Raw genomic sequence first — 56,959 nt, forward strand, 5'->3', positions numbered from 1 at the left:
CCCGCCCCGCCCCCCGCCCCCCCCCCCCCCCCCCCCCCCCCCCCCCCCCCCCCCCCCCCGCCCCCCCCGCCCCCCGCGGCCCCCCCCCCCCCCCCCCCCCCAGTGTCACCGTTTCGTCTCGGTGTGAGCTGCTTTACAACCGTCCTCGCCCGGCAGGGGTCTAGCTGTCCGAGAGCGTTGGACCGCAGCCACGGGGAGGGCCGTCATGAGGAACACGGGCAGACGGGGAGCCGTCGTACTAGGCGTCACGGGACTGGTCGCGCCGCTCGCGGTCGCGCTCGGCGCCACGCCGGCGCAGGCGGCGAGCTGCACGACGCAGACGGGGCCGTACCAGAAGCAGGTGGAGAAGTTCCTCGGGCGGCCGGTCGACGGACGGCAGTCGGCCGCCGACTGCAGGGCCATCCAGGCCTTCCAGAACAAGCATGGCATCACGCCCGCCATCGGCTACGCGGGCCCCGTCACCTGGGGCGTGATGGACCTGATGAACAAGCAGAGGGCCGTGGGGAAGAACCCCAACAAGGACGGCAGGTGTCCCGTCAACAAGGGCCGTATCGCCTGCGTCAACCTCACGCTCCAGCTCAGCTGGATACAGGACGGCGGCCGCCTGGTGTACGGGCCGGTGCCGGTGCGCACCGGCCGTGACGGGTACGAGACCCGTACCGGCCTGAAGAAGATCTACTGGCGGGACATCGACCACGTCTCGACGATCTACAACGTGCCGATGCCCTACAGCCAGTTCTTCGACGGCGGTCAGGCCTTCCACTCGGTGGGGCTGAGCATGTGGAACCCGCCGGGCTCGCACGGCTGCGTCAACATGACGGCGACGGACGCCAGGAAGTACTGGTCGCTGCTGAAGAAGGGTGACGACGTGTTCGTGTACGGCCGCAAGCCGGGCACCTGAGCACAGCGCCGGCGCGGAGGTCCTCGCGGAGGACCCTCCTCGCCGGGGAGGGTGGGGCCGGGCCGGTGGATGTGACGGGAGTCACGGTGGCCGATCCCGCTGAGCGCGGGGGGTGGCCGAGGGGTGAACTCCCTGATCAGCGCTGCCCAATTGACGTGATGAGTAACACTGTCCGATATGTCCATATCGGACAGTGTTTATTCACAACGCCTTCACGTTGCTCGGCATATGCTTCACGACATGTCCACCACTGTTGAACCCCTCTCCGAGCGATCGGCCGCGGAGGTCAACGAGGAGATCCGGGCCCTGTGGCGCCGGTCGGGCGGGACACTGACCACCGAACAGCGCGAGGAGTACCAGCGCCTCGTCATGGAGTGGGCCGCGGCCGCTCCGCACCCGGTCAGGGCGGCCTGAACCGCCCCTCCTCTCCGGCCGCGGCCGGACATCGGACCACCGTCCCCGGGCACCCATGAGTCCATGGGTGCCCTTCTCACACCGGCCTCCGCGACCTCACCGGCCTCCGCGACCGGCCGTGGCGCCGCCGGTCAGCTCCACGTCGCCGAGTACTGCCGCTGGTACGCCTTGCGATCCTGCTCCGCGCGAATCCAGCGGGTGGCGACCAGCGCGATCAGGCTGCCGGCGATGACGAGCAGACCGGGACCGACGTTGTGCGGGTCGGACAGCCGGGCCAGCAGAGTGGTGGCGTCCGTGCCGCCCGTCACCGGCGCCGACGACCCCGGCGACACGGCCCCGGGCGCGATGGCGCTGTGGGTCGCAGCGGCGGACGGGGCGCCGGAGGGCACTCCGCTCTGCCCGGCGCCCTGCTGCGGCGCCGACACGATCAGCTTCACGCCCAGCGCGGTCAGCGCCTTGGTCACCGGCTGGAAGAAGGTCGTACCGCCGGTCTTGCAGTCGCCGCTGCCGCCCGACGTCACCCCGAGCGCGATCCCCTCGGAGAACAGCGGCCCGCCGCTGTCGCCCGGCTCGGCGCACACCGTGGTCTGGATCAGGCCGGTGACGGTGCCCTCGGGATAGTTCACGGTCGCGTTCAGGCCGGTCACCTCGCCGTCGTGCAGGCCGCTCGTGGAGCCGCTGCGGAACACCCGCTGCCCCACGGCCGGATCGGCCGCACCCGTGATCCGTACGCCGTTGCCGCCGCCGATCGCCACCACGTCGGCGCCCTGCCCGGCGCTCCCGGAGGCGTACTGCACCAGCGAGAAGTCATTGCCCGGGAAGGCCCCGCCGACCGTCTTGCCCAGCTGCTGGTTGCCCTGGTTGTCCGCGAACCAGATGGAACCGGTCGGTCCGCAGTGCCCGGCGGTGAGGATGAAGTCGCTGCGCCCGTTGGTCACGTTGAAGCCGGCCGAGCAGCGGCCGCCGGTCGACAGAATGGGCTGCGCCCCGTTCAGCCGGGTGGTGAACGTGCCCTGGGTGCGCTCCATGCGCACGAAGCTGCCGATGCCGTCGGCGACCTTGGTCATCCGGGCCCAGTCGCCGGCGGAGACGGTGCTGTCGGCCTCGACCGTCACCCGGTTGGTGCGGTAGTCCATCACCCAGGCAGTGCCCGCCACCCGGGGCGCCGCGCGCAGGGTCGCCGTGGCCGCCTTCAGCTCGTCCATGCTGTGCCGCACGACCTTGGCCTCGGCACCCGCCCGCCGTACCTCGGCGGCCGCCTGCCCGTCGGTCACGGCCACGACCGTACGCCCGTCGGAGCCGATCCAGCTGCCCGCCGTCCGAGCCGCGCCGAGCCGCGCCACCAGCCCGGCACCGGGCCCGGCGGCCGGCTGCGTCGCGCTGCGCAGGGCGGCGGAGGCGCGGGGAGTCTCACTGGCCATCGCCGCCTGCGTGACCATCGCCCCTCCCAGGAGGAGTCCCGCCACGGCCGTCAGCCGTGTCACTCGCCGGACGACCCGTCGTCGTGCGTGCCTCATGCGTGGCTCCCGAACCCGAACACACGGTCTCAACACCGCCGGGCCCTCCGGTCCTTGAGCGCCCTTCCTCCATACGTGGCGCGGCCCGGCCGTGTTCAGCACCCGGGTGATCTTCTTTCGGCCCGGTGTGGTCGCCCGGTGCGGTCGACAGGTGGCGCGGGCGGCGGAGCCGACCGGGGAACCTGCTCGTCCGAGGCGACCTCGCGGGTGATGCCGGCGATCGGCCTTCGGTGTCCGGCCCCGTGCCGTCCGCCGCGTCGGCCCGCCCCCGTCGTTCCAGGTCACACGACGAGCCCCCTATCTTTTGGCCATGAACAGGATCCCGCACGACACGTCCGGTGAACCCAGTCCCCTGCGCATCCTCACCCTCGACGACCTGCGGCGCCGTACGAGCCAGAAGTGGCGCACCTACCCGGCCGACGTGCTGCCGCTGTGGGTGGCCGAGATGGACGTGCCGCTGGCCGAACCCGTGGTCCGCGCGGTCACGGACGCGCTGGCGCTCGGGGACACCGGTTACGCTGCGGGCACCGCCTACGCCGAGGCGCTGGCCGCCTTCGCGGACAAGCGGTGGGGCTGGGACGGACTCGCGGTGGAGCGCACCGCGCTCGTGCCCGACGTGATGCTGGGCGTCGTGGAGATGCTCAAGCTGGTGACCGGGCCCGGGGACCCGGTGGTCGTCAGCCCGCCGGTGTATCCGCCGTTCTTCCAGTTCGTGACGCACATGGACCGGCGCGTCGTTCAGGCCCCGCTCGGCGCGGACGGGCGCCTGGATCCCGGTGCGCTCCAGGAGGCGTTCGAAGGCGCCGTCGCGGGCGGCCGGCGCGCCGCCTACCTGCTGTGCAGCCCGCAGAACCCGACCGGCACCGTGCACACCGCCGGTGAACTCACCGCCGTGGCCGCCCTGGCCGACCGGTACGGCGTGCGGGTCGTCGCCGACGAGATCCACGCCCCGCTCCTCGCCGGCGGCGCGCGCTTCGTGCCCTACCTCAGCGTGCCGGGCGGGGAGCGGGGCCTGTCGCTGATGTCGGCGTCCAAGGGCTGGAACCTGCCGGGCCTCAAGGCCGCCCTCGCCGTCGCGGGTCCCGGGGCCGCCGACGACCTGGCCCGGCTGCCCGAGGAGGTCGCCGACGGTGCGAGCCACGTGGGCGTGATCGCCCACACCGCCGCGCTGCGCGACGGCATTCCCTGGCTGGACGCCCTGCTGGCCGGCCTCGACGGCAACCGCCGGCTGCTCGCCGGCCTGCTTGCCGAACACCTTCCCGGCATCGCCCACCGCCCCGGCCGGGCCACCTACCTCGCCTGGCTGGACTGCCGCGCCCTCGGTCTGGGCGACGACCCGGCCCAGGTCTTCCTCGACCGCGGCCGGGTCGCGCTCAGCTCCGGCCTCCCCTTCGGCACGGGCGGCGCCGGACACGTACGCCTGAACCTGGGCACCTCGCCGGAGCTGGTCACGGAGGCGGTACGGCGGATGGCGGCGGCCCTCGGGTGAGGCGGCACCGACCGTCCCCGCCGGGCGTACCGACGCACTGTCATGGACACATGGTCCGGCTGCCATGATGGGCCCATGCGCGTGCTGATGCCGGTCCCCGACCGGGACTTCGACGTCACCGAGGTCGCCGTGCCCTGGCGGCTGCTCACCGACGCCGGACACGAGGTCGTCCTCGCCACCGAACGGGCCGGCACCCGGCCCGCCGCGGACCCGCGCCTGCTGACCGGAGTGCTCTTCGGGCAGCTGGGCGCCGCCGACGAGCCGAGGCTGTTCTACCAACAGCTCACCCGGGCACCGGAGTTCTCCGCCACCGCCGCCTGGTCCGAGCTGGACGTCACCTCCTTCGACGGGCTGCTCCTGCCGGGCGGCCACGCGCCCGGCATGCGGCAGTACCTCGGCTCGCCGGAACTGCGGGGACAGGTCGCCCGTTTCTGGGCGCTGGGGCGTCCGGTCGGCGCGATCTGCCACGGCGTACTGGTCCTCGCCCGCACCCGGGACCCCGCCACGGGCCGCAGCGCGCTGGCCGGCCGGCGGACGACCTGTCTGCCCAAGTACATGGAACGCACGGCCTACTTGACCACCGCCTGGCGCCTGGGCCGTTACTACCGCACGTACCCGGCCTACGTCGAGGACGAGGTGCGCGCCGCCCTCGACGACCCGGACACGCAGTTCGCACGCGGCCCCCGCGAGCTCACCCGGCGCGGCACCCGGACCGACGACACGCACGCGTTCGCCGTCCAGGACGGCAGCTATGTGTCGGCCCGCTGGCCCGGCGACGCCTACCTCTTCGCACGCCGCTTCCTGAACCTCCTCCAGCCCCGGACGCCGGCCTAGTGCTTCCGGCCACAGCACTAGGCACGGCCGTCCTACACTGCCGCGCATGGACGACACCCCGCTGGAGCGGCTCGCGGCCGGCAAGTACGTGCTGATCACCAGCTACCGCAAGAACGGCACGCCGGTCGCCACCCCGGTCTGGGTGGTGCGGGACGGCGAGGCGCTCGGTGTGTGGACGGCCGCCGACTCCTGGAAGGTCAGGCGGATCCGCAACCGCGCCGACGTCCTCGTCGGCCCCTGCGACGTGCGCGGCCACCCGACCGGCGAGCAGGTCGCGGCGCGGGCGGAGGTCTGCGACCCGGACACCAGCGACCGCTACCGCGGTCTCATCGCCCGCAAGTACGGGCTGATCGGCCGCCTCACCCTGCTGGGCAGCCGGCTGCGCCGGGGCCGGCGGGGGACGGTCGGGATCCGGGTCATGCTCTGACGGGTTCGCCGAAGCCGCGCGAGCACGGCGGCAGCCGGCCGCGCGGCCCCGAGGGGGACCACGCGGGCGGCTGCCGGGTCGGCGGGGCGGCTACGACGCGTCGAGCACCGTGCCGGAGAGCACCGCGCCCCCGTCGTGCGGCCGGCCGGAGTCGTCGGTCAGCTGGAAGCGGACCTCCTCGGCCTGCTCCCTGACCCGGTCCTTCACCGTCGGCACGGACACCTCGGCAGTCGTCCTGCCCGCGGGGACGGACGCCCACAGAGTCAGGTACCCGACCTTGGAGAGCGGCCGCTCCGGGTCGGGCGACTCACCGGCCGTCTCCCTGAGCCACTTGGCGTCGACGTCCTTGGTGGACAGCTCCGGACCGCCGGTGACGGGCTGCACGGCGAACTGCGCCGAGACGTCCGTGTCGGCGGCCGTGGACAGGTTCACCCGCCACCTCAGGGGCTGCCCCTCGGTGACCCGGTCGGCGAGCGGCGTGACGGTGACCGTGGGACGCGGATCGTCGTTCTCGACCCTCACCCCGCCCCGGTAGGAGCCGATCACCGAGGTGCGGACCGCCTTGACCAGGATGTCGTACGCCAGGTCCGGGCCGAAGCGGGTGTTGCCCTGGACCCGTACCGGCACGTCGATGTCGTGCCCGCCCGGCCGCACCGTCACCAGCCGGTCCTTGGCCCGGCCGGTGCGCGGGTCGAGGACGTACAGCCGCACCTGCCCGCTGCCGTGCCCGGACACCCGGACCGGCACCCGGTAGGTGCGTACGCCCGAGTCGCCTTCCTTGACCGTCAGCCGGCCGATGTCGACGCGGGGCAGCGCGGCCGCCCGCACGGCCGGGGTGCCGGGGCGCCAGCCCCAGGCGTCCATCAGCCAGGCCTGGCCGGAGCGGGTGCGCGGAGTCAGCTCCAGGGAGCCGACACGGCGCAGGTCGAGTCCGGCGCGGGTGGCGGCGGTCAGCGGCAGGCGCAGCTCGCGCGCCCAGTAGGAGGTGGTCCGCTCGCTGCCGGGCAGCCCGTCGACGCGGACCCGGCCGAGCGTGGCCCGGCGGCCGGAGGCGTCGGTGAGGGACACGTCCAGCCGGGTGCCGGAGCTGTTCGGCGGTACGAACACGCGCAGGGCGAGGTCCTTGGCGCCGTTCAGGGAGACGGGCACGGCGGGCCGTACGCGCACCGGGGTGCCGGCCGCCGACCAGCGCAGCGCGACCGCGCGGCGGCCGGCCTCGCGGTCGGTCTCCCACTGTGCGAAGTGCGGCGAGCCACCGGTCGCGCCGGAGCCGAGACAGGCGACGGACGCCCTGGGGTCCACCGCCGAGCACAGCCGGCCGCCGGTCACCGTGACCGGCCCGTCCGGCAGGAGACCGCCGGTGCGCCCGGCGCCCACGGCGTGCGTGAACACCCGCGCGGGGTCCGCCGAGGGCGCCCGGAAGCCGGAGCCATCCAGCAGCGGGCGCACCCGGTCGTCACCGGCGAGGAACAGCCGGGCCGCCGCGGCGATGTAGACGGACCCGGCCCGGTGCTGCTGGTCGGCCGTCAGGCGGGTTCGGGCGCGGGGCGAGCAGATGGGGTCGTGGTGGCCGGGGTCGTCGTAGAAGTCGTCCTCGGCGGGTGCCTGGGCCTTGCCCGGGGTCCACTCGGTGTTGAAGAAGTTGTGGTCGGCGCCGACCACGTACACCGCGCTGTGCAGTGCGGTGCCGCGGCTTACCTGGCGGGTGCCGTCGACGTACACCTCGCCCTGCAGGTCGGAGACGTCGCCGTCGCAGCCCGGCAGGATCGTCGTGGACGGCACGTCGGCGACCGGATTCTGGCCGAAGACGGTCGGGCCGATCAGTACGGTGCCGCTGACGTGCCAGCGGGCGGGGCCGTGCGCGCCGTCCTCGTCGGCGGGCGGCGGATAGAGGCTGTCCATGGCGGCGCGGTTGACGCCCTCGCCGCCGCGTGAGTGCCCCACCAGCAGGACTCGCGAGAGGTCCGCCTTCGGCGCTTGGCGTACGGCGTCGGGGGCCGTGCCCGGGTGGTCGGCCCAGTCGGCCCAGTGGGCCAGATGCAGCCGCACGAGCGAGGAGCGGGCCTGTGCGCCGCCGTCCTCGGCCGCGAAGTCCTGGCCGTTGATGCCGTTGGCCGAGACCGACACCGTCACATATCCCTGGGAGGCCAGGAGCCGCTGGTCCTGCAGGTAACCGCGGTAGCTGGGGATCGGTCCGGTGCCCGACGGGCAGGGCCAGTCGCCGGTCACGTCCTCGCTGTGCGGTTTGTAGCAGGTGCCGTGGCGGCCGTGCAGGAACAGCGCCAGCGGACGGCGGCCCGTCGCGCCCTTGGGGGCGACCACGACGGCGCGCATCTCGACGGGGGCCCGGAAGCCGGGCAGGCGGACGGAGTCGAGGGTGTACTCACCGGTGGCGGTGCGGTACGGGCCCGGCCTGCCGGGGTCGACGGCGTTCGCCGGCAGCTGTGCGGGCGGCCGGTCCGCGGCCAGTGCGCCGCGTCCGGGTGTCCGCGCCGTCGCGCCGGGTGCGTCCAACCGCTTCCCGGAGGCGCGGACCTGAAGGCTCTGCAGATCGGCGGCGCGCGCCTGGCCGAGGGCGAGCCGGAAGGTGCGGCCGTCCGCCGCGGGCAGCGGCCGGCCGAGCAGGCGGCTCCCGGTGTAGAACTCCACCCGCGCGTCCCCCATGGGCACCGGTCTGCCCGACCGCCACACCAGTTCGCGGCCGGGCCCCTTCCCCGTCACGCTCCAGCCGGGTGGGAGGCCGCCCTCGCTGTCGGCCGCCACTGCTGACGGCCGCTGGCCGGGCGGCTGTTGGGCCTGCGCCGCTGCGGGCGCCGCCCCCGCCATGGCGAGCACCGCCACGGCGGTGACCCCTATTCGCCGGGCACGGATCAATGGTCCCCTCCTCGGAACACGGGCTTCCTCCTGCACACGAGCGCGGGAGCCTCCTCGGTCACGGGGGCCCCTCGCGCCCCGGAGGACGGGGGGTGAAGGCTGTGGGTTGCCTGTGAAGGGGCGGTGGACGCTTCCGGCGGCGCGATCCCGCCAACCGGAGCCGGGGCGGGGCGGTCACACCAACCGGTGCCGGAAAAGGGGCGATTGGCGCGGTGCTCCGCGTGGCCGCGGGCCGGCGGGGTACGCGCTGGGCTAGGCTGCGGGCGCTGTGGACGCGACGGGGCAGGTGCGGTGAAGGGAATCCGGGCCAGGGGCCGGGGGATCGGACAGTGGCTCACCCGCCGTGCCGGCTGGTGTCTCGCCGTCTCGCTGGCACTGCACGTACTGGCCGTCGCCACCCATCCGACCGAGCCGCTGGACCTGCGCGTCTACCACGGGGCCGCACCGCATCTGCTCTCCGGCGGCCTGTACGACTACGCCGTGCACACCGGTCCGCCCATTCCGCTGCTGCCGTTCACCTACCCGCCGTTCGCCGCGCTGGTGTTCCTGCCGCTCTCCTGCCTTCCCTGGCCGGCCGCGGTCGTACTGTGGCAGGTCGTCTCGGTGGGGGCGCTGCTCGTCGTCGCCGGGTGCGCCGTACGGCTGCTGCGCCCGCGCCCCGGCGGCGGGGCGAGGAATCCCGCACTGCTCTGGTCGGCGGTGGGGCTCTGGCTCGAACCCGTGCGGCACACCCTTGACCAGGGTCAGGTCAATCTGGTGCTGGGCGCCGTGGTCGTCCACGGCCTTGCCGTGCCCCGTGCGGCGGCGGCCCGGGGCGCGGCCGTGGGGCTCGCCGCCGCGGTGAAGCTGACCCCGGCCGTCGGTGGACTGTATCTGCTGGTGAACCGGCAGTGGCGGGCGGCGGCGTGGGCCGCCGGAACCGGGGTCGCGGCCACGGTCCTGACGTGGTGCGTCGCTCCCGGTGAGTCGGCTCGCTACTGGTCGGCACTGGTGACCGACACCCGGCGGATCGGCCCGGTGTGGTCGGTGCGCAACCAGTCCCTGCGCGGAGCGGCCGAACGGCTGCTGGGTCAGGGCGTCGCGGCCTCCGTGGCCTGGTGGGCCGTTCTGGTGCTGGTGACCCTGCTGGCGGCGGCCGCGCTGCTGAGCGCCGCACGGCGGCGCGACCGGCTCGGGGTACTCGTGGGCGCGGAGCTGTACGGGCTGCTGGTGTGCCCCGTCTCGTGGAGCCATCACTGGATCTGGTGCCTGCCCGCCATGATCTGGCTGGTCCACGGCCCCTACCGGCGGCACCTGCTCGGCCGGCTCGCCCTGGCCGCCTGGGCCCTGGCGGCCGCCGGCCGCGTGGTGCCGTTGCTGATCCGCGCGGAGGACCACCTGGCGCACCCGAGCCCCTACCCGGCACTGCTGGCCTGGGCCGGATGCGTCTACGCCCTGTGCGCGGTGCTGACCCTGCTCGCCCCGGCCCTCGGCGCCGTGCGCGACGAGGCAGGCCACGCTCGCGAACACAGATACCACGGCGGGCACGGCGGTCTCGCCGGTGCCGGTGCCGGTGCCGGTGCCGTGCGGTCACGGGACCGGGCGGGGGACGGGTCCGCGCCGCCGTGACGGCGGTCGGCGGCTGTTCAGCTCCAGGCGCGGTAGGGCTCGTCCAGCAGCTGGAAGACCGGTTCGCTGCGCACGGGATCCTTCGCCGTGGACAGCCGGACCCGGTCGCCGCTGTGGATGCCGATGGGCGGGCCCATGACCCGGCCGCGCACGATGAACCCCTCGCTCATCTCGACCAGCGACACATTGCGCGCGGCGGGCGTGTTGCGGTGCACCACGGTGGAGTGGCGGACCGTGCCGGTGCCCTCGCTGCGCTCGGTCCGCAGCTCGCTGCCCCGGCAGACCGGACACAGCAGCCGGTGGTACATGGCGGTGCCGCACCAGGCGCAGCGCTGGAAGTACAGGGCTTCCGGGTCGCGCGCCTCGGGTTCGAGGAGGCCGGTCGCGGAGCCGGCCGCCGGACGAACGGTGTTTCCTGAGTGGTGGTACACGCTGGTCAACTCCCTGCGTTCGGCCGGAAATCCGGCGTGCGCGGAGCGTCGGCGCACGCCTGTGCGCGGCTCGCCGTGCCACCGTGCACGACCACAGAGTATGGCACTCAGTGCCACTCGTAAAGGCACTCCGTACCCTCAATTTCGGGAGGGACGGCCCTCCGCGAGCGTCGTCTCGATCTCCTGCACCACCCGCCACAACGGCGCCCCGCGTCGCGACACGACGACCACCACGTCCTCCTCCTCGGCCGGGTGCCGCCCTTCGTGCGCAGCCGGCGGGGTGTGACCGAAGGCGGCCCGCACATACCCCAGGGCGTGGTCCACCGCCGCGCTCGCGTCGCCCTCGCCGTCCGAACGCAGCCAGGAACGCAGGGCGTTGTTGTGCGCGGCGACCACGGCGGCGGCGATCACATCGGCCTTCAGCGTGCCGTCCCGCCGTGCGGCGAACCGTTCGCGCAGGTACTCGGCGAGGGCGCGCTCGTAGCGCCACACCACCGACAGTTCGTACGCCCGCAGTCCCGGAACCTGCTTGGTGAGCCGGTAGCGCTGCACGGAGAACGTCGGGTTCTCGGCGTACATCAGCAGCACCAGCCGGGCCGCGTCGCAGACCCGCTGCACGGGCTCGTCCTCGTCGCCGCCGGCGGCGAGGAAGGCCGTCATGTCGGCCAGGCACCGCTCGTGGTCGGGGAAGACGACGTCCTCCTTCGACGGGAAGTAGCGGAAGAACGAGCGCCGCCCGACCCCGGCGAGCGTCACGATGTCGTCGACGGTGGTCTGTTCGTACCCCCGCTCCAGGAACAGCCGGAACGCGGCCGCCACCAGGGCGTCCCGCATGGCCGGCTTTCCGGTCGCCGCCTGCGCCTTCTCGCCGCGACGGGGCGCCGCGCTGCTGGAGCTCATGGACGGGAACGTAGCATCCGACCGGGGCATATGGCACTCAGTGCGCTGTTGGGAGGGAACTGAGTGCACATACCAGGCGCAGGACCCGGCGAAGTAACCTTTCTCCGCCGACCATGCCCCTCAGGAGCCCCGTATGCCGCCCGCACGTCCCCGCGTCCTCTACGTCTCCGACCTGGCGTACCCGGCACGTGGCCGCCGCTACTGCGACGAGGACATCCAGCTGACCGCCCGCCTCCGCGAGGACCTCGACCTGGCTCTGTGCCACCCTCGGGACGCGGCCGCGCTGATGGACGCCTTCGACGCCGTCGTGGTCCGCAACAGCGGGCCCGTCCTGGAGTACCGGGCGGCCTACGACGACTTCCGGACCCGGGCGCTGGCACGTGCCACCCGGGTCTACAACCCGCTCACGGGCCGGGCGGACATGGCCGGAAAGCAGTACCTCCTGGACCTGACCGCCGCCGGGCACCCGGTCATCCCCACCGTCGACCGCGCCGAGGACCTGCACCTGCTCCCGGCGGCGGACCGCTACGTGGTCAAGCCGAAGCTGGGTGCCGACTCCATAGGGCTGCGCACCGTCCCCGCCGGGCAGCTGCCCGGCCTCGCCGACGGCACCGTCCTCGTCCAGCCGCGCATCGACTTCGCCCACGAGATCTCCTTCTACTTCGTCGACCACGACTTCCAGTACGCCCTGTACGCCCCGGACCCGCGGCGGCGCTGGCAGCTGCGACCGTACGAACCCACCGGCGACGACCTGGGGTTCGCCCGCCGCTTCATCGACTGGAACACCCTCGACCACGGCATCCAGCGGGTCGACGCATGCCGCGCCCCGGACGGCGAACTGCTGCTGGTCGAGCTGGAGGACCTCAACCCGTACCTCTCCCTGGACGTCCTGGACGACACACGCCGGGATGCCTTCGTCGCGGCCCTGAAGACCTCCCTGCGCCGTTTTCTCGCCGCCTCGCACTGACCACGGCGACCACCGGCGGCCACGGCGATCGGGGCCGGTGGACGGCGGCCGTGAACCGGTGGGGCGGCCGCCACGTATCACTCCCCGGGATGGGGCACGTGCACAGGGACGGAAGGAGTGCAGTGTGTCGACACCGCCCGGACGCGGACGCCCGCACGACGGGCCGCCCCTGGAGCCGGTCCGCGTCATACGGCCCAGACGGACCGACGCGCTCGCGGAGCTGATGAGGGAGTTCCAGCGGCAGAACGGCGGCCACGAGACCGCCGCACCGCCAGAGCGACCCGGGGCACAGGAAGAGGACGCGACACAGGAACTGCCGCCGGTGACACCGGTGCCGCCGGCCGGGAGGTCCGCCCCCCGGCGGCCCGACCGCGATCCCGGCCGCGGTACCGCCCGGCCGGGCCGCGGACTGCGCCGGGCCGCCGTCGCGGTCGCCGTCGCCGCGGCCGCCCTGGCGGGCTTCGGCGGCGCCCTCCTGCTGCCCGGCCGGGGCGAGGCGAGCACGGCCCCCGCCCCGCGCCCGTCCGCCGGCGCCTCCACCGCTTTCGGGACCACCCCCGCACCCACCGAGGCATCCGGCCCCGCCGATCCGGACGGCCCCGGCACGCTGCGCGAGGGCGACAGCGGCCCGGAGGTGGCCGAGCTGCAGCAACGTCTCCTGCGGGTGCCGGACGTCTACCGCGACGGGTCCACCAGCGGCCGCTACGACGCCGCGCTCAAGGCCGCCGTGGCACGCTTCCAGCTCTGGTACGGCATCAGCGGCGACGAGACCGGCGTCTACGGCAACGACACGCGCCGGTCCCTGGAGTCCCGTACGACGTCCGACGGTGGTTGACGTCCGGGCGAACGGGTACACGCGGGTGGGCACCGGCCCACGGCCCCGGCCGACGGGCGGCCGCCGACCGGATGTGCTGAGCTGGTGCCACCGGGCGGGTGCGGCGGACGGCGGACGGAGCGGTGCGGGCATGACGGGCGTGACGGGCATGGACGCGTTCCTCGACCGGCTGAACCCCGACATGTGCGTGGTGACGGCCGCGGCCGAAGGGGAACGGGCCGGCTGTCTGGTCGGCTTCGCCTCCCAGTGCTCCATGCAACCGCCGCGGTTCGTGGTGTGGCTGTCCAAGGTCAACCACACCTTCCGGGTGGCTGGGCACGCCGACCGGCTCACCGTGCACCTGCTGACCCGGGAACAGCACGAGCTGGCCGCCCTGTTCGGCGGCCGCACCGGGGACGCCGGCGTCGACAAGTTCGCGCGGGTCCGCTGGACGCAGCGGCCGGGCGGGGCCGTCGTCCTTGAGGACGCGCCGGCCTGGTTCGTCGGCCGGGTCGTCCTGCGCACGGACGCGGGCGACCACGTGGGCTTCGTGCTCGACCCCGTGGAGACCGGCGGACGGGACGGCCTCGACGGGCCCCTGCTGCGGCTGCGCGACGCCCTCGGCATCCCGCCCGGTCACCCGGTGGACTGACCGCTTCAGGCATCTTCAGGCATGTTCACGCAGGCAGGTCGAACACCGGGCAACGCCTGGCAGACCACCGGTGCCGGACGACGCCGCGGGACACGACGGCCCGCACCGCCGCTCCGCTCCTGGCACGGCGCCGCGCGCCCGCGGCCCGCTTCCTACGACGGCTCGCCCGGCACCCGGACGTCCAGGACACAGACGTCGTCACGCCGTTCGCCCTCCAGTACCGAGGCCAGCAGCGGGCCGAGGGAGCCGGGTGCGTCGCTGCGGCGGGCCGTGGTCGCCGCAGCCAGCCGGGCCAGGCCCTCCTCGATGACCTCGCCGGGCCGCTCGACCAGACCGTCGGTGTACAGCAGCAGCCGGTCTCCCGGCTCCAGACGGCACTCCGCCTCCTCGAACACCGGGTCCTTCGTCGCCCCCAGCAGCACACCGCGCGGTCGTTCGAGGTAGCGGGGCTCGCCCCGGCGCAGCAGCAGCGGCGGCAGATGGCCCGCCTGGGCCCAGACCAGCAGGTGCTCCTCGCGTTTGTAGCGGGCCAGCACCATGGTGGCGGTGCCGTGGGTGTCACGGGAGTGCAGCAGCAGGGTGTTCAGCCGGGTGAGCGCACCGGTCAGCGACGACCCCGTGAAGATCATGCCCTTGGCGGTGAAGCGGAGCTGAGCCATGGTGGCCACCGCGTCCATGCCGTGCCCGGCCACGTCTCCGACCACGAACAGCGCGTCGCCGTCCGGCAGTTCGACCGCGCTGAACCAGTCGCCGCCGACGTGGACCCCGGACTGGGCGGGCAGATAGGCCAGGTCGATCCGCAGCCCGGCCAGTCGCAACGGCCGGCGCGGCAGGGGGAGCAGCGCGTGCTGCAGCCGGCCGGCCAGCATCCGCTCGGCCTGCAGGATCCCGTGCTGCGCCAGCATCGCCTGCTCGCTCTCGACCAGCGCCAGTTCGGCGCTGCGCTGCGCGGTGAGGTCCTGCACGAAGCCGTGCACCTGGACCGGGGTGCCCGCCGAGTCCGGTACGGTCTCGACGACCGCCCGCAGATGCCGGACCCCGGCGGCCGTCCTGATCCGGAAGTGGACGTCGAACGGCTTTCCCTCGGTGAGGAGTTCGTGTACGGCGCGGGCGAGCAGGGGTCCGTCCTCGGGCACGGCGAGGTCCGGCAGCTCCTCCAGCCGTACGGGGCCACGGGCGGGATCGCGCTCGCACAGGGCGTAGACGTGGGACGACCAGGCAGCCTCGTGCGTGACCAGGTTCCAGGTGGCCCAGCCGAGGCGGCCGAGGCGCTGCAGGTCCGCCAGCCGCTGTTCCTGCCGGTCGGAGGAGTCGTGGCGCAGCCAGGTGACCAGCAGCCCGCCGCCCAGGCGGACGGCCCGCACCGAGTACGTGGACAGCTCCTGCCCGCCGGCCACCAGTTCCTGCTGTGCGAACGGCTCGCCCTCGTACGGTTCCCCGGTGGTGAGCGTGCCCAGCCAGCCCTGCCACAGCGGCTCCTCGGCGACGGCCGGCCAGCACTCCAGGACCCGCAGACCGGCCAGCTCGCGTCCACTGCGTCCGACCACGTCCACGGTCTGCGCGGTGGCGGCGTCGATACGGTAGTCCTCGACCTCGCCCGCGGGCGAGCGCAGCGGGGTGAGCAGCACGGTGGCGCCCGGCAGCGCTTCGAACAGGGCGTGGACCACGTCCGGGGCGCCGTCCGTCACGCGCTCGGTCCGGGCGAGGAAGGCCTGCAGGCGGCCCGCGCACAGCCGGGCGATGCTCCGCAGCAGTTGCCGGGCGCGCGGGGTGAACGGTCCCGGGCGGCGGCGCAGCACACCGATGGCCACGTCCGCCGGGCCCGCGCCGACCACCGGGAGCCAGGCCCGCGAGCACCACCGCGCGGTCGGGTCCCCGATCAGCAGGTACCGCTTGCCGTCCTCCTCGGCGTCCTCCAGCCAGAGCTCCTCGTGGGTGGCGAGCGCGTCCAGCGCGGCGACCCCGCTCAGTGGCGGCACGTGCCGCCACTGAGCGGCGAGCGTGTCGTCGACGCCGGAGTGCCCGATCAGCTCAAGCCCACCCGCGGGCAGCCGCCGGTAGACCATCACCGCGTCCGCCCCGACGGGCTTGGCGAGGTGCTCGCGCAGGCACTGGGCGAGGTCCTGGGGGGTGCCCACCCGGGCCAGGGCCAGGCCGAGTGCGGCGAGGACGGTCGCGTTGCCGCCCTCCCGCGCCTCGGCCCCTGCGGTGCCGGCGGCGAGCGGCTGAGCGGGGGGCCGGCTACCGCCGGGGGCGGGAGCGGGGGAGGGGCCGGGCGCCTCGGCGGCGGGATCCGATGGGGGCACCAGCGAACCGAGGGTGAGCCAGCACTCCTCCAGCACGGTGCGGTTCGCGGTCCTGGCCCGCTGCAGCAGCTCCTCCTGCGCGGCCTCCGTTGAGCATCCGGTCAGCGCCATCAGCGCGCCCTTGGCCCGCTCCAGCACGGCCGACGTCGCCGCCAGGTCCCGCAGCCGGTCCATCTCGGCGCGCTGCCTGGACACCACCCTGGCCAGCGCCGCCACGTCGGGTACGGCGCCGGGCTCCGCGGGGAAGACAGGCTCGCTGGTCACGGGTCGAGCATTGCACATGGTGCCCGGCCGGATCACAGGGTTGGCGGCCCGGATTCGCGCGAGCGGCCGGGATCCGCGTGCGGCGCGAGCGGCCCGGATTCACGTTCGGGCCGCCGGTGAAGCGGGACCGGGCCGTCAGCGGTCCAAGGAGCCGTACAGCCACAGCCGCAGGAGCCGGCTCAGCCGCGGCATGACCAGGTAGGTCAGCAAGGGCAGCAGCACCAGGGGCAACACGGCGGCGCGCAGCGGCAGCGGCCAGGACACGGTCCGCGGGGCCACCAGCCACTGGATCAGCAGTGTGAACGGATAGGCGCCGAGGAAGGTGGTGAGCACCATCTTCCACCGGGGCGGGGACTGCACGGTGGTGCCGGGCAGGCTGAACCAGGTCTCCAGTCCCGTCGTCGACTGCCGCTCGCTGCTGACCTCCGTGGCGATCCGCTCGATCCGGCCGTGCCACTCGGCTCGCTGCCCGGAGGAGAGCCAGGCGGCGAGGCGGTGCGGGTCGGAGAAGCGCAGCACCGCGTGGAAGCGGTGACCGTCCTCGGGACGCAGCCAGGCGACGCCCTCGTTGCCCGGGAAGCGCCGGGCGACGCGGGTGATCCCGCGCGTCCACTCCTCGAACTCCGCCTCGTGGCCCGGGCGCACCTGCCAGGTGAGGACAGTGGTGACCGGCTCGCTGCGCTGCAGATGGGTGGTGCTCATGTTCACCACGGGTGCCACCCCGGGGCCGGGTCATGCCTCCCGCGGCCCGACCGTCGGGGTCAGGCCCGCCGCAGTCCGGAGCCCGGATTACGGCCGTCGGCATCAGCCCTCGGCGTACGGCCGTCGCCGTCGCCCCTGCCGGGCGCGGCCCTCGCCGTCAGCGGCCGGCGTGGCTTCCGTGCCGCTCCACCAGCGCCTCTGTCACCGCGCGAACGCTGCGGGCGATGTGCTGCAGTTGCAGCAGCTCCGCGGCGTACAGCTTGATGGTGTGCTCGATCACCGACTCGGGCATGCCGAGCCGGGGCAGGTCGGCGCGCGCGGTCTGCAGAGCGGTACGGGCCACCCGGATCTCCTGCTGCACCTGGATCTGCGCATGGCGGGCGAGCAGCACGGGGTGGCGGATCAGCGCGGGGTAGCTGCCGTAGCGCGCGGGCACCAGCTCGCGCAGCCACTTGGCAGCGGAGCGCTCCCAGTCGTAGCTCCCGGGCGTCTTGACCTGGCAGGGCCAGTCCGGGCTGATGCGCGTGGTCGTCAGATGCATGATCATCGCTTCCGGGTGTGCGGCGTCGTGAAGGGTGGTCCGACGAGGTGGGGCGGCCCCGGCCTAGGGGATGACCGGGGCCGCCACGGGCGGGCGCTCGCGCACGCGAGGCCCGACCGGACACCCCGTGCGCCGACGTGGGTAGGTGACGGCGCGGGGTGTCCGTGCAGGAGCCCGGAGAACCGGCGGTGCCCGTGCGGGCGGCGGAGCGGAAGGCGCATGGGCGGCCGTCGGCTTTCTCGGGGCGGATGCGGGTCGTGATGGCTGAGATGCGGAACGTGCCTGGAGTGGGCCGGGTCGCGATCCGTGGAGCAGTATTTATATATGCCGTCCTGTTTGCAAGACGTATGAAAACATTCATGCCTGCTTTGAACGGCATGATCCCGTTGTGCACCGGTCGGCCTCGGCGCCGCCGGCCTTGGGGTTGCCCGGATCCGGGCCGTCAGTCCCGGAGGAAGAACTGGTGCTGGTCGGCGATCTGCTCGTACTCCTCGAGCCGGGCCTGGGTCCGTTCGGGGTCGGCGTCGGTCATGGCCTGCAGCAGCGCCGCGCACATCACGCCGGGCGCGGCGTAGGAGTCGAACACCAGCCGGGAGCCGGTCCCGGTGGCGAAGGTGACGTCCGCCTCGTCGGCCACCGGCCCGAGCGCCAGGTCGGTGATCAGGGCCACCTTGAGTCCGGCCCTGCGGGCGACCCGGACCGCGGTCAGCGTCTCGTGCGCGTGCCTGGGCATGGAGAACGCCAGCACCCAGGTCCCGCCGGCCTCGCGGGACTGCAGCAGCGCGTCGTAGGCGACGCTGCCGCCCAGGGTCACCAGCCGCACGTCGGGGTGGATGCGGCGGGCCGCGTAGGCGAAGTACTCGGCGAGGGACACCGAGATGCGCAGCCCGAGCACGGTCAGCGGGGCCGACTGGGACAGCTTGCGGCCGATGTCGATGACCAGGTCGGGGTCGGCGAAGTCACGCCGCAGGTTCTCCAGGTTCTCGATCTCGGCGTCGATGGCCGCCTGGAGCTCGTTGCCCCGGTCCTCCTCGGCCGCGCCCGGCCCGCCCGCGAGCGTGCGCAGCGCGATGGACTGCAGCTTCTCGCGCAGCGCGGGGTAGCCGCTGAAGCCGACCGCCGCCGCGAACCGGGTCACCGAGGGCTGGCTGACCCCGACCCGGTCCGCGAGCTCCGTGATCGACAAGAAGGCCGCCTCGGCGATGTTCTCGATCAGGTACTGGGCGATACGGCGCTGCCCGGGAGACAGTTGGGGGCCGTCGAAGAGCGCTCTGAGCTGGGATGCCGGGGCGGCCTCCGCCTCCGGTACCGTCTTTCCCGAGGTGATCGCGGACGCACTCGCGCGAGCCTGCTGCGGCGATGACACCGAGGCGCCTCCTTTGTCTCCCACAGGGGTTCAACATAGCTCACGACCGTCGTGACCAGGGCTTGTACGGGGGCCGTGCACCGGCGGCCGACGGAATCCGGGCGCGGGGAACGGATACGTGCGCGCCAGGCGGGAACCCGCCGCCACGGAAGACCTCCGGCGACACACTCCGACGAGACACGAGGAGCACGTCCGCCATGATCGTCCCCGAGGAGAACCGGCCCGGTACCGGGACCACCGACGAGGTACCGGAGAACCGGCGGGAAACCGCGCCGAGGACGCGGGGCGCGACCGGCCGCACAGTGCGCGAGGTGCCGGAGGAAGCCCGGGCCGGCCCCGACGGCCTCAAGGAGAGGTGACCGGCGACGACCGGGCCCGCCGGCCCCGGCACACCGCCCGCCCCGGCACCCCCGGCCGCCCAGCCACCGCCGCCTCCCAGGCACCGCGGCCCCCCCCACACACACCACCCCACACACGCCCACACACACCCACCCCCCCCCACACGCCCCCCACGCACCGCCAGACCACGACCACACGACTGACTTTCGGCAGGTGAAACCGGATATGAGCGCACTGAGCGCGCTGGAACAGGCCCTGGAGAACCGGTGGGAGGCGCTGTGGGCGCGGATCGCCGGCAGGGAACCGGTCGAACTCCTCGACGCGCTGCGCCGCGAGTGCGACGCGAACGCCGTCGTGTGCAGCGAGCGGCGGGTCATCGTGCCCAACGCCTACGACGTCGAACTCGACGACGGTGTGCACGACGAACTCACGCGCCACGGCAGCCGCGTGGGCCAGGCGCTCACCGACAGCCTGGCCCGGCACGCCGAGCACCACGGCTACGAGTGGGCCGGCCCCCTGACGGTGCACGTCGTCCGCTCGGCCGAGGTGCCAGGCGGCCGCTACCGCGTGGCCAGTCGGGTCATGCCGCACGTGAGCGCCGAGGCCTTCCGGCAGCCCGCGTAGCCGGGGCGGACGGTCACCGCCGGTAGATCGTGATCGAGTGGCCGACCTCGTCCACGGCACGGCTGGACCCGATCAGCGCGGCCAGCCGCCCGGTGGCCTTGGCGGCCGACGAGTCCGACACCACGAGCAGTCCGCGCACCCGCTCCAAAGGCACCGCGCGCGGATCGCCCGCGTGGATGCCGTAGAAGGCCGGCACCCCGCTGCCCTTGTAGACGAGCCAGACCCGCTCCCGCGGGTAACGGGTGTGCAGCCGGCCGGCGAGCCGGCCGAGGTCCTGGCCCCAGTCCACGTTGGAGTCGTGCAGCCGCAGATGGGTCCTGGCCGGCCCGCCGAACGCCTCGTTGGAGTACGGCAGGTAGCAGGGAAACGTGCGCAGCGAACTGACCGCGACGAACGCCACCAGCGCCGCCGTCACGGCGAGCACCCGGCGGGTACGGCGCACGGCGGGCACCGCCGCCGCGGCGACGGCCAGGAACATCGGCAGGAACAGCGCGTACCGGGTGCCGAAGTCACGCGAGGAGTGCATCGCCGCGGCCAGCAGCACCGCCGGTGGCACCAGCAGATACGGCGCCGCGGGCCGCACCCGCCGCGACGCCACCAGGGCGACGGCCCCGGCGGCCCACAGGACGAGCATCCCGAGCGGGGTCTTCACCAGCAGCGCGGCCGGCAGGTAGTACCAGCGCGACCCGGTGTACACATGGCCGAACAGGAAGCCCTGCCAGGGGTAGTTCTCGAACCCGAACTGAATCCGCATACCGTCGCGGTACGCCCCGGGGAAGGGCATGAGGTCCACCAGCAGCGCGCGCAGCCCGTGCACCGCCGGCACCGGCTCCGCGGACGTCCACCGCAGCCGAGGGTCGACCACCAGGTAGGTGGCCCACACCACGGCGACCGAGACCGCCGCCGTCACGGCGGCCCACCCGGCGCCCGCGGCCAGGGCCCGCACCCGCGCGTCGCGCCCGGCCGGGCGGCGGCCCGAGCACACGGACAGCACGGCGAGCGACAACAGCACCGGCACCGCCGGCAGCGCGTTCATCTTGGTCGCCAGGGCCGCCCCCGACGCCGCACCGGCGAGCGGCAGGTAGAGCCGGGGCCGCCGTCGCGCCCGCCACAGCAGCCATGCCGAGGTCAGCACGAAACCGGCCGCCGGCACGTCCAGCGTGGCCAGCGAGCCGTGTGCGATCAGATCGGGCGAGAACGCGTACAGGGCCAGGGCCACGAGCCCGCCCAGGGCGCCGGTGAGCTCCCGGGCGAACGCGAACACCACCAGCCCGAACAACAGCGTCAACGCGATCACCGGCAGCCGGGCCCACAGCATCAGCCGCCACGGGTCGTTGCCCGACTCGTACAGCAGATGCCGCCCGAGCTGTCCCTGGTCGCCCCTGAACGAGGGATCGAAGTGCGGATCGGCGACGGCGACGCCGACGGCGATCAGCAGCTTGCCCAGCGGCGGGTGTTCGGGGTTGTACGCGAGGCTGTGCTCGTGCAGGTAGACGGCCGCCGTGCCCACGTACACCGGCTCGTCGATGGTGGGGGTCTGCTCGGCCGCCGCGGTGACCATGGCGAGGGCCATCTGGGCCAGCAGCAGGGCCGCGACGAGCGGCACCAGCCACCGCCGGTGCCGCCCCAGCCGGTCACGCAGGCGCGCCGAGGCGCCCCCGGCCGCCGGCGGCCGGGGGGCGGAGACCTCGGGGCGTGCCCCGCCGCCGACGGGCTCGGGAGCCAGGACCATGTGCTGTTCGCTCGCCATCATCCGCCCGGCGGTGCCACCGGCCGGGCGGGGGCGGAAACGATCCGGAGCCTTGTCACGGCCCTACTGTCGCACCGGCTCCCGCCGCAGGGGCGTCACCGCTTCACGTGTCGTACCGGCAGACCTTCTGCCGTGTACACACGGGTACGGCCCGCGGGCCGTCGGAGTTCACCCCGGTCCGGTCCGCGATCCGGCCGTCCTGTTCGCCGTCGCCCGGCAACGGACCGGGGGCCCGACGGACCGGGGGCCCGACGGACCAGGGAACCGCAGCAGCCCGAGGCCGTACCTCGGCGCGCGTCCGACGAACGGCGGCTTCGCCATGTGCGGCCCGCGCCGGGCGAACGGCACTGGGGCGTCGGGGCCGTGCCGGCCCGTGCCCCTTCGGCGCGCGCATCGGCGCCGCGGGGCCGACGGCCGCTTCGGCCGGTGCGCCGGAGGCCGAGCCGGGTGGGTGATGTCCGCCGTGGAAACGGCTGTACGGAACCCCGTACCGGCCGGGCCGGGCTGCCGTACGCCGCGGACGGCGGCGAACGGGCGCGGCGGTGCACCGCACAGGCCGAGGTGATGTCGGCGGCCCGCCCGCGCCTGCCCCACCCGGAGGCCACGGACCCCGAGCGCCTCGGCACCCGCTCCGGCACCATCCGGAACAGCCGGCCATCGCGCTCGCCGCCGGCCCGCGTTCGCGGTGCGCCGCGGCCCGGGCGGCCCGTCGGCCCCCGTCTTCGAGCGCGCCCGCGGGCAACTGGCCGTAGGCATCGAGGTGTTGACGGCGACGGCCGACGACCCGGCGGGCGGCGCGCACCGGGACCCGGAGTCGCTGCTCAGCGGGTGATCCGGGGAGGGGCCGGCAGCGCCGTCGCCGGCACGATCAGGTCGGCGCGGCCGCGGGTCGCCGCCACCAGATCCGCGTTGCGCCGATCGGTGCCGGCCACCCAGGCGACCGCCTCCGCATGGCCCTTGCCGAACTCCTCGTGCCGGGCGACGAGGCGGCGCACACGCTCCGGCTCGTCGAGCTCGCAGAACCACACCTCGTCCAGCTGGCGCCGTACGCGGGACCAGGAACCGGTGCCGAGCAGCAGGTAGTTGCCCTCCGTCACGATCAGCCGGGCCGACGGCGGCACCGGGATCGCCCCCGCGACCGGCTGCTCCAGTACGCGCTCGAAGCCGGGCGCGTACACCGTCTCGCCGCGGCCGCCATCGCCATCGCCATCGCCGTCGCCGTCGCCGTCGGCGCCGCCCGGCCCGCAGTCCGGCCCGCGGTACTCCTCGCGCAGCCGTCGCAGCAGCGCCGCGTACCCCGCCGCGTCGAAGGTGTCCGGCGCGCCCTTGCGGTCCCGGCTGCCGAGCCGGTCGAGTTCGGCGTCGGCGAGGTGGAAGCCGTCCATCGGGACGTGCGCGACCCAGGGCTCGCCCGTGCCGTTCAGCGTCCGGACCAGATGCGCGGCCAGTGTCGACTTGCCCGCGCCGGGGCTGCCGGCGATGCCGAGGATCGCGCGGTGCCCGTCACGGGCGAGGGAACGGGCGCGGGCGAGGAGGTCGTCGAAGGTCAGCGGCACACCGCTCAGTGTGTCACCCGGTCGGCGGCCGATCCCGACGTACCGTGGGCGTCTGCCGGCCGCACCGCACGTTTGATGTGGCACTCGACGTCCGATGTGGCACTCGACACCCTCTCAACGCCGCGCCGCGGGGAAAGGTGCCTGTATGACAGAGCTCGGTCTGCCCGAAGAAATCACGGTCTGCCTCTTCGACCTCGACGGGGTGGTCACCAAGACGGCCGTGGTGCACGCGGCCGCCTGGAAGGAGACGTTCGACGCGTTCCTGCACGAGCGGGACGGCGCCGGCTTCCGCCCCTTCGACCCCGTCGCCGACTACGACGAGTACGTCGACGGACGCCCGCGCGCCGACGGGGTGCGCACCTTCCTAGCCTCCCGCGGCATCGAACTGCCCGAGGGCGACCCCGACGACCCGCCGGACGCCGGGACGGTCAACGGGATCGGCAACCGCAAGAACCAACTGGTCCTCAAGAAGATCCGCACCGAGGGCGTGGAGCCGTACGAGGGGACCCTGCGCTACATCGAGGCGGTCCGCGCCAAGGGGCTGCGCACCGCGATCGTCTCCTCCAGCGCCAACACCGTGGACGTGCTGCACTCGATCCACGCCGGCCGGCTCTTCGACGTCCGCATCGACGGCGTGGTCGCCCGCGAGCGAGGGCTGCCCGGCAAGCCCCACCCCGACACCTTCCTGGCCGCCGCCCACGACCTGGGCGTGGACGCGGGGCAGGCCGTCGTCTTCGAGGACGCGCTGGCCGGCATGGACGCGGGCCGCTCGGGCGGCTTCGGCTACGTCGTCGGCGTCGACCGGGTCGGTCAGCGCGAGGCGCTGTACGCACACGGCGCCGACGTGGTCGTCGAGGACCTCGCCGAACTCCTCACCGGGCAGACCGGTCGGGGAGGCGCCGCGTGATCACCCACCGTTCGTACGCCGTCGAGCCGTGGACCGTACGCGAGACGGAACTCACCCTCGACGTGCTGGCCCAGAGCGAGTCCGTCTTCGCGCTGTCCAACGGCCACGTCGGCTGGCGCGGCAACCTCGACGAGGGCGAGCCGCACGGCCTGCCCGGCTCCTACCTCAACGGGGTGTACGAGGTGCACCCGCTGCCGTACGCGGAGGCCGGCTACGGCTACCCCGAGTCCGGCCAGACGGTCATCAACATCACCAACGGCAAGATCCTGCGGCTGCTCGTCGACGACGAGCCGTTCGACCTGCGTTACGGCCGGCTCGTCCACCACGAGCGCACCGTCGACCTGCGCCGTGGGGTGATGGAGCGGACCTGCGAGTGGGTCTCCCCGGCCGGTACGACCGTCCGGGTCCGCTCCACCCGGATGGTCTCCCTCACCCAGCGGTCGATCGCGGCGGTGGCCTACGAGGTCGAGGCAGTCGGCTCCACGGCGCGCGTGGTCATCCAGTCCGAGCTGGTCGCCAACGAGCAGCTGCCGGACGCCGACGGCGACCCGCGCGCGGCGATGGCCCTGCAGGCGCCCCTGGAGCCGGAGGAGGACTTCGCCTCCGGCAACCGGCTGCGCCTGGTCCACCGCACCCGGCACAGCGGACTGCGCGTGGCCGTGGCCGCCGACCATGTCGTCTCCGGCCCCGAGCGCACCACGACCGGCAGCGAGAGCCACGCGGACCTGGCCCGGCTGACCGTCGCCTCGGTCCTCGAGCCGGGGCAGAAGCTGCGGGTGGAGAAGCTCGTCGCCCACGGCTGGTCCGGCACCCGTTCCCTGCCGGCGATGAGCGACCAGGTGGACGCCGCCCTCGCGGCCGCCGCGCACGACGGGTGGTCCGGTCTGGTCGAGGAACAGAGGCAGTACCTCGACGACTTCTGGGCACGTGCGGATGTCGAGGTGGAGGGCGACGAGGAGATCCAGCAGGCCGTCCGCTTCGCGCTCTTCCACGTGCTGCAGGCCGGTGCCCGGGCGGAGGAGCGGGCGATCCCCGCCAAGGGGCTGACCGGCTCGGGCTACGACGGGCACGCCTTCTGGGACACCGAGATGTTCGTGCTGCCCGTGCTCACCTACACCTCGCCGCACCCGGTGGCCGAGGCGCTGCGCTGGCGGCAGAACACCCTGCCGGCCGCCCGGGAGCGCGCCGCCCAGCTCGGCCTGCGCGGCGCCGCGTTCCCCTGGCGGACCATCGAGGGCCAGGAGGGCTCGGCGTACTGGCCGGCCGGCACGGCCGCCTTCCATGTGAACGCCGCCATCGCGCACGCCGTGGTCCGGTACGTGGCGGCGACGGGCGACGAGGACTTCGAACGCGACACCGGGCTCGAGCTGCTGGTGGAGACGGCCCGGCTGTGGCGCTCGCTCGGTCACCACGACCACCACGGCACCTTCCACATCGACGGTGTCACCGGGCCCGACGAGTACAGCGCGATCGCGGACGACAACACCTACACCAACCTGATGGCCCGGGCGAACCTGCTGGCCGCCGCCGACCTGGTCGAACGCCACCCGAAGGAGGCGGAGCGGCTCGGCGCCGACGACGAGGAGAGCGCCACCTGGCGGGACGCCGCCGAGGCCATGAACATCCCGTACAACGGCGAACTGGGCGTGCACGAGCAGCATGCGGGCTTCACCCGCTACCAGCGCTGGGACTTCACCGTCACCCGCGCCGACCAGTACCCGCTGCTGCTGCACTTCCCCTACTTCGACCTGTACCGCAAGCAGGTCGTCAAGCAGGCGGACCTGGTGCTGGCGATGTACACCTGTGGCTACGAGTTCGACGCGGAGCACATCGCCCGCAACTTCGCCTACTACGAGCCGCTGACCGTGCGGGACTCCTCGCTGTCGGCGTGCGTCCAGGCGGTCATCGCCGCGCAGACGGGCCATCTGCGGCTCGCCTACGACTACGCGGCCGAGGCGGCCCTGATGGATCTGGAGGACCTGGAGCACAACACCCGCGACGGGCTGCACATCGCCTCCCTGGCCGGCACCTGGATGGCGCTGGTCGCCGGCTTCGGCGGCACCCGCCGGGCCGGTGACACGGTGGAGTTCGCGCCGCGGCTGCCGGAGAAGTTCAGCCGCCTCGCCTTCACCCTCCAGTTCCGCGGCCGCCGGCTGCAGGTGGAGATCACCCAGCAGAGCGCCACGTACACCCTGCTGGCCGGGCCGCCACTGACGATCCGCCACCACGGCGAGTCCGTCGTGGTGCGCCCGGACCACCCCACGGCCCACCCGGTTCCCCCGCCGAAGCACCTGTCGGCCCCCGAACAGCCGGCGCACCGCAGGCCCAACGCCCGCTGACGCGCCGGGCCCGGGGCGGCCGCGGTGACGGCCGCCCCCAATGGGGTTCGCGCCGGCCGGATCCGCCCCGGAAGGCGTACTGAAGGCGTGCTGAAGGCGTGCTAGAGAAGGACGTTCGCCAGCAGACGCAGCAGGTCGTCGGTGGCATCGGCGGCGCCCAGGGCCGGCAGCACGCCGAGGACGAGGACGGCCGCCGCGACGGACCACAGGCGCGGGGGCGGGTCGGACTGGAGCGCCGCGACACGGCGGGTGACGGCCCGATCGGTGAAGTACAGCGCGCACGACTGCCTCGCCCGGCCGGCGGTGAGCGCGGCCCGGGCGAGCGCGCGGGCGGTGGCGGTGCGGTCGCCCACCACGTCGGCGGCCCGCTCGTCCGCCCAGCGCTCGACGAGGAAGGCGACCGTGGTGCGCACCGGCGCCAGCAGCGGGTTGGCCGCGACGGCCAGCGTCGCCGCGGTCACCAGCAGCGCGTGCCGGTGCGTGAGATGGGCCCGCTCGTGGGCGAGCAGCACCCGGCGTTCCACCGGCTCCAGGGCACCGAGCATCGCGGAGGTGACCAGGATCCGGCCCGGTGCGCCGGGGATCGCGAACGCCTGCGGCACGGGCGAGGCGGCGACGATCAGCTCGGTGCCGGGTGGATGGCCCTCGCACAGCCGGCGCAGCGCGCGGCGTGTGCCGTGGTCGGCGCGGACGGCGCGCCACAGGCGCCGGGCCACGACCGCCAGCGCCAGGCAGGCGACGACGCCGATCGCCTCCGGCACCGGCTCGGCGAGCCGCCGGCCGTTCTCCCGGGCCGCCGCGACGACCGGCGGCGCGTCGTCGACGAGGGTGGCGGCCAGCAGGACCAGGGACCAGACCGTGGCCGCGGCCGTCACCACGGCGGCGGCGGTCAGCACACGCGCGGCGAGGGCGGGAGCCACCCGCCGGCCGACGGCGGGGCTGATCGCGGCGAGCAGCAGCGACAGCACCAGGGGGGTGTAGACGTCGAGTGTCATGCCACGCCTCCGGTGAGCACTTCGCGCAGCGCCCGCTCCTCCTCGGCGCTCAGCCCGGTCACGAACTGCTGCAGGGCGGCGATCGGATCGGGGCCGCGGTCCAGCGCCTCGTGCATCGCCTCGGCGGTCAGCTGCGCCGCGTTCTTCGCCGGCCGGTACGCGCCGCGCCGGCCGTCGACCTCGCGCAGCACCAGACCCTTGTCGTAGAGCCGCCTGAGGATGGTGTGCACGGTGTTGTACGCCAGGTCGCCGCCGATCTCCGTCTGGATCTCGGCCGGCGTCAGCGGTCGCTCGGTGGACCACAGGGCCGCGAGGACCTCGCTCTCCAGCTCTCCCGGGCTGCGTCGTTCCGTCCTGCCTTGAGGCCCTCTGCCAGCCATGCCCTCAACCTTACAGTCCGTAGGGGTGTCAGGCGTTCGGCGGTATCGCGCCCGGCGGGCTACCCCAAGCCGGGTTATTTTGTCCCTGCTTTCCCCTTTTTTCCTGACGTTTCGCCGACGTCTTACCCGACTCCTGCGCCGATGCCGCAGACTGCGTGAGTCACGAACCCTACAGTGTGTAGGGGTGAGGGGTGGAGATGCCCGACAGTACGCACGCCATACTCGCCGGAACCCGGCGGTCCGCACCGGCGTCCGGCTCCGGCCGCGTCCGCCGGGTCCGAGGCGACGCGCTCGTCGGGGCGGTGGCCGCGGCCTTCACCCTTGCCCAACTCCTCCTGGTCCGCCCCGGCATGGGCCTCGGCTGGGACGAGACCGTGTACGTCAGCCAGGTCAGCCCGCACGCGCCGGCGGCCTTCTTCAGCGCCCCACGCGCCCGCGGCGTGTCGCTGCTGGTCGCGCCCGTCGCCTCCTGGTCGTCGTCGACCGTGCTGCTGCGCGTCTACCTCGCGCTGCTGTCGGGACTCGCCCTGTACCTGGCCCTGCGCGTATGGCGCGGGCTGTTCCCCTCCCGTGTCCTGGCCCTGGCCGGCGCCCTGTTCGCCTCCCTGTGGGTGACGCTGTTCTACGGCCTGCAGGCCATGCCCAACTACTGGGTCGGCATCGGCGGCCTCGTCTGCGCCGGCTGCCTCCTGCGTGCCCGTCCCGGCCGGCGCGACCGCGCCGCGCTGTGGGGCCTGGCCGGCGGCGGCGCCCTCATGGCCTGGATGCGGCCCATGGACGCGGTGTGGGTGGTGCTCCCGCTGCTCGCCCTCGCGCTGCTCAAACGCCGCTGGAAGCCGCTCGCCGCGCTCTTCGCCGGACTGGTCGCCGGGTCCGCCGAGTGGGTGATCGAGGCCTATGCCGGCTACGGCGGCCCGCTGCAGCGGCTCTCCGACGGCTCCGCCATACAGGGTGGCCTGGGCTGGCACTTCGCCGTCGTCGACCAGCTGCGCAGCCTCGGCGGGCGCACCCTGTGCCGCCCGTGCACCGGAGCGCTGCCCAACCCCGTGGTCACCGCCTGGTGGTACGTCCTGCCGCTGCTCGCCCTCCTCGGGCTCGTCCTGGCCGTGCGCGCCCGGCGGACCCTGCCCACGCTCCTGGCACTGGCCTGTGCCGCCACCGCCGCCTTCCCCTACCTGTTCCTGATCGGGTACGCGGCGCCCCGCTTCCTGCTGCCCGCCTACGCCCTGCTCGCCCTCCCGGTCGCCGACGCCCTCGTGCGCCTCGTCAGAGCGCCGAACGGCAACTGGCGGCCGGTGGCCCTGAGTCTGGTCGCCCTGGGGCTCGCCGTACACGTGGCGGCGCAGTACGCCGTCCTCGCCCACACCGTCGAGCGCACCACCGCCGACCGGCGCGGCTGGGACCGCACCGCCGCCGCGCTGCACGACCTCGGGGTGCGCCCGCCCTGCCTGCTCACCGGCGAGGAGGCGATCCCGATCGGCTTCTACAGCGGCTGCGCCTCCGCCGCGACCGACGGGCCCAACGCCAACACCACCCGGACGGGCATCGAACGCACGGCCCGCCGGATACCGGTCGCCGTCCTCACCACCGCGCACGGCACCCCGCCCGCCTATGCCCGCACCTGGCCCTCCCACCCCGGCGGCGACCTGCGCCTGTACATCGCGCCGAGCACGCAGAAGGACGCCCGCCCATGACGACCCAGCTCCTGACCGCCACCACCGTCCTGCGCCGACGGGCCTGGTGGCACACCGGGGCCACGCTCGCGCTCCTGATCTGCGCCGCCTGCCTGGCCCACCGCCACTGGCCCGTGCTGGAGACCGGCGCCGGCCGGCTCGCCGGGGCCGACCAGGGCTGGCTGCTGGTGGGCGCGACGGCCGCCGTCGCGACGTGGACGTGCTCGGCGCTCGCCCAGCAGGGCGCGGTGGCCGAGGCGCTGCCCGGCGGCCGGCTGGTCGCCGCGCAGTTCGCCGCCTCCGCCGCCAACCACGTGCTGCCCGCCGGCCTCGGCGCGGGCGCGGTCAACCTGCGGTTCATGATGCGCTGCGGCCTGTCCGCCGGCCGCTCGGCGAGCGCGCTCGCGGTGAAGGCCACGGCCGGTGTCCTCGCCCGCGCCGCCCTGATCGCCGTACTCGCCGTGGCATGCCCCGGCGTCCTGCGCGTCCCGGACGTCTCCGCCCCGGCCGTGGCCGCCGTCCTGGGCGGCGGCGCGGCGGCGGCGCTGTTGCTGGGCGGCCCCCTGCGGTCCCGGTGCCGGCGGGCCCTGGCGGCGGTACTCGCCGACATCCGGGCCGTGCACGCCCGGCCGCACCGGGCGGCGGCCCTGTGGGGCGGCTCGCTCGCCTTCGCCGCCGCGCACTCCCTGGTGCTCGTGGCCGTCGCCCAGGCCGTCGAACTGCCCCTGTCCCCGCCCCGGGTGGCCCTGCTCTACCTCGCCGCGAGCAGCGCCGCCGCCCTGCTGCCCACCCCCGGTGGTCTCGGCTCCCTGGACGCAGCGCTCGCCTTCGCCCTCACCACCACCGGGGCCCCCGGCGCGACGGCCGCCTCCGCGGTCCTCGGCTACCGGCTCCTGACCGTGTGGCTGCCGCTCCTGCCCGGCCTGCTCGTCCTGGGCGTGCTGATCCGGCGCCGGGCGGTGTGACGCCGGCCGGCGTTTCCCGTCGTGCCGCCGTGCCGCCGTGCCGCCGCCGCGCCCTCGGCGGCGCGGGAACCGGCAGCCGGCTTCGAACGTCTGGATCACCGTGCGGATACGCCGGATCACCCTCGTCAGCGCTCTGCTCGCCGCCTCGTTCACCGCAACCGCGTGCCAATCGCCGCCCGCGGGGGAGGGATCGCAGGGAGCCCGGCGGTCCTCGGCGCCACCCACCCCGAAGGGACCCGGGGGAAACGGGGGACTGCTGGTGGGGGCGCGCTGGCGGGTCCAGTGGGTCACCGCCGACGGGCGGACCACCGCCGCCCCGGCGCATGCCGCCGCCTGGATCGACTTCGGCTACGACGACACGGCCACAGGCAGTTACGGGTGCACTTCCTTCACCAGGGCGGCCACCGTCACCGCGAGTGCGCTCGTCGTCGGAAGGGAGAAGGCGGCGGGGTCGACGACCGCGGCGAGCCGGTGCCCCTTTGGGAACCGTGCCTTCGAAGAGAAGTTCCGCAAGATCTTCGCCGGGCCGCTGACGAGCGCCAGACGGGTCGACGACCTCACCATGGACCTGAAGAGCCCGCGGGGCGACTACGTCGCGGTGAAACTCATGTGGCCCAAGGGCCTGTTCGGCAGGCGCTGGCAGCTGGACCATCTCAGCGTCGAGGACACCGTGCAGCCGCTGGCGGCGGGCTGGAAGGTCTACTTCGTCTTCCACCGGGACGGAACGGTCACCGGCGGCCTGGGCTGCAACGACTTCACCAGCAGGGCCAGGTTCGAGGGCGACGTCTTCACGTTCTACCGGCCCACCCTGACCACGCACCGAACGTGCTCGGACGCCGTCATGCGGGACGAGCAGACGCTGCTGACCTCGGAGAAGAACCCGCGCTCCCTCCCCTTCTCGGCCGAGACCGACAGCTGGGGGACCGACGAGGACTTCGAGGACCCCACGGCGCGCTACGGCTACGGCTTCAAAGCGCTGGACAACTGAGAGAGGTGGCCCCCGGGGGCGGAACCGGTGGCGAAGTCCCCGCCGGCCTCGGCGTCCTCGCCGTCCTCGTCGTGCAGTCCGCGGCGGAGCACGTCACGCAGGGCGTGATCGTCCCCGGCCGCCGGGATCCCGGGGCGCGGGCTCCTCCACGGGCGGTTCGGCCGCCGTCGTCAGGCCCGCCACGAGACGGGCGGGCAGCCACCAGGCCGCCGCGCACAGACACACCCCCAGCCAGCCGGTGGCGAAGAGCCAGCCGCCGACCACGTCGGTGAACCAGTGGACTCCGAGATACACCCGGGTCAGTCCCACCAGAACGCCCCAGCAGCCGACGACGAGGCAGAGCGCCGTCCGGCCGCGCGGGGCGCGCAGGACGGTCGCGACGATCACCAGCCCGGCGGCCAGCGCCGAGGTGGTGGCGTGCCCGGACGGGAACGCCCAGCCCGAGGCGTGCGTCGCCCAGTACTGCCGTGGCGGACGGGGGCGGGCGACCAGCTCCATCACGCCGTAGCGCACGGCCTGCCCCACGGCCAGACAGGCCAGACCGAGGGCCGCCGCGACCGCACGCTGCCGTGTCGTGCGGCCCAGGGCGATCCCGGCCAGCGCGACGAGCAGATACGGCACGACACCCGTGCCGGTGGCGGTCAGTGACCGGGCCACGGCCACCGCCGCTGCGGATCGGTGGCCGATGGACCAGGAGAGCAGGTCGTCGTCGATCGACAGCGGGCCGCCGCGGCCGTCGGCGACCAGGGCGAGCACGGCGAACGCCGCCCAGGCCCCGAGTCCGGTGCTGCCGGCCAGTTCCGCGGTGTCCGGATGCCTCAGGTGCCTCATGACACCAGCAGTGGCCGCAGCCGGGTCGCGGCGATCCGCCGGGCCAGGTCCTCCGGCCGGCGCACCAGCGCCTTCATCAGGGCGAGGGCCACCAGGGCGCCGACCACGACTCCGGCCAGGACATCGTGCGGGTAGTGGGCGCCGACCCATACCCGGGAGAGCGCCATCGCGGCGGCGGCCACACAGGCGATCGCGCCGAGCCGCCGGGAGACGAAGAGCAGGGCGACCGCGGCCGCGGCGGCAATCGCCGCGTGGTTGCTGGGGAAGGACCAGTCGGTGCGCGCCGGGCACGCCTCCAGCGTCGCCAGGTGCAGCGTGCGGCAGGGCCGCACCTCGCGGACGCCGAGCTTCACCAGCGCGTTGACGGCATAGGCGACGACCACGACGACGGGCACCGCGAGCGCCGTCACCGCCGCCTCGGCGCCCACCCGGCGGGCCCGCCACCAGCCCACGAGCATCAGCACGGCGAACACGGCGAGCCCGTAGGCGGACCACGCCGACACCGTGCCGTCCAGCCATGCGGGGGAGCGCCGGGCCAGGTCCACCACGTCGGTGTAGACCGAGCCGTCGATCGACGAGCCCGACATGGCGAGGATCATCCGCGCGCCTCCTTGGCCTTGGCGGCGCGGCGGGAGCGCAGCACCTCGGCGGCCAGCGGGATCAGCGACACGATCACGATGAGCGCGATCATCGGGAGCAGGTACCTGTCGACGTCGGGGATCGACGAGCCGAGGGCATACCCCGCAAGGACGAGGCCGATGCTCCAGACGAGACCGCCGACGACCTGCCACAGGCTGAACGTCCGGACCGGCACGCCGAGGGCGCCGGCCATCGGGTTGAGCACCGTGCGCACCACCGGCACGAAGCGGGCCAGCACGATCGCCTTCGCGAAGCCGTACCGCTCCAGGAGCTCCTCGGCGCGCTCTGCGCCCTCGCGCAGCCGCTGCGAGCGGCTGCGGGCCAGCAGCGCGCCGCCCGCCCTGCGGCCCAGCAGATAGCCGCACTGCGCACCGGCGAGCGCGCCCACGGCGGCGGCAGCCAGCAGTGGGGGCAGCGACAGCTTGACCCCCCGGTCCGCCGTGCCCGTGCACAGCAGGCCCGCGGTGAACAGCAGCGAGTCGCCAGGCAGGAAGAAGCCGATGAGCAGTCCCGTCTCGGCGAACATCACCACGCCGACGCCCAGCACGCCGAAGGCGGCCAGCAGCGACTGGGCGTCCAGCACATTGACGGCGAGCTGCGACGACAGGTGCAGGGGTGCGATCATCGTCGCGGGCCCTTTCCGTCGGGTCGGCGGACGCGGGGAAACGGCAACCGACAAGTGACTACAAATCTGTAGACGGTCTACTGAACTGTAGACGATATCGACTTCCCCATCGTTCCCGTGATCCACCCGGCGGGTGAACCGGGTCGCACGAACAGGGTCCGTGCGCCCGCGCGCGCCTCGACTTTTACCGTCCCATTACCATTTCATGACCGGCCGACTACGTGCCCGTGGTCATGATGGGTCGCGAAGTAAGGCATGCCTTCTCTAACTCGGTCCCACGGCGGCCGGGACGGTATGCCGGGGAGGGCCGCACGGCATGTGGGACGACGCTTTTCCGAGCTTCCTGATCGGACTGCGGGAAGGGCTCGAGGGCGGACTCATCGTCTCCATCCTGGTCGCCACCCTCGTGCGTGCCGGGGCCAGGTCCCGGCTGCCGCAGGTGTGGACCGGCGTCCTGGCGGCCGTCGCGGTGGCGCTGAGCTTCGGCGCGGTCCTCACCTTCACCGCCGCATCGCTCTCCGAGACCGCCCAGGAGGCGTTCGGCGGGTCCCTCAGCGTGGTCGCCGTCGCGTTCGTCACCGCCATGGTGTTCTGGATGCGGCGCTCGGCCCGCAGCCTCTCCGGCGAGATCAGGGAGAAGGTGACCGGCGCGCTCACCATGGGCGCGGGAGTGCTGATCCTCACCTCCTTCCTCGCGGTGGGCCGCGAGGGCCTGGAGACGGCCCTGTTCCTGTGGACCACCGCCCGCGCGGCCGGCGAGTCCGCCGGGCCGCTCACCGGCGCGGGTATCGGCCTGGTACTGGCGGCCGGACTGTGCTGGGGCCTGTACCGGCGGGTGCTGAAGATCAATCTCACCAGGTTCTTCACCGCCACCGGAGCCGTGCTGATCGTGATCGCGGCCGGCGTCCTCGGCTACGGCCTGCGCGACCTCCAGGAAGGCGGGGCCCTGCCCGGCAAGGCGGCGTACGCCGTCGACCTCGGCGGCAGTGTCGACGCCGGCTCCTGGTACAGCACGCTGGTCCAGGGCGTGTTCAACCTGACTCCCACGATGACCTGGCTCCAGGTGCTCGGCTACGCCGGCTACCTCGCCGTCGTGATGACCCTGTTCGTGCGCGGCGTACGGGCCACGGCGGCCCCGGAGCCCGCTCCCGCCGCGCCGACGCCGCAGGCCCGGGGTGAGGCGGGGGAGCCGCGGCCCCAGGGTGAGGCGAAGGACCGGCAGGCCGTGCCGAAGGCGCCCGCCGTGCCCCGTCGCCGCCCCGCGTGGGTCGTCCCCGTGGCCGTCGTCACCGTGCCCGCGGTCGTGGCCGGGCTCACCGTCGCCCTGGGCCGGCCCAAGGCCGCCGGTGCGCAGACCGTCGCCGTCTCCGAGACCGAGTGCGGCAAGGGCTTCACCGCGCCCAGGCCGGGCCGACGGACCTTCCAGATGCACAACACCGGCTCCAGGACCTCCGAGGTCTACCTGATCGACCCGGCCACGGGCGCGGTCTACGGCGAGATCGAGGGCCTGGCCCCCGGCACCACCCGTGACCTGGTCGCCACCGTCGCGGGCGGCAGCTACGCCTGGCGCTGCGTACCCACGGGCGGCACGGCCGTCACCTCCAAGGCCGTCCGGGTCGGCGGTGGGGGAGGGGCCAGGGCGGTCGTCCCGGTCTCCGCGCAGGATCTCGCCACCCCGCTCAAGCAGTACAAGCAGTACGTCGAGCAGGGTCTGGCCGCCCTCGTCGCGCAGACCGGCAAGCTGAACGACGACATCCAGGGCGGCCACCTGGACGCGGCCCGCACCGACTGGCTGACCGCACACCGCACCTACAGCTCCCTCGGCGCCGCCTACGGCACCTTCGAGGACTTCGACAAGAAGATCAACGGCCGTCCGGACGGGCTCCCGGGCGGAGTGGAGGACCGGGGCTTCACCGGATTCCACCGGATCGAGTACGGCCTGTGGCACGGTCAGGGCGCGGACCGGCTCAAGGCCCCGGCCCAGCAGCTGGCCGCCGACGCCGCCGGCCTGCGCAAGGCCTTCCCCACCCAGGACTTCGACCCGGGCGACCTGCCCCTGCGTGCCCACGAGATCCTCGAGAACACTCTGCAGTTCGAGCTCACCGGCCACGCCGACCAGGGCAGCGGCACCGAGCTGGCCACCGCGGACGCCAACCTCACCGGCACCCGGGAGCTGCTCACCGTGCTCAAGCCGCTGCTGACCGGACGCGCCCCCCAGCTGCTGCCCACCGTCGACGCGGACGTCGCCCGGCTGCAGAAGCTGCTCGACGCGGCGCACCACGGTGACTCCTGGACCCCGGTGGACCGGCTCGACGAGACCACGCGGGACCGGCTGAACGGGGCAACCGGACAGCTCCTGGAAGACCTCGCCCCCGTTCCGGACCTGCTGGAGATCCGGAAGTCGGCCTGATGACCACCCCACGTGCCGGAACCGCAGGCACCGCGACCATACGCACCGAAGGGAACCGCTCCATGCCGTCCGCCGAAACGTCCGCCCCGCAGGGCGGCTGTCCCGCCGGTCGCGGCCGCCGCACCTTCGTCAGGACGGCCCTGGGCGCCGGGGCCGCGGGCGCGGCCCTCGCCGGCGGCGGCTTCGCCCTCGGCCAGACCGTCCCCACCCAGGCGCAGGCCGCGGACGCCGCCGACGCGGTGAAGGTCCCCTTCCACGGGGTCCACCAGGCCGGCGTCCTCACCCCCGCCCCCGCTGCCGCCACCTTCGTCTCCTTCGACGTCATGGCCGAGGACCGCGGGCAACTGGCCGACCTGCTGAAGACGATCACCGAGCGGGCCCGCTTCCTCACCGCCGGGGGCGCCCCGGCCGACCTGGGCGTCGGCGCCCCGCCCTCCGACAGCGGCATCCTCGGCCCGGAGATCCCCACCGACGCCCTCACCGTCACCGTCGGCGTCGGCGCCTCCCTCTTCGACGACCGCTATGGCCTGGCCAGGGCCAGGCCGCGCCGGCTCACCCCGATGCGTACCTTCCCCAACGACAGCCTGCGGGCGGCCGAGTGCCACGGCGACCTGTCCCTGCAGATCTGCGCGGGCCGGCAGGACACCGTGCTGCACGCGCTGCGCGACATCGCCCGGCACACCCGCGGCGCCATGCAGATCAAGTGGCGCATCGACGGCTTCCAGAACACCCCGCGCCCCAGTGGCGCCCAGCGCAACCTGCTCGGCTTCAAGGACGGCATCGCCAACCCGGACATCGCCTCGGCCCGGGAGACGAACCGCCTGGTCTGGGTGGGCGACGGCCAGGGCGAGCCCGCCTGGGCGACCGGCGGCAGCTATCAGGTGATCCGGATCATCCGCATGCTGGTGGAGTTCTGGGACCGGGTCTCACTGACCGAGCAGGAGAAGATGTTCGGCCGCCGCAAGGACACCGGCGCCCCGCTCGACGGCGCCCGGGAGAGAGACGTCCCGAACTACGCCAAGGACCCCAAGGGCACCGCGATCCCGCTGGACGCCCACATCCGGCTCGCCAACCCGCGCACCGCCGCCACCGACACCTCGCGCATCCTGCGCCGCGGCTACAACTACGACCGGGGCGTCGACAACGTCGGAAACCTCGACATGGGCCTGGTCTTCTGCTGCTACCAGCAGGACGTCGTCCGCCAGTTCGAGGCCACCCAGACCCGGCTGATCGACGAGCCTCTCGTCGACTACATCTCCCCGACCGGCGGCGGCTACTTCTTCGTGCTGCCGGGCGTGCGGAACTCCGCCGACTGGTTCGGCCGCGGACTGCTCTCCGCCTGACCGCACCTCCCGTGGCCATGGGCAGGAACCTTCCTCCCCACCCGCGGCCACGAACGGCCGCGTCAAGAACGACCGCGTCACGAACGGAGCGGCTGCGGGCTTCCGGGCGCCCACGGAGTCCGGTCGCCCCCAGGCTCCGGGGCCCGGCCCGGCCCCCCCAATCGGGGGCCCGGGCCAGGCGTCACGTCCGCAGCCCGAGCTCCTTGCGCCACCGCACCAGCTGCCGGGCCGGATCCCCGGTGTACGCCCACGGGGTCCGGGTGGCCCGGCTGCCCAGCATCCGCAGCAGGGCCGCGGCGATGTCACCGGCGCCCGCGTGACAGGCCGCGTGCGCCAGGTAGTTGAGGTCGCGCAGCTCGACGGGGTCCACGGCGGCCTGACCGCGTCCCGTGATCCAGCGCTCCCAGGTACGCCGTACGTCGCTGAGCGTGCCGTCGTGGTCCCAGTGCTGGCCGAAGCCCACCGCCGACTGCTGCCCCCCGGCGCCGTCCAGCACGTAACGGAACTCCTCGACCCGGGCGTACTGCACCAGTACCGGCAGCGCGCAGCCGGGCGGGGCCACGCCGGCGGCGTCGCGGGCGAAGTCGTACATCAGGCCGTGGGTGCCGTGCCAGCGCGCGGAGTAGTAGTACAGCACCTGGAGGTGGCCCTCGACGCTGTAGGGGTCGCGCCGGTGGAGCTCGTCCCACCAGCGTGCCAGCTCCTGCCGTCGTACCCCGGCCGGATACAGCCGGGCCACCGAGATCAGTGAGATCCACGGCGTGGGGTCCTCCGGGCAGGCCTCCGCGGCCCGCAGGCAGGCCAGCACCGCGCTGTCGATGCGGTCCTGCTCGATCGGTACGCCCCGCCCCGCGGAGATGGCCAGGGTGAACGCCCGTGCCGTCTCCGTCGCCGCCCGCAGCACCAGCGCGTCGGCACTGCGGGGCTCGGCGGCGAGCCAGGACTCCACGGTCGAGCTGCCCGCACAGGCCTGGGCGAGCAGCCGGATCCGGTGGCCGCGCACGGCCCAGTCGGCACCGGTGTCGCGCAGCAGCTCGCGCAGGCCCTGCCAGCGGCCGATGACGATGTCGTTGTGGGCGTCGGTGAGGGGTGCGTCCCCGCAGTCGGGGTCGAAGTCGGGGGTGTAGTGGTCTCGCGCCATCGGGTTCTTCCTCAGAAGTCGGTGGGAAGACCCTCGTACGCCCGCAACTGCTCACTCGTTCGCCCGGGGGCGACGTAGTCGGCCTCGATCGCCCTGGCGGCGTCCAGCCTGGCCGGCCGGTAGTAGTCGCTGCCCCGCCGCCAGTACCACAGCATCGGCACCAGCCCGAGGGCGAGCCCGCCGATGCCGATGGAGACCGCCGCCGGGCTCAGCTCGCCCAGCGACTCGGCAAATATCCAGAACATGAACAGGGCGCCGAGCAGCGGCCACAGCCCGCCCAGGACGAAGTTCGCCGGGGACTTCAGCAGCCTCCTGCGGTAGGCGACGACGGCCGCGAGGCCGGCCAGCCCGTAGTAGACGGCGATCTGCAGACCGATCGCCGAGATCGCGTCGGAGAGGATGTCGCCCACGGTGCCCAGGGCGTTGGAGGCGATGAACATCGCCAGCGCCACCGTGCCGACCACCGCGACGGCCACCCACGGGGTGTTCCACCTGCGGTGCACCCGGCCCAGCGCCGACGGCATCGTACGGTCCCGGCCCATCGCGAACAGGGAGCGCGTGACCTGGATGAGTGTGGTCTCCAAGGTGGCGATCGTGGACAGCATCACGGCGACGGTCAGGAGCTTGCCGCCCCAGCCCGGCCAGACCTCCTCACCCAGCACGGCCAGCACATTGGCGTCGTTCTCCTGGATCTGCCGGGAGGAGAGGATGACGTTCACCGCGATGGTGAACACCTCGAACAGCAGGAACACGACGCCCACGCCGACCAGCCCCGCGAGCCCCGTGGTGCGGCGGCTGTCGCGGGTCTCCTCGGAGAGGTTGCTCGTGACGTCCCAGCCCCAGTAGTAGAACGCGGCGATGAGTGCCCCCGAGGCGAATCCCGACACCCCGTCGAAGTGGCCGAAGCCCAGCCAGGACCAGTCGAAGGCACGGGCGTTGCCCGTGTGGAAGAGGGCGAGCACCGCGAACAGGCCGAGGACGGCCAGCTCGACGCCGGACATGATCAGCTGGGCGCGCATCGTGAGCCGGGCGCCGCCGAGTACCACCAGCAGCATCAGCACGAACCACGCGGCGCCGACGACGGTCGACAGGGCGGTGTCGTCGGCGAGCCGCTCGTCGAAGAGGGCGAGCGTCATCGAGCCGGCCGGCAGCGAGCCGGCCACCATGAAGATGGTCGCCGAGATCACCAGGGCCCAGCCGCTGATGAAGCCCAGGAAGGGGTGCAGCGTCCGCCCCACCCAGGAGTAGCTGGCGCCCGCGTTCACGTCGATGCGGCTGAGGTAGCTGAACGCCAGCGCGATGCCCAGCATCGGTATCGCGCAGTACAGCAGTGCCGCTGGACTGGCCAGTCCCACCGCGCCGACCAGGACGGCGGTGGTCGCCGCGAGCGAGTACGCGGGGGCGCTGCCCGCCACGGCCATCACCACGGTGTCGAAGGTACCGAGGGCGCCTGCCTGCAGCCCTCTGCCCCTGCTGTTGCTCATGGATGCGCTGCTTTCCGTCGTGCACGCCGCCGGGGCACTCACGCACCGGCGGCGTAGGGGGGTGGGGGGTGATGGCCGGCGAGGATCCGCGCGGGGGGTGGCCCCGGGTCGGGCACCGGAGAACAAAAGGGGTGCTGGAGCGAAGGGTTGGCGACCGCGCGACACCGTCGAACCCGCTGCGTCGGCGAACGGTCACACCGTGTGTGGGTGTGATGATAGCCCTGCTCGTACGCCTTTCAAGCGTGACCGGAGGGTAATTCTCCGCTCGCTGTACGGAGTTCAACCAGTGCATCTGCCACGGACCTTGATTGGGACGGCCGTACGGGGAAACGCGGACCGGCGTCGGCGGCACCGCCGGCACCGTCTCGCCGCGAGGGAGGAACCCGTGAGCACCGATCCGATGGCCGACGACGTCTACCAGCCCACCGGGACCAACGAGGAGCAGGAGGACGCCGCGGCGCTGGACATGCAGGACGCGCTCGGCGAGCGGACCTACGACGACACCCTCGACGAGGGGTACTCCCCGCCGGAGAAGCCGCTGGGCGTGACCAAGTACGGCACCACGGCCGCCGAGCAGCACGAGGGCGAGAGCCTGGACCAGCGGCTGGCCCAGGAGCGGCCGGACGTGGGGGAGCCGGAGGGTGACGGGGTGGGCGACCTGCCCGGCGGCGAGGGCGAGCCGGTCGACCCCGAGGCGGGCACGGTGCGCGCCGGCCGCCTGGTGGCTCCGGACGAGGGTGCGCACGCCGACACCACCAAGGAGGAGGTGGCCGCCGACGTGGGGATCGACGCGGGAGCCGCCGGCGCAGAGGAGGCCGCCGTGCACATCGTCGAGGACGACCGCGCCCTGCCGGACGGCAACCTGCCCGACGGCACCTGGTCCTGACCGCCGGGGGGTCGCCCGGATCAGTCCTCGATCCGGTCGATCTGCCGCAGCTTGTTCGTCGCGTCCAGGGCGGCGACCTTGTACGACTCGGCCAGCGTCGGGTAGTTGAACACCGCGTCGACCAGATAGTCCACGGTGCCGCCGCAGCCCATCACGGTCTGCCCGATGTGGATGAGCTCGGTGGCTCCGGTGCCGAAGCAGTGCACCCCGAGCAGGGTGCGGTCCCCGGGCGAGACCAGCAGTTTGAGCATGCCGTGCGAGTCACCGATGATCTGCCCGCGGGCCAGCTCGCGGTAGCGGGAGACCCCGACCTCGAACGGCACGCACTCCTCGGTCAGTTGGTCCTCCGTCCGCCCCACGAAACTGATCTCCGGGATGGTGTAGATCCCGATGGGCTGCAGGTGGTGCATCCGGCCGACCGGCTCCCCGCAGGCGTGGTACGCGGCCGCCCGCCCCTGCTCCATCGAGGTCGCCGCGAGCGCCGGGAAGCCGATGACGTCCCCGACCGCGTAGATGTGCGGCACCTGTGTGCGGTAGTGCTCGTCGACCGCTATCCGCCCCCGCGCGTCCGCCGTCAACCCGGCCTTGGCCAGGTCGAGTCCGTCGGTGAGGCCCTGCCGCCCCGCCGAGTACATCACCGCGTCGGCCGGTATCCGCTTGCCGCTCTCCAGCACCGTCAGCGTGCCGCCCCGGTGCCGCTCCACGGCGGCTACCGTCTCCCCGAACCGGAAGGTGACGGCCAGGTCCCGAAGGTGGTAGCGCAGCGACTCGACGATCTCCACGTCGCACATGTCGAGCATGCCCGCGCGCTTCTCGACCACGGTCACCTTGCTGCCGAGCGCGGCGAACATGGATGCGTACTCCATGCCGATGACCCCGGCGCCGACGATGACCATCGACTGCGGCACCCGCTCCAGCGCGAGCACGTTGTCGGAGTCCATGATGGTGGATTCGTCGAACTCCACGCTGCCCGGCCGCGCCGGCCGCGTACCGGTCGCGATCACGATGTGTCCGGCGCTCAACAGCCGCTCGTGGCCGGTGACTTCGCGCAGGGCGACGGTGTGGTCGTCGACGAAGCGGCCGGTGCCGGCGAACAGGGACACGTGGTTGCGGGAGAGCTGGCTGCGGATGACGTCCACCTCGCGGCCGACCACGTGCCGGGTCCGGGCGGTCAGGTCGGCGACGGTGATGTCCTCCTTGAGCCGGTAGCTCTGCCCGTACAGATCGCGCTGGGTGAGCCCGGTGAGGTACAGCACCGCCTCGCGCAGGGTCTTGGAGGGGATGGTGCCGGTGTGGATGGAGACCCCGCCGACCATGTCGGGGCTGTCGACGACGGCGACCCGGCGGCCCAGCTTGGCCGCTGCGATGGCGGCCTTCTGGCCACCCGGTCCGGATCCGATCACGAGCATGTCGAAGTCGCGCACGCTCCGGAGTCTGACAGCACGATGCCTTCCTCCGGAAGGGACCGGAGCCAGGACCCCGGTCCCTTCTTCCCGCCCACCCGGCGGCGGACCGCGGTCCGCCGGATCTCAGGGCAGCAGCTTGTCCAGGGCGGCCGGGCCCTCCGTCTCGATCTTGCGCCTGGCCCACTCCAGGTTGCGCGGGGTGATGTCGCGGCCCGCGGCCAGCACCACGTCCTCCGGAGAGACGTCCGTGCCGGTACGGGCGTGGAGCAGGTTGTCCGGGGTGCACCGGTCCCCGGCCGAGCGGGATGCATCGGGCTGTGACGTCGACATGTGTCCTCCTCGGGTCCGGCCGGGTCCACCCGGGTCCGGACTGCTCGCCGCCGGCGGGACCACGACCTTCTCCAACGATTGCCCGCCGGGCCGCACCCTGCATCCGGAAGGGCTCGGCGCACCGGCCGGGCGCCCCGGCCCGCCGTAGGGGTACCTGCCCGGCCCGCCCGAAAACCTCCCTCCGCGCCGTCCGCTCCTAAGCTGGAAGAGCCGGAGCGGGCGGGACGGCCCGGCTCCGAGCTCCGGACGCTGTCCGCGCGCCCAGACAGGGAGGCTGCCGCGATGGCCGACACCCCGAGCCCCGAGCCCGAGCCGGGCGCCACCCGCTACGTCCCGATCGCCGACCACGGCCTGATCGGCGACCTGCGCAGCGTCGCCCTGGTCGGCACCGACGGCACGATCGACTGGTACTGCTGCCCGTCCTTCGACGACCCCAGCGTCTTCGCCTCCGTCCTGGACGCCGACCGGGGCGGCTGCTTCGAGCTCGCCGCGGCCGAGGGGGCGCGGACCAAGCAGTTCTACTTCCCCGACACCAATGTGCTGATCACCCGGTTCTTCACCGAGGACGGCGTCGGTGAGGTGCAGGACTTCATGCCGGTGACCGCGGACCGTCCGGAGGCCGGGGAGGCCGAGCGGCACCGGCTCATCCGGCGCGTGCTGTGCGTGCGCGGCACCATCCCGTTCCGGGCCCGGGTGGCCCCCCGCTTCAACTACGGCGCCGACCCGCACACCGTCCGGACGCAGGGCCGTCTGGTCCTGTTCGAGTCGGCGGACCGGGCCCTCGCCCTGACGGCCACCGTGCCCCTGGAGACCGCGGGAGGGGACGTCCTGGCGGACTTCAAACTGGCCGAGGGCGAGTCGGCGGTCTTCGCCCTGGACCAGGTGGGCGGCGACGTGGCCCCGCGCCGGTGCGCCCACACCGAGGCCGAGGAGCAGTTCGCGGCCACGGTGGCGTACTGGCGGCGCTGGCTGGCGCAGTCCCGCTACCGCGGGCGCTGGCGGGAGATGGTCCACCGCTCCGCCCTCACCCTGAAACTGCTCACCTACGCCCCGACCGGCGCCATCGTCGCCGCGCCCACCACGAGCCTGCCCGAACGGCTCGGCGGCGAGCGCAACTGGGACTACCGCTACGTCTGGGTGCGCGACGCCGCGTTCGCCGTCTACGCACTGCTGCGGCTCGGCTTCAGCGGCGAGGCCGAGGCGTTCATGCGCTTTGTGACCCGGCACATCAGCCCCGGCGACGGCAAGGCGACCGGCCCGCTGCAGATCATGTACGGCATCGACGGCCGCACCGAACTGCCCGAGCGGGAGCTCGGCCATCTGGAGGGGCACCAGGGCTCGGCCCCGGTCCGGGTCGGCAACGCCGCCGCCGACCAGCTCCAACTCGACATCTACGGGGCCCTGATCGACTCGATCTATCTCTACGACAAGTGGGCCCAGCCGATCTCCAGCGCCCAGTGGGACGACGTGTGCGCGCTGGTGGGCTGGGTCTGCGAGAACTGGGACCAGCCCGACGAGGGCGTGTGGGAGACGCGCGGCGGCCGGAAGAACTTCCTGTACTCGCGCCTGATGTGCTGGGTGGCCATCGAGCGGGCCATACGCCTCGCCAACCGCCGCGGACTGCCCGCCGACCTGCCCCGCTGGAGGCGGTCGCGGGACGCGATCTACCGCCGCATCATGGACCGCGGCTGGTCGGCGAGGCGGCAGGCGTTCGTCCAGTACGAGGACGGCGACGTGCTGGACGCCGCGGTGCTGATGATGCCGCTGGCGAAGTTCATCGCGCCCACCGACCCCAAGTGGCTCTCCACCCTGGACGCACTGACCGAGGACCTGGTCTCCGACTCCCTCGTCTACCGCTACGACCCGCAGACCAGCCCCGACGGGCTGCACGGCGCCGAGGGCACGTTCTCCATCTGCACGTTCTGGTACGTGGAGGCCCTCACCCGGGCCGGCCGCCTCGACGAGGCGCGCCTCGCCTTCGAGAAGATGCTCACCTACGCCAACCATCTCGGCCTGTTCGCCGAGGAGATCGGCCGCACCGGCGAGCAGCAGGGCAACTTCCCCCAGGCCTTCACGCACCTGTCGCTGATCAGCGCCGCCTACAACCTCGACCGCGCCCTCGGCTGACCCGGGGTGTGCGCCGCGGCCCGCGAGGGTACCCGGCGAGGCACCGAAGACGGACGTCGAAGACCCCACCGAGGAGGAGGCCCGCATGACGAGCCGAACCGAGACCGGTGACGTCACCGGTACGCAGGACAAGGACTACGACCTGATCTGGTACGTCGAGGCGTGCCTGGACAACGCGCTGCGCCTGGAGCACTACATCCAGGATGCCGAGCGCGCCAGGGACGGCGAGGTCGTGGACCTGTTCCGCAAGGCCCAGGCGGACAGCCGCAAGGGTGCCGAACTGGGCAAGCAGCTGCTCCGCTCCCGACTGGACGGCGGCTGACGGCACACGTACCGGGCCGGCCCGTGTCCCCGCGGCGGGACCGGGCCGGCCGCTGCGCGTCAGCCGATGTGGTAGGGGTCCCCGTACACCTTCCAGTCCAGCGGCGGGTTCAGGTCGAGGTTGCCCTTGCGCAGGAACACCCGCTGCTCGGTGTCGACCCTGCTGGTGTCGCTGTGGGCCTCCTCCTGCTTCATGGCCCACACCCGCGCGTCCAGGAACGCGTTCAGGTACGTCACCTCGTCGCCGCCCTGGGCCGGCGGCTTCGCGCTGCGCAGGGCCCGCTTGCGGATGCCGCCGAAGCTGGTGGGGTCGTCGCCGTCGCCGTGCATCACAATCGCGTCGTAGTACGTGAACTGGCCGAGCGCGCGCAGGCCGTCCGTCTTGCCCTGGGCGACCGCCGGGTTGAAGTAGACGCGGTCGCGCTCGTCGTTCTGGGCCTGCTGGAAGGCCGTGTCCTGGGCCGCCTTGCGCCAGTCCCTGGGGAAGTTCGGGTCGAGCCCGTCGTGGGAGTCGCTGCCGTTGACCCGGCGCAGCGCCGGAAGGTACTTGGCCAGGACGTTGCCGGGCTTGCGGTCGGTGTAGAGCTGGACCAGGTCGAGCATGTCGCCGGTGCCGGAGCAGAAGCCGATGATGCCGGCGGTGTAGCCGCGGCCGTCACCGATGTCCTCGATGTACTTGTACTGCGCCTTCCAGTCGAGCGAGGAGTTTTCCGCGCTCGACACCAGCTGCATGGCGATCTCCTTCTTCGCCGGGTCGTCCAGGCCCGGCGCGGCGGCCGGGGCCGCCAGGACACGCGGGGCGTCGAGCAGGGGGACGGCGGCCAGGGCGGCGCCGAGCAGGGCGAGGACGGTGCGGCGGGAGGCGCCGGCCGGCGCGGTCCGGCCGGGGTTCGGATGCTCCACGAGGGCTCCAAGTGACGGTGGGGGGTTGTGAGTTGGTCCGTGCGTGCACTGATAGGAAGGTTTCCTATCAGAAGCTCGAACGGATGGTCACCCTTCTGGCGGCAAATTCGTAGAAACGAACGAGCGCGAACCGGGCAGATGCGCTAAGACAGTGGCTGCTCCGCCCAGATGACCTTGCCGCCGGCCGTGTAGCGGGTGCCCCAGCGCTCGGCGAGCTGCGCCACGAGGAACAGCCCGCGGCCGCCCTCGTCCGTGGTCGCCGCATAGCGCAGGTGCGGCGAGGTGCTGCCGCTGTCGAAGACCTCGCAGATCAGCGAACGGTCGCGCAGCATCCGCACCCGGATGGGCGCGCCGCCGTAGCGGATCGCGTTGGTGACCAGCTCACTGAGGATCAGCTCCGTGGTGAACGTCAGCTCCTCCAGATCCCACTCCGCCAGCTGCCGGCTCACCAGCGCCCGCACGTCCCCGACGGCCGCGGGGTCCGCGGGCACCTGCCACTCGGTGATCCGATCGGCGCTCAGCGCCCGAGTGCGCGCCACGAGCAGCGCGATGTCGTCACTGGGCCGGAACGGCATCCGGGTGTCCAGCACGGCCCGGCACGTCTCCTCGGGCGACCCGCCCGCCGTGGCGAGCGCGGTGCGCAGCTCCTCCAGGCCGGTGTCGATGTCCCGCTCCCGGTCCTCGACAAGACCGTCGGTGTACAGGACCAGCCGGCTGCCCTCCGCGAGTTCGACCTCGGCCGTCTCGAACGGCAGCCCGCCCAGGCCGAGCGGGGGACCGGCGGGTACATCGGCGAACGCGACCTGGCCGTCGGGTCCGACCACGGCGGGCGGCGGATGGCCGGCGCGGGCCACGGCGCAGCGCCGGGAGACCGGATCGTAGATCGCGTACAGACAGGTCGCGCCGGTGACGGGGGCACTGTTCCCGTCCACCGTCTCGTCCTGGTCGATACGGCCGACCAGCTCGTCCAGCAGCCCGAGCAGCTCGTCGGGCGGCAGGTCCAGCGCGGAGAAGTTGTGCACCGCCGTGCGCAGCCGCCCCATCGTGGCCGCCGCGTGCAGCCCGTGGCCCACGACGTCCCCGACGACCAGCGCGACCCGTGCCCCGGACAGCGGCAGGACGTCGAACCAGTCCCCGCCCACGCCCGCCTGCGCGGGCAGGTAGCGGTAGGCGATGTCCAGGGAGCTCTGCTCGGGCAGGCTGCGCGGCAGCAGACTGCGCTGCAGGGTGACGGCCATGCCGTGCTCGCGCGTGTAGCGGCGGGCGTTGTCGATGGAGACCGCGGCCCGGGCCACCAGCTCCTCGGCGAGGGCCAGTTCCTCGGCGTCGAAGGGCTTGTCCTTCTCCGAGCGCCAGAAGTTGACCAGGCCCAGCACCATGGCGCCGGCCCGCACCGGCACGGTGATCAGCGAGTGGATGCCGTACGCCACCACCTGCTCGGTGCGCTCCAGGTCCTGGGCCAGCCAGCCCGGCGCCGCTTCCAGCCGGGGTTCGAGGACGGGGCGGCGGGTCTTGAGGCTGTGCGCCTGGGGAGAGGAGGCGACGAAGCGGATCTGCCGGCCCACCGGGTACAGGGGGGCGTCGTCGCGGATCCCGCCGGCGGCCGTACGGCGCAGCGTGGACCCCGGTTCCGGGTCGTCGCCGCCGAGGACGGCGTCGTAGAGGTCGACGGTGACGAAGTCGGCGAACCGGGGGACGGCCACCCGGGCCAGTTCCTCGGCGGTCCGGGTCACGTCCAGGGTCGTCCCGACTCCCACGCCGGCGTCGTAGAGCAGGCTGAGGCGCTCGCGGGCCACCTCCGCCCGGCCGGACAGGGAGCGCAGCTCCGTGGAGTCGCGCAGGGTGGCCACATGGCCCGACGGGCCGCCGTCGAGGTCGGTGGGCCGCTGGTTGATCGCCAGCAGCCGGTCGCCGACCAGGTGCACCTCGTCGGTGGCGATGCGCCCCGAGGCCAGCAGGTCGGCGGTGCCGGGGTCGAGGCCGAGGTCGAGCACATGGCGCCGCTCGGCGTCCGCGGGCAGGTCGAGCAGGCGGTGCGCCTCGTCGTTGGCGAGCAGCATCTCGCCCTCGTCACCGACGATGATCACGCCCTCGCGGACGGAGTGCAGCACCGCGTCGTGGTGCTCGTACATCCGGGTCATCTCACCGGGGCCCAGCCCATGGGTCTGCCGCAGCAGCCGTCTGCTGACCAGCGCCGTTCCCGCCGTGGCCAGGGCGAGGCCGGCGGCCGCGGCACCGAGGACGACGGGCAGCTGCCGGTGCGCGAGGCCCCCCACGTTCCTGGTGGTGATGCCGGCCGACACCAGCCCCACCACCTTCCCGTCCGGCGCCTTGACCGGCACCACGGCCTGCACCAGCCGCCCGATGGTCCCGTTGACCTCCTCGACGACCGTGCCGCCGTTCAGCGCGGGCTGGATGGTGCCGACGAACTTCTTGCCGATTCGGTCCGGCTTGGGGTGGGTGTAGCGGATCCCGTCGGTGTTCATCACGACGATGAAGTCGACCTGCGCCGCCTTGCGCGCGGCCTCGGCCCGCGGCTGCAGGACGGCCGTCGGGTTCGGGGCGGCGAGCGCCGCGCGGGTGCCGGGCGCGTTGGCGAAGGTCTCGGCGACGGCGAGCGACCGGTTGCGGGCCTCCTGCGAACTGTCGTGGCGCACCTGGAGTACCAGTGCCACCACCGCCGCCACGATCAGCAGCAGCACGATCGCCACCTGGAGCACGAACACCTGTCCGGCGACGCTGCGGGCGCGCAGCGCCGACCGCAGTCCGGCCGGTCGTTGCTCCGCCGCCCGGCGCCGCTGGGCCCGCTCACGCGCTCGCCGAGCGGCGCCGGGCGCAGACTGGAGGCGCTGACCGCGAAGAGAGCGGGTCGACCGGCTGCCGGTTCGCCCCGGGAGTCGGACCATGTGCCCATGTCTACACTGCCGGACCCCGCGAGGCGAGGCCCGTCACTGCCTTGAGTGCGGGAGACCGGTGGCGGTCCAGCGCGGGCCTGCGGGAGGGACCTCAGTGCCGCTGCCCGGGCGCGGTCCGCCGCATGGCGAGCAGCAGCGCGATGTCGTCGGGCCGGTCGGCGGTGTGCCGGGCTGTCGCCGTGAGCCGGTCGGCGACGCTCGTCAGCGACTGCCCGGACGGGCGGCCGGCGGCCGCGCCCACCCGTGCCAGGGCGACCCGCAGCGCGCTGATGCCGTCGTCGATGTCCAGCCCGGGCCGCTCCACCAGCCCGTCGGTGTACAGGGCCAGGATCGCGCCGCGTTCCAGCCGCAGTTCACCCACGGGATACTGGGCGTGGCCGTCCACCCCGAGGACCACACCGCCGGGTACGTCGCAGACCTCGGTGCGGCCGTCGGGGTGCCGCAGGAGCGGCATCGGGTGTCCCGCCCGGGCGACCCTGGCCAGCCCCGTGGCCGGGTCCAGGCGGATGTAGCAGCAGCTCGCGAACTGGCCCGGATCGAGGTCGATGAGCAGGCGGTTCGTGCCGCTCATCACCTCGTCGGGGGGCTGGTCGCCGAGCGCGAAGGCCTTCACCGCGCTGCGCAGTTGGCCCATGGTGGCGGCCGCCTGCACCCCGTGCCCCTGGACGTCCCCGATGACCAGCGCCAGACCGTCCCCGGCCGTCACCACGTCGTACCAGTCCCCACCGACCTCCATGCCCTGAGTGCCCGGCAGATAGCGCCCCGCGGTCTCCACCTCCGGGTGCGCCGACAGCCGCCGGGGCAGCAGCGCCTGCTGCAGCCCGCGGGCGAGGGCGGCCTCGGTGTCGTAGCGCTGCGCCTTCTCCATCGCGTGGGCGATCAGCCCGGCGAGTGCCGTGAGGACGGTGCGCTCCTCGCCGCTGAAGCGGCGCGGACGGTCGAAGCCCAGGATGCAGGAGCCGACCGGACGGCCCGAGGCGATCAGCGGCAGGAAGGCCCGGGAGCCCACCTCGGCGTCCAGGGCGAGGCCGGGGTAGGCCTCCCCCAGCTGCCGCATGGAGTCGAAGAACAGCGGGCGGCCGGTGGTGAGCGTCTCGACCCCGGGGATGTGGGCGTCGAGCCCGACCCCCTCGAAGGGGCTGAGGAAGCCCTTGGGGAAGCCGGTCTCCCAGGCCAGGTACAGGTGCTGTTCCTGCAGCAGGTAGATGGCGAGCCGGTTGCCGCCGAACGCCGGCAGCAGCTCCTGCATGACCACGGCCGACACCTGGCGGGCGGTGACGGCCTCGGTCAGCGCGATGGCGAGGACGATCGGACGGTACAGATGGGCCGCCGTGCCGGGGACCGGCGCGGGGGATCCGGCGACGGACTCCTCGGCGCTCTCAGGCGCGGCGGACAGGGTGTCGGGGGCGGTGTCCGGGCCGATGGGCCTCTCGGCCATGTCGGCCATGTCGGCCACATCGGCCGCATCTGCCATGTCGGCCACATCGGCCACACCGGACACGTGGTCGCCCGGGCGGACGGTGCACGTCAGCAGGTCCAGGCCGGGATGGACGGTCAGCGCGAGCAGGCTGCCCTCGTGCCGTTTCCCGGGCGCTGCCCGGTCCTTCGCCGGTGGCCGTCTGGCGTGGAAGCGCACCGGTTCCGGCGAGAGCAGGGCCGCGCGCAGGTGGTCCTCGGACGTCGGGTGGTCGAGCCACGGCACGCTCTCCCAGAGCGAGCGGCCCACCAGACAGCTCCGCGGCCGGCCCAGGAGCTGCGCGGCGCGCGGATTGGCGTAGACGATGGTGCCCAGCCGGTCCAGGCAGAACACGCCGTCGGGCAGCAGATCGGCCGCGGCGTCTCCCACCGGGCCCGGACCGGGATCGCGCAGGGTGCCGCTCACCCGGTACGTGCCGGGCGAGGGCGCGGCGTACGAGGTCCAGAACTCCATCAGCCGCAGCGCGCCGTCCCCGGTGTGCACGGGCAGCGGCAGGGTGGGTGGCCTGCCCGCGGCCGTCTGCCGCAGCGCGGTCAGCACGTGGTGGCCGTCGTCACTGGCCAGGGCGGCCGCGAGCGAGTGACCGGTGGCGGGGAAATCCGCGGCGGGCACCCCGAGCAGGGCGCCGCAGTGGTCATCGGCGGTGACCAGGTCGGTCGCCGGGTCCCAGGTGAACCGTCCGATCCGGCCCTCGAAGCCACGGGCGGCGGGCGGGCGCACGCACAGGGGCTCTCCGTCCCAGACCACGGCCGACGGCTCGTCCTCCTCCAGTTCCGTCAGCGCCGCACCCAGGTTCTCGGCGAGGCGGACGACGCGGTCACGGCAGGACAGTACCTCGGTGGCGTCCGCAACGGCGGGGCGCAGCACGGTCAGCACCCCGAAGGTCCCCGACGCGCCGACGACCGGGACGTACAGCGATCCGAACTGGAAGGGCAGGCCGGCCGCGAACTGCGGGTAGCGCCGCATGGTCTCGGTGGCGTTGGGGAGGACGACCTGGAGGCCGAGCCGGAAGGCGTCGGCGACCGGGAACCGGCGGTCCACGTGCATCCGCCACCAGGGCCGGAACAACGGACCCGGCAGCCCCGCGAGCACGGCCAGCCGCAGCAGCCCAGGTGTGCCGGACCGCAGGTAGATGCCGCCCGCGTGGCCGCCGCCGGCACTGATCGCCTCGGTGGAGGCGTCGATCAGCAGCGCGGCCAGCCGCGTGGTCGTCCGGTCCGCTTCCTCGGCTCTGCCCGTCATAGGCCCTACCTCGTCCCTGCGCCGCCACGAGGACGACACAGCAAGAATGCGCCAGGAGGCCCCCGCCGCGCACCCGGCGTGCGGCACGGAACCGCGGAACCGGCCGCCGTCCCGGGACGGCGGCCGGTCACGAACGCGCGGCACCCGTCACAGGGAGCGAGCGGACGCTCGCGGCCGCGGACCTGGGCGGCTGCCGGGACGCAGCGGTGTGCCGGGGTGCCCGGCGGCGGTCGCCGTGTCGGCGGGCCGGGCAGGAGAGGCCGTCAGGACTGCTTGCGCGCCTCGTCGCGGATGCTCTGGGCGACGTCGCGGAGTTTGATGTTGTGGTGCTGGGAGATGCGGCGCAGCACCGCGAAGGCGTCGTCCTCGCTGAGCCGGTGGCGCTCGCGCAGCATGCCCATGGCCTCGCCGATGGCGTGCCGGGTGTCCAGGGCGTGCTCCAGCTGGTCGACCGTCCGGGCGCTGGCCAGTGCCACGGCGGCGTGCGAGGCGAGCAGCCAGCCGGCCGTCTCGTCGTCCCCGGTGAAGGCACCGGGGTGGCTGGAGTAGAAGTTCAGCGCGCCGAAGTCCTCGTCCTGGGTGTAGAGCAGGAAGCCCATCATGCTGCCGATGCCGAGGTCCCGGGCGGCCGGCGCGTACTTCGGCCACTCCGGCTGCGGCTGCGTCAGGTCGGCGATGCGGAACAGCCGGTCGCCGTTCACACGCCGGGCGGCGTCGAAGCAGGGTCCCTCACACAGCTCTCCCTGCAACCGGTCGGACCTCTCGACCACGTCCCCGCACGCGGAGAGGGTCACGGCGCGGCCCTTGCGCAGGGCCAGCACGCCGGCGGCATCGCACCCGTCGATCAGCTCGACCGCCGCGGCGGAGATCTCGTCGAGCGTCGCCCGAGTGGAGTCCTGGGCCAGCAGACGCCGGGCGAGCTGCGCCATCTGCTCGGCAAACTCACGCCAGTCCATCCGCACCCACCCTTCCGCCAGCCGCGTCCAACCGTGCAAGGGTGACGTCGCCCGCACCCGCCCGTACTCGCAGCCTACCGCGCACCCTCCTGCGCATCGCGCGGAGCGCCGATCATGGAACCGGCCCCGCCACCGGGTGGTGTGCCGGCCGGGTAGGACAGTGCCCCGGCCGCGTGGACCGGGGCACCGCATCGGGGCCCGACCGGGTCAGGAACCCCACGTGCCCTGGTTGACCGCGCAGTTCCAGCCGGAACCGTGCAGGGTGAACTTCAGCTTGTAGCTGCGGGTGTTCAGCAGATGCGTGTGCACCTTGAAGCCGAGGCTTGCGTTGCCCTTGAAGGCCGAGGTGTAGACCGACACGGTCTGCGACGTCTTGTGGCTGATCTTGCCGCCCTTGGCCGTCGCAGCGCCGAAGCGCAGGTTCTTGACGTTGGTGACGGTGAAGGTGACCTTCTTGAAGCTCTTGGCGGTCTTGCTCTTGATGCCGAAGTACAGGCCGCCGTTCGTCACCCAGCCGTTGTGGTCCACGTAGAACCGGGTCGGGTAGACGATGTTGATCGGGCAGCCCGAGGTCTGCGGCGTGGCGGTCGCCGCGGAGGCGGCTCCGGCCAGGCCCAGCTGACCCGCGGTGACAACTCCGACTGCGGCCAGGGCAGCGACGGTCGTGCGCGTGCGCTTCACTGCGGTGATACCTCTCCCCCTGCGGCCCTTGCGGGCCGGAACGACATGACGCGCGTTGCGCCTCGTGAGGAGGCCGGCGCGCCTGTGACGTCGTATTTCTTAGCATGTGCACGGCCAGGAAGGGCAACCGGATTGGCTCCAGGGGAACTTGGTGACGAAATCGGGACATTCACCGGGCAACCCCGGGAGGTTGGAGGCCCCGCGCACCCCGCCCCGTTCCGCCGCGGCCTCGCCCGCCATGCGGCGCCGTCCCATTGCCAAGGCGGGGCAACGGCCGGGCAACGCACGGATGTCGCGGGTCACGGCTTGGCCAACCCTCACCCGCACGTTGGCCACCTGTTCACCCCCGGCCCCTGACTCCTTCCGCCGAGGCGGGCAGAGAGTGGTCGGCGGTCCGCTCCCCAACGGCGGACCGACCGGCACGCGTGAGAGCTTCTCCCGTCGAAGAAGGGGCATTCATGGCCGAGTTGACACGCCGTAGACTCCTGGGTTCGGCCGCGGGCGCGCTGGGCGGCGCCGCGGCCCTCTCCCTCCTCCCGCCGAGCGTCCGGAAGGCCGTCGCAGCCGAACCGCCCAGGCACAGCTCACTGCGCGACATCGAGCACGTCGTGATGCTGATGCAGGAGAACCGGTCGTTCGACCACTACTTCGGCACCCTTTCGGGGGTCCGCGGTTTCGGCGACCCGAACGCACTCAGGCTCGACACCGGGCGCTCCGTCTTCTACCAGCCGGACGCCGAGAACCCCAGGGGCTACCTCCTGCCCTTCCACCTGGACACCCACCGCTCCAGCGCCCAGGCCATCCCCTCGACGAGCCACGCCTGGTCGGTGCAGCACGAGGCGTGGAACGGCGGCAGGATGGACCGCTGGCTGCCCGCGCACCGCACGGCCGACGGCGTCAACGGCCCCTACGTCATGGGCTATTACACGCGCGAGGACATCCCGTTTCAGTTCGCGCTCGCCGAGACCTTCACCATCTGCGACAACTACTTCTGTTCGGTCTTCGGCCCCACCTGGCCCAACCGACTGATGTGGATGACCGGGACGATCGACCCCGGCGGCACGAAGGGCGGCCCGATCCTCAGCAATGTCGCGCCGACGCCGTACCGCTGGACGGCGTACGCCGAGCGGCTGCAGGAGGCCGGGATCAGCTGGAAGGTGTACCAGCAGAGCGACGACTACGGCTGCAACATGCTGGAGCAGTTCGCCACCTTCAAGAACGCGCGGCCCGGCTCCGACCTGTACGAGCGGGGCGTACGCCCGCAGCCGGAGGGCACCTTCGAGGACGACGCCCGCAACGACCGGCTCCCCGCGGTGTCGTGGATCATGCCGACCAGTTACCAGTCCGAGCACCCGGACTACCTGCCGGCCGCCGGTGCCGACTTCGTCGCCTCCAAGATCGAGGCGATCGCCTCGAACCCGAAGGTGTGGCGCAAGACCGCCTTCATCCTCAACTACGACGAGAACGACGGCCTGTTCGACCACGTGCCGCCGCCGACTCCGCCCGCCGGCACCCCGGAGGAGTTCGTCAGGGGCCTGCCCATCGGCGGCGGCTTCCGGGTCCCGGCCATCGTCATCTCGCCCTGGACGGTGGGCGGCTGGGTCGCGACGGAGGCCTTCGACCACACCTCGGCGCTGCAGTTCCTGGAGCGTTTCACCGGCGTCGGGGAGCCGAACATCAGTGACTGGCGGCGGGAGACGTTCGGCGACCTCACCTCCGCCTTCCGCTTCTCCCACGGCCGCCCGCGCCCGCCGCGGCTGCCGGACGACACGGCGGAGCAGCTGGAGAAGGCCAAGGAGGAGGTGGCGACGCTACCGAAGCCGACCCTGCCAGGCGCGGACCAGACGTTCCCACGCCAGGAAAGGGGACACCGGCCGCACCGCTGAACCGCCCGCCGCAGGGCCGGCGCGGTACGGTGCCGCCATGTACGCCACGACGGTCTCGCGGCGCCTGAAGGCCCCGCCCGCCGCCGTGTACCGGGCGCTCGTCGACCCGGACGCGGTGGCGGCGTGGCGTGTCCCGGACGGGATGACCGGCCAGGTGCACGAGTTCGATCCGCGTGAGGGCGGCAGGTTCCGGGTGTCCCTGACCTACGACGATCCCGGACGTCCGGGCAAGTCGGGCGCCCGCACGGACACCTACCGGGGGTACTTCGCCCGGCTGGTGCCGGACGAACTCGTCGTCGAGGTCATCGAGTTCGAGACCGGCGACGACGCCCTGCGCGGCACGATGACGATGACCACGTCCCTCACCGAGGTGAACGGCCGGACCGACGTCGTGATCCGGCACGAGGGCATCCCCGACGCCGTCCTGCGCGAGGACAACGAACGGGGCACGCGCATGGCCCTGGACCACCTCGCCGCGCTGGTGGAGGGCGGCGCCTAGCCGGGACGGTCGCCAGGCACGCGCTCCTGGCCCGGACGGTCGCCGGGCCGCACTCCTGGCCGGGGCGGAGACCTGGCTGGACGGGATGGACGGCGCCCGACCGGGGCGGACAGGACGGACAGGACGACCGGGGCGGACAGGACGGACAGGACGACCGGGGCGGACAGGACGGACAGGACGGCCGGGGCGGACAGGACGGGCGGGGCGGGCGTGCGGGGTCATGCCGGGGCGGACGCGCTCCTGGCCGCCGCGACCGCCTGTCCGGCGTACCCCCGTCCGAACAGCACCGTGTGCACGAGCAGCGGGAAGAGCTGGTGCAGCCCGACGCGGTCCGCCCAGCCGTAGGCCAGGGGCGCCGCCTCCTGGTACCCCGCCAGCACCCGGTCCAGATGGGGGCAGCCGAACAGGTGCAGCATCGCCAGGTCGGTCTCCCGGTGCCCACCGTGCGCGGCCGGGTCGATCAGCCGGACCCGCCCGTCCTCGCCCCACAGCACGTTGCCGTTCCACAGGTCGCCGTGCAGTCGCGCGGGCGGTTCGGCGGGGCCGGCCAGCTCGGGCAGCCGTGCCAGGGCGTGCTCGATCACGGCGGCCTCGGCGCTGCGCAGGGCACCCTTGTCGACCGCGCGGCGCAGGTAGGGGAGCACCCGGTGTTCGGCGTACCAGTGCGGCCAGTCGCTGCCGGCCACGTTGCGCATCGGAGCCCTCCCGATGTACGCCTCCTCGGGCCCGCCCGGCGGCGGGGCCCCGTACGCGGGCGCCCCGGCGGCGTGCAGGGCGGCCAGCTCATGGCCGAACCGGACCGCCGCCCCGGCGCTGGGCCGGCCGGCCGGGACCCGTTCGGTCACCAGCCAGGAATCGTCGTGGCCGTGCACCGCGGGAACCCGGACCGCGTCCGCCTCGGCGAGCCAGCGCAGCCCCGCGGCCTCGGCCCGTGCCGCGCCCGGGCCGTCACCGCGCTTGACCATCACCACCCGGCCATCGTCGAGCGTCACCTCGGCGAGCGTGGCGGACAGCGGGCGCTCGGCGGTCACCGGACGTCCCGTCAGCCGGGCCGCCGCGGCACCCGGCCCGTCCCGGCCGGCACCGGCGACCGCACCGGACGTCACGGGGCGAGGTGCTCGCGCACCCAGGCGAGCAGACCCGGCACCGACGCCTCGATCATGGCCAGTACCTCGTCGAACCCCTCCGGGCCGCCGTAGTACGGATCGGGCACGTCGAGGTCACCGGTCGCCCCCGGATCGAAGGAGCGCAGCAGCCGCACCCGGGAGGGATCCTCGACGAGACGGCGCAGCACCTTCTCGTGACCGCGGTCCATGGCCAGGAACAGGTCGGCG

50 protein-coding genes (1 of these 50 cut by a window edge) are annotated in these 56,959 nt (G+C 73.5%); 24 read left to right on the forward strand and 26 right to left on the reverse strand.

The window, feature by feature from the left end; translation table 11 throughout:
• Positions 1-205 precede the first annotated feature (205 nt).
• Positions 206-901, forward strand: coding sequence for a L,D-transpeptidase family protein (locus ACH4UM_RS36985; RefSeq protein WP_398189515.1), 696 nt, complete (start codon positions 206-208; stop codon positions 899-901).
• 228 nt (positions 902-1,129) lie between these two features.
• A complete protein-coding gene (locus tag ACH4UM_RS36990) occupies positions 1,130-1,315 on the forward strand; it encodes a hypothetical protein (RefSeq protein ID WP_398189518.1) in 186 nt (61 codons plus the stop codon).
• 131 nt (positions 1,316-1,446) lie between these two features.
• On the opposite strand, the gene ACH4UM_RS36995 is transcribed toward ACH4UM_RS36990, so the two are convergent.
• Entirely contained in the window at positions 1,447-2,832 is a 1,386-nt protein-coding gene (locus ACH4UM_RS36995) for an alpha-lytic protease prodomain-containing protein (RefSeq protein WP_398189521.1), read from the reverse strand.
• 310 nt (positions 2,833-3,142) lie between these two features.
• Between ACH4UM_RS36995 and ACH4UM_RS37000 the strand changes: the two genes are divergently transcribed.
• The 3 genes from ACH4UM_RS37000 (at position 3,143) to ACH4UM_RS37010 (ending at position 5,582) form a co-directional block, all read left to right on the forward strand.
• A complete protein-coding gene (locus ACH4UM_RS37000; protein ID WP_398189524.1) occupies positions 3,143-4,321 on the forward strand; it encodes a MalY/PatB family protein in 1,179 nt (392 codons plus the stop codon).
• 75 nt (positions 4,322-4,396) lie between these two features.
• Complete coding sequence (locus ACH4UM_RS37005; RefSeq protein WP_398189527.1) at positions 4,397-5,155, forward strand: type 1 glutamine amidotransferase domain-containing protein; 759 nt, start codon at positions 4,397-4,399, stop codon at positions 5,153-5,155.
• A 46-nt stretch (positions 5,156-5,201) separates the two neighbouring features.
• Positions 5,202-5,582, forward strand: a complete 381-nt coding sequence (locus tag ACH4UM_RS37010; protein WP_398189530.1) for a PPOX class F420-dependent oxidoreductase — start codon at positions 5,202-5,204, stop codon at positions 5,580-5,582.
• Positions 5,583-5,672: 90 nt separating this feature from the next.
• Here the strand turns inward: ACH4UM_RS37010 and ACH4UM_RS37015 are convergent, their stop codons facing one another.
• On the reverse strand, positions 5,673-8,456 hold the full coding sequence (locus ACH4UM_RS37015) for an alpha/beta hydrolase family protein (protein ID WP_398189533.1): 2,784 nt from the start codon (positions 8,454-8,456) through the stop codon (positions 5,673-5,675).
• A 291-nt stretch (positions 8,457-8,747) separates the two neighbouring features.
• Here ACH4UM_RS37015 and ACH4UM_RS37020 point away from each other — a divergent pair, with 291 nt between their 5' ends.
• A complete protein-coding gene (locus ACH4UM_RS37020) occupies positions 8,748-10,064 on the forward strand; it encodes a glycosyltransferase 87 family protein (protein WP_398189536.1) in 1,317 nt (438 codons plus the stop codon).
• A gap of 17 nt (positions 10,065-10,081) precedes the next feature.
• Here the strand turns inward: ACH4UM_RS37020 and ACH4UM_RS37025 are convergent, their stop codons facing one another.
• Positions 10,082-10,495, reverse strand: a complete 414-nt coding sequence (locus ACH4UM_RS37025; protein WP_398189539.1) for a Zn-ribbon domain-containing OB-fold protein — start codon at positions 10,493-10,495, stop codon at positions 10,082-10,084.
• A gap of 138 nt (positions 10,496-10,633) precedes the next feature.
• Entirely contained in the window at positions 10,634-11,395 is a 762-nt protein-coding gene (locus tag ACH4UM_RS37030; protein ID WP_398189541.1) for a TetR family transcriptional regulator, read from the reverse strand.
• Positions 11,396-11,528: 133 nt separating this feature from the next.
• Here ACH4UM_RS37030 and ACH4UM_RS37035 point away from each other — a divergent pair, with 133 nt between their 5' ends.
• The 3 genes from ACH4UM_RS37035 to ACH4UM_RS37045 all read left to right on the forward strand — a co-directional run bounded on the left by ACH4UM_RS37035 (position 11,529) and on the right by ACH4UM_RS37045 (position 13,828).
• The gene (locus tag ACH4UM_RS37035; protein WP_398189542.1) at positions 11,529-12,362 is read left to right on the forward strand and encodes a hypothetical protein; all 834 of its coding nucleotides are present in this window, start codon (positions 11,529-11,531) and stop codon (positions 12,360-12,362) included.
• A gap of 124 nt (positions 12,363-12,486) precedes the next feature.
• Positions 12,487-13,197 carry a peptidoglycan-binding protein gene (locus ACH4UM_RS37040; protein WP_398189544.1) on the forward strand — a complete coding sequence of 237 codons (711 nt, stop codon included), beginning with the start codon at positions 12,487-12,489 and terminating at the stop codon, positions 13,195-13,197.
• Between the two features lie 139 nt (positions 13,198-13,336).
• On the forward strand, positions 13,337-13,828 hold the full coding sequence (locus tag ACH4UM_RS37045; protein ID WP_398189691.1) for a flavin reductase family protein: 492 nt from the start codon (positions 13,337-13,339) through the stop codon (positions 13,826-13,828).
• Positions 13,829-13,980: 152 nt separating this feature from the next.
• Here the strand turns inward: ACH4UM_RS37045 and ACH4UM_RS37050 are convergent, their stop codons facing one another.
• From ACH4UM_RS37050 to ACH4UM_RS37065, 4 genes are all read right to left on the reverse strand, one after another.
• The gene (locus tag ACH4UM_RS37050; RefSeq protein WP_398189546.1) at positions 13,981-16,416 is read right to left on the reverse strand and encodes a SpoIIE family protein phosphatase; all 2,436 of its coding nucleotides are present in this window, start codon (positions 16,414-16,416) and stop codon (positions 13,981-13,983) included.
• Between the two features lie 117 nt (positions 16,417-16,533).
• Positions 16,534-17,100 (reverse strand): antibiotic biosynthesis monooxygenase, encoded by a 567-nt coding sequence (locus ACH4UM_RS37055; protein WP_398189549.1) that lies wholly within the window; start codon positions 17,098-17,100, stop codon positions 16,534-16,536.
• A 157-nt stretch (positions 17,101-17,257) separates the two neighbouring features.
• Positions 17,258-17,647: a hypothetical protein gene (locus ACH4UM_RS37060; protein ID WP_398189551.1), complete on the reverse strand. Its 390-nt coding sequence runs from the start codon at positions 17,645-17,647 to the stop codon at positions 17,258-17,260.
• Positions 17,648-18,083: 436 nt separating this feature from the next.
• On the reverse strand, positions 18,084-19,007 hold the full coding sequence (locus ACH4UM_RS37065; protein ID WP_398189553.1) for a MurR/RpiR family transcriptional regulator: 924 nt from the start codon (positions 19,005-19,007) through the stop codon (positions 18,084-18,086).
• Positions 19,008-19,204: 197 nt separating this feature from the next.
• Here ACH4UM_RS37065 and ACH4UM_RS37070 point away from each other — a divergent pair, with 197 nt between their 5' ends.
• The gene (locus ACH4UM_RS37070) at positions 19,205-19,366 is read left to right on the forward strand and encodes a hypothetical protein (RefSeq protein ID WP_398189556.1); all 162 of its coding nucleotides are present in this window, start codon (positions 19,205-19,207) and stop codon (positions 19,364-19,366) included.
• Between the two features lie 205 nt (positions 19,367-19,571).
• Positions 19,572-19,970 (forward strand): DUF3662 domain-containing protein, encoded by a 399-nt coding sequence (locus tag ACH4UM_RS37075; protein WP_398189558.1) that lies wholly within the window; start codon positions 19,572-19,574, stop codon positions 19,968-19,970.
• A gap of 13 nt (positions 19,971-19,983) precedes the next feature.
• Here the strand turns inward: ACH4UM_RS37075 and ACH4UM_RS37080 are convergent, their stop codons facing one another.
• Positions 19,984-21,723 (reverse strand): phospholipid carrier-dependent glycosyltransferase, encoded by a 1,740-nt coding sequence (locus ACH4UM_RS37080; protein WP_398189560.1) that lies wholly within the window; start codon positions 21,721-21,723, stop codon positions 19,984-19,986.
• Positions 21,724-22,405: 682 nt separating this feature from the next.
• On the opposite strand from ACH4UM_RS37080, the gene ACH4UM_RS37085 reads away from it, so the two are divergent.
• Positions 22,406-22,552 (forward strand): hypothetical protein, encoded by a 147-nt coding sequence (locus ACH4UM_RS37085; protein WP_398189563.1) that lies wholly within the window; start codon positions 22,406-22,408, stop codon positions 22,550-22,552.
• Here ACH4UM_RS37085 and ACH4UM_RS37090 read toward each other — a convergent pair.
• Positions 22,542-23,276: a nucleoside triphosphate hydrolase gene (locus tag ACH4UM_RS37090; RefSeq protein ID WP_398189565.1), complete on the reverse strand. Its 735-nt coding sequence runs from the start codon at positions 23,274-23,276 to the stop codon at positions 22,542-22,544. The two genes, ACH4UM_RS37085 and ACH4UM_RS37090, sit on opposite strands and share 11 nt — an antisense overlap.
• A 145-nt stretch (positions 23,277-23,421) precedes the next feature.
• On the opposite strand from ACH4UM_RS37090, the gene ACH4UM_RS37095 reads away from it, so the two are divergent.
• Together ACH4UM_RS37095 and ACH4UM_RS37100 are read left to right on the forward strand one after the other, a co-directional pair.
• A complete protein-coding gene (locus ACH4UM_RS37095; RefSeq protein WP_398189568.1) occupies positions 23,422-24,183 on the forward strand; it encodes an HAD family hydrolase in 762 nt (253 codons plus the stop codon).
• A complete protein-coding gene (locus tag ACH4UM_RS37100; protein WP_398189570.1) occupies positions 24,180-26,522 on the forward strand; it encodes a glycoside hydrolase family 65 protein in 2,343 nt (780 codons plus the stop codon). Before ACH4UM_RS37095 ends, ACH4UM_RS37100 begins: the two co-directional genes overlap by 4 nt.
• 101 nt (positions 26,523-26,623) lie before the next feature.
• On the opposite strand, the gene ACH4UM_RS37105 is transcribed toward ACH4UM_RS37100, so the two are convergent.
• Together ACH4UM_RS37105 and ACH4UM_RS37110 are read right to left on the reverse strand one after the other, a co-directional pair.
• A complete protein-coding gene (locus ACH4UM_RS37105) occupies positions 26,624-27,517 on the reverse strand; it encodes a M48 family metalloprotease (protein ID WP_398189573.1) in 894 nt (297 codons plus the stop codon).
• On the reverse strand, positions 27,514-27,897 hold the full coding sequence (locus ACH4UM_RS37110) for a BlaI/MecI/CopY family transcriptional regulator (protein ID WP_398189576.1): 384 nt from the start codon (positions 27,895-27,897) through the stop codon (positions 27,514-27,516). The genes ACH4UM_RS37105 and ACH4UM_RS37110 overlap by 4 nt, the downstream gene beginning before the upstream one ends.
• 197 nt (positions 27,898-28,094) lie before the next feature.
• Here ACH4UM_RS37110 and ACH4UM_RS37115 point away from each other — a divergent pair, with 197 nt between their 5' ends.
• The 3 genes from ACH4UM_RS37115 to ACH4UM_RS37125 all read left to right on the forward strand — a co-directional run bounded on the left by ACH4UM_RS37115 (position 28,095) and on the right by ACH4UM_RS37125 (position 31,523).
• Positions 28,095-29,591, forward strand: coding sequence for a hypothetical protein (locus ACH4UM_RS37115; protein WP_398189579.1), 1,497 nt, complete (start codon positions 28,095-28,097; stop codon positions 29,589-29,591).
• A complete protein-coding gene (locus ACH4UM_RS37120; RefSeq protein ID WP_398189581.1) occupies positions 29,588-30,535 on the forward strand; it encodes a YbhN family protein in 948 nt (315 codons plus the stop codon). Before ACH4UM_RS37115 ends, ACH4UM_RS37120 begins: the two co-directional genes overlap by 4 nt.
• Positions 30,536-30,794: 259 nt before the next feature.
• Positions 30,795-31,523, forward strand: coding sequence for an META domain-containing protein (locus tag ACH4UM_RS37125; RefSeq protein ID WP_398189584.1), 729 nt, complete (start codon positions 30,795-30,797; stop codon positions 31,521-31,523).
• A gap of 93 nt (positions 31,524-31,616) precedes the next feature.
• Here ACH4UM_RS37125 and ACH4UM_RS37130 read toward each other — a convergent pair whose 3' ends face one another.
• The 3 genes from ACH4UM_RS37130 to ACH4UM_RS37140 are packed head-to-tail and all read right to left on the reverse strand — an operon-like array spanning position 31,617 to position 33,618.
• Positions 31,617-32,354 (reverse strand): phosphatase PAP2 family protein, encoded by a 738-nt coding sequence (locus ACH4UM_RS37130; RefSeq protein ID WP_398189587.1) that lies wholly within the window; start codon positions 32,352-32,354, stop codon positions 31,617-31,619.
• A complete protein-coding gene (locus ACH4UM_RS37135; RefSeq protein ID WP_398189589.1) occupies positions 32,351-32,953 on the reverse strand; it encodes a phosphatase PAP2 family protein in 603 nt (200 codons plus the stop codon). Before ACH4UM_RS37135 ends, ACH4UM_RS37130 begins: the two co-directional genes overlap by 4 nt.
• Positions 32,950-33,618, reverse strand: a complete 669-nt coding sequence (locus ACH4UM_RS37140) for a DedA family protein (RefSeq protein WP_398189592.1) — start codon at positions 33,616-33,618, stop codon at positions 32,950-32,952. The genes ACH4UM_RS37135 and ACH4UM_RS37140 overlap by 4 nt, the downstream gene beginning before the upstream one ends.
• A 316-nt stretch (positions 33,619-33,934) precedes the next feature.
• On the opposite strand from ACH4UM_RS37140, the gene efeU reads away from it, so the two are divergent.
• Together efeU and efeB are read left to right on the forward strand one after the other, a co-directional pair.
• Entirely contained in the window at positions 33,935-36,028 is a 2,094-nt protein-coding gene (gene efeU / locus ACH4UM_RS37145; protein WP_398189595.1) for an iron uptake transporter permease EfeU, read from the forward strand.
• Positions 36,029-36,090: 62 nt separating this feature from the next.
• Entirely contained in the window at positions 36,091-37,371 is a 1,281-nt protein-coding gene (gene efeB, locus ACH4UM_RS37150) for an iron uptake transporter deferrochelatase/peroxidase subunit (protein WP_398189598.1), read from the forward strand.
• Between the two features lie 181 nt (positions 37,372-37,552).
• Here efeB and ACH4UM_RS37155 read toward each other — a convergent pair whose 3' ends face one another.
• Complete coding sequence (locus ACH4UM_RS37155) at positions 37,553-38,512, reverse strand: hypothetical protein (protein WP_398189600.1); 960 nt, start codon at positions 38,510-38,512, stop codon at positions 37,553-37,555.
• A gap of 11 nt (positions 38,513-38,523) precedes the next feature.
• Entirely contained in the window at positions 38,524-39,996 is a 1,473-nt protein-coding gene (locus tag ACH4UM_RS37160) for an APC family permease (RefSeq protein WP_398189603.1), read from the reverse strand.
• A gap of 385 nt (positions 39,997-40,381) precedes the next feature.
• Between ACH4UM_RS37160 and ACH4UM_RS37165 the strand changes: the two genes are divergently transcribed.
• Entirely contained in the window at positions 40,382-40,882 is a 501-nt protein-coding gene (locus ACH4UM_RS37165) for a DUF5709 domain-containing protein (RefSeq protein WP_398189605.1), read from the forward strand.
• A gap of 20 nt (positions 40,883-40,902) precedes the next feature.
• Here the strand turns inward: ACH4UM_RS37165 and sthA are convergent, their stop codons facing one another.
• Positions 40,903-42,306, reverse strand: a complete 1,404-nt coding sequence (gene sthA, locus ACH4UM_RS37170) for a Si-specific NAD(P)(+) transhydrogenase (protein WP_398189608.1) — start codon at positions 42,304-42,306, stop codon at positions 40,903-40,905.
• A gap of 105 nt (positions 42,307-42,411) precedes the next feature.
• On the reverse strand, positions 42,412-42,618 hold the full coding sequence (locus ACH4UM_RS37175; RefSeq protein WP_398189610.1) for a hypothetical protein: 207 nt from the start codon (positions 42,616-42,618) through the stop codon (positions 42,412-42,414).
• A 282-nt stretch (positions 42,619-42,900) separates the two neighbouring features.
• On the opposite strand from ACH4UM_RS37175, the gene ACH4UM_RS37180 reads away from it, so the two are divergent.
• Both ACH4UM_RS37180 and ACH4UM_RS37185 read left to right on the forward strand, forming a co-directional pair.
• Entirely contained in the window at positions 42,901-44,745 is a 1,845-nt protein-coding gene (locus ACH4UM_RS37180) for a glycoside hydrolase family 15 protein (protein ID WP_398189613.1), read from the forward strand.
• 85 nt (positions 44,746-44,830) lie between these two features.
• A complete protein-coding gene (locus ACH4UM_RS37185) occupies positions 44,831-45,067 on the forward strand; it encodes a hypothetical protein (protein ID WP_398189616.1) in 237 nt (78 codons plus the stop codon).
• 59 nt (positions 45,068-45,126) lie between these two features.
• Here the strand turns inward: ACH4UM_RS37185 and ACH4UM_RS37190 are convergent, their stop codons facing one another.
• From ACH4UM_RS37190 to ACH4UM_RS37210, 5 genes are all read right to left on the reverse strand, one after another.
• Positions 45,127-45,969: a chitosanase gene (locus ACH4UM_RS37190; RefSeq protein WP_398189618.1), complete on the reverse strand. Its 843-nt coding sequence runs from the start codon at positions 45,967-45,969 to the stop codon at positions 45,127-45,129.
• A 143-nt stretch (positions 45,970-46,112) separates the two neighbouring features.
• Positions 46,113-48,875, reverse strand: a complete 2,763-nt coding sequence (locus ACH4UM_RS37195; protein WP_398189621.1) for a SpoIIE family protein phosphatase — start codon at positions 48,873-48,875, stop codon at positions 46,113-46,115.
• Between the two features lie 100 nt (positions 48,876-48,975).
• Positions 48,976-51,603, reverse strand: a complete 2,628-nt coding sequence (locus tag ACH4UM_RS37200; RefSeq protein WP_398189624.1) for a SpoIIE family protein phosphatase — start codon at positions 51,601-51,603, stop codon at positions 48,976-48,978.
• Positions 51,604-51,866: 263 nt separating this feature from the next.
• Positions 51,867-52,559 carry a GAF and ANTAR domain-containing protein gene (locus ACH4UM_RS37205; protein WP_398189627.1) on the reverse strand — a complete coding sequence of 231 codons (693 nt, stop codon included), beginning with the start codon at positions 52,557-52,559 and terminating at the stop codon, positions 51,867-51,869.
• Positions 52,560-52,766: 207 nt separating this feature from the next.
• Positions 52,767-53,240, reverse strand: a complete 474-nt coding sequence (locus ACH4UM_RS37210) for a hypothetical protein (RefSeq protein WP_398189630.1) — start codon at positions 53,238-53,240, stop codon at positions 52,767-52,769.
• A 458-nt stretch (positions 53,241-53,698) separates the two neighbouring features.
• On the opposite strand from ACH4UM_RS37210, the gene ACH4UM_RS37215 reads away from it, so the two are divergent.
• Together ACH4UM_RS37215 and ACH4UM_RS37220 are read left to right on the forward strand one after the other, a co-directional pair.
• Positions 53,699-55,126, forward strand: a complete 1,428-nt coding sequence (locus ACH4UM_RS37215) for an alkaline phosphatase family protein (protein WP_398189632.1) — start codon at positions 53,699-53,701, stop codon at positions 55,124-55,126.
• A 37-nt stretch (positions 55,127-55,163) separates the two neighbouring features.
• Complete coding sequence (locus tag ACH4UM_RS37220; RefSeq protein ID WP_398189634.1) at positions 55,164-55,625, forward strand: SRPBCC family protein; 462 nt, start codon at positions 55,164-55,166, stop codon at positions 55,623-55,625.
• Positions 55,626-55,843: 218 nt separating this feature from the next.
• Here ACH4UM_RS37220 and ACH4UM_RS37225 read toward each other — a convergent pair whose 3' ends face one another.
• Both ACH4UM_RS37225 and ACH4UM_RS37230 read right to left on the reverse strand, forming a co-directional pair.
• Positions 55,844-56,731: a fructosamine kinase family protein gene (locus tag ACH4UM_RS37225; protein ID WP_398189637.1), complete on the reverse strand. Its 888-nt coding sequence runs from the start codon at positions 56,729-56,731 to the stop codon at positions 55,844-55,846.
• Positions 56,728-56,959 carry the final stretch of a low molecular weight protein-tyrosine-phosphatase gene (locus ACH4UM_RS37230; RefSeq protein WP_398189640.1) on the reverse strand. Its footprint extends 233 nt past the window's final position, so the window shows 232 of its 465 coding nt (coding positions 234-465); its start codon lies off the right edge, out of view; its stop codon occupies positions 56,728-56,730. The genes ACH4UM_RS37225 and ACH4UM_RS37230 overlap by 4 nt, the downstream gene beginning before the upstream one ends.

It is taken from the genome of Streptomyces sp. NPDC020801 (genome assembly GCF_044334385.1).
Lineage (GTDB): Bacteria > Actinomycetota > Actinomycetes > Streptomycetales > Streptomycetaceae > Streptomyces.

Coding starts and splice junctions, on each gene's coding strand:
- ACH4UM_RS36985 (WP_398189515.1), top strand. CDS start 206: ATGAGGAACACGGGCAGACGGGGAGCCGTCGTACTAGGCGTCACGGGA.
- ACH4UM_RS36990 (WP_398189518.1), top strand. CDS start 1,130: ATGCTTCACGACATGTCCACCACTGTTGAACCCCTCTCCGAGCGATCG.
- ACH4UM_RS36995 (WP_398189521.1), bottom strand. CDS start 2,832: ATGAGGCACGCACGACGACGGGTCGTCCGGCGAGTGACACGGCTGACG.
- ACH4UM_RS37000 (WP_398189524.1), top strand. CDS start 3,143: ATGAACAGGATCCCGCACGACACGTCCGGTGAACCCAGTCCCCTGCGC.
- ACH4UM_RS37005 (WP_398189527.1), top strand. CDS start 4,397: ATGCGCGTGCTGATGCCGGTCCCCGACCGGGACTTCGACGTCACCGAG.
- ACH4UM_RS37010 (WP_398189530.1), top strand. CDS start 5,202: ATGGACGACACCCCGCTGGAGCGGCTCGCGGCCGGCAAGTACGTGCTG.
- ACH4UM_RS37030 (WP_398189541.1), bottom strand. CDS start 11,395: ATGAGCTCCAGCAGCGCGGCGCCCCGTCGCGGCGAGAAGGCGCAGGCG.
- ACH4UM_RS37035 (WP_398189542.1), top strand. CDS start 11,529: ATGCCGCCCGCACGTCCCCGCGTCCTCTACGTCTCCGACCTGGCGTAC.
- ACH4UM_RS37050 (WP_398189546.1), bottom strand. CDS start 16,416: ATGTGCAATGCTCGACCCGTGACCAGCGAGCCTGTCTTCCCCGCGGAG.
- ACH4UM_RS37055 (WP_398189549.1), bottom strand. CDS start 17,100: ATGAGCACCACCCATCTGCAGCGCAGCGAGCCGGTCACCACTGTCCTC.
- ACH4UM_RS37060 (WP_398189551.1), bottom strand. CDS start 17,647: ATGATCATGCATCTGACGACCACGCGCATCAGCCCGGACTGGCCCTGC.
- ACH4UM_RS37070 (WP_398189556.1), top strand. CDS start 19,205: ATGATCGTCCCCGAGGAGAACCGGCCCGGTACCGGGACCACCGACGAG.
- ACH4UM_RS37075 (WP_398189558.1), top strand. CDS start 19,572: ATGAGCGCACTGAGCGCGCTGGAACAGGCCCTGGAGAACCGGTGGGAG.
- ACH4UM_RS37080 (WP_398189560.1), bottom strand. CDS start 21,723: ATGATGGCGAGCGAACAGCACATGGTCCTGGCTCCCGAGCCCGTCGGC.
- ACH4UM_RS37095 (WP_398189568.1), top strand. CDS start 23,422: ATGACAGAGCTCGGTCTGCCCGAAGAAATCACGGTCTGCCTCTTCGAC.
- ACH4UM_RS37105 (WP_398189573.1), bottom strand. CDS start 27,517: ATGACACTCGACGTCTACACCCCCCTGGTGCTGTCGCTGCTGCTCGCC.
- ACH4UM_RS37110 (WP_398189576.1), bottom strand. CDS start 27,897: ATGGCTGGCAGAGGGCCTCAAGGCAGGACGGAACGACGCAGCCCGGGA.
- ACH4UM_RS37115 (WP_398189579.1), top strand. CDS start 28,095: ATGCCCGACAGTACGCACGCCATACTCGCCGGAACCCGGCGGTCCGCA.
- ACH4UM_RS37120 (WP_398189581.1), top strand. CDS start 29,588: ATGACGACCCAGCTCCTGACCGCCACCACCGTCCTGCGCCGACGGGCC.
- ACH4UM_RS37130 (WP_398189587.1), bottom strand. CDS start 32,354: ATGAGGCACCTGAGGCATCCGGACACCGCGGAACTGGCCGGCAGCACC.
- ACH4UM_RS37135 (WP_398189589.1), bottom strand. CDS start 32,953: ATGATCCTCGCCATGTCGGGCTCGTCGATCGACGGCTCGGTCTACACC.
- ACH4UM_RS37140 (WP_398189592.1), bottom strand. CDS start 33,618: ATGATCGCACCCCTGCACCTGTCGTCGCAGCTCGCCGTCAATGTGCTG.
- efeU (WP_398189595.1), top strand. CDS start 33,935: ATGTGGGACGACGCTTTTCCGAGCTTCCTGATCGGACTGCGGGAAGGG.
- efeB (WP_398189598.1), top strand. CDS start 36,091: ATGCCGTCCGCCGAAACGTCCGCCCCGCAGGGCGGCTGTCCCGCCGGT.
- ACH4UM_RS37155 (WP_398189600.1), bottom strand. CDS start 38,512: ATGGCGCGAGACCACTACACCCCCGACTTCGACCCCGACTGCGGGGAC.
- ACH4UM_RS37160 (WP_398189603.1), bottom strand. CDS start 39,996: ATGAGCAACAGCAGGGGCAGAGGGCTGCAGGCAGGCGCCCTCGGTACC.
- ACH4UM_RS37175 (WP_398189610.1), bottom strand. CDS start 42,618: ATGTCGACGTCACAGCCCGATGCATCCCGCTCGGCCGGGGACCGGTGC.
- ACH4UM_RS37180 (WP_398189613.1), top strand. CDS start 42,901: ATGGCCGACACCCCGAGCCCCGAGCCCGAGCCGGGCGCCACCCGCTAC.
- ACH4UM_RS37185 (WP_398189616.1), top strand. CDS start 44,831: ATGACGAGCCGAACCGAGACCGGTGACGTCACCGGTACGCAGGACAAG.
- ACH4UM_RS37195 (WP_398189621.1), bottom strand. CDS start 48,875: ATGGTCCGACTCCCGGGGCGAACCGGCAGCCGGTCGACCCGCTCTCTT.
- ACH4UM_RS37200 (WP_398189624.1), bottom strand. CDS start 51,603: ATGACGGGCAGAGCCGAGGAAGCGGACCGGACGACCACGCGGCTGGCC.
- ACH4UM_RS37205 (WP_398189627.1), bottom strand. CDS start 52,559: ATGGACTGGCGTGAGTTTGCCGAGCAGATGGCGCAGCTCGCCCGGCGT.
- ACH4UM_RS37215 (WP_398189632.1), top strand. CDS start 53,699: ATGGCCGAGTTGACACGCCGTAGACTCCTGGGTTCGGCCGCGGGCGCG.
- ACH4UM_RS37220 (WP_398189634.1), top strand. CDS start 55,164: ATGTACGCCACGACGGTCTCGCGGCGCCTGAAGGCCCCGCCCGCCGCC.